The sequence below is a fragment of the Bacillus sp. FSL L8-0199 genome (assembly GCF_038005705.1).
GTDB classification, from domain to species: Bacteria; Bacillota; Bacilli; order Bacillales; family Bacillaceae_G; genus Bacillus_A; species Bacillus_A cereus.
On the sequence record NZ_JBBOTS010000001.1, the window covers coordinates 3,484,729 to 3,542,399 of the forward strand.

Below are 57,671 nucleotides of genomic sequence, written 5' to 3' on the forward strand. Positions count from 1 at the left end.
ATTAATATAACTATCTATTTTCTGATACCATACTGTATCTTTCGGTGCTTTCCTCGTATCGTACAAATACGATTGAATGTCGTAATCAACACCTTGCATAATATCGTAAATAGCATTTCCAGCTGAAAGATTATCTGCTAATGTAGAAAAATTATCATTATATTGTTTAAAAATCTTTGCAGCCGATGTTATCGTTTCCACATCGCTCGAAGCGTTTCCTATTAACTTTCCGTATGATGATACCACTCTATTTTGCTCTAATGTACCCAGCTTGAAATTTGAATTGTTAGCCATCGCTTTTAATGCAGGTAAGCATTTATCATGATAACTCCGTTCATTTAATTTACTAAGTTCCGAATTATAAAATCCTAAATAAAATCCTGAACGTAATACCTCTACTAATGTCTCAATCCCTTTTGAATCATCCTTCGTATAGGCTTGTCCTTGCTGCTTCAATTTATCAATAATCGCCTGCACCCTACTATCATTTTGATAGAATGCTAGACTGTCTGTATTAAACTGAAATAGCCCCGTAATTTGCTCCCAATCAATTGTTACAAGTAAATCTACTAACTGCTGATTGCTTAATTGATTTAATTCAGCAATTGTATAAGTTTTCGCTACAGCTAATTGCTTACTTTCTTTTTTCACCTCAGGTGGTCTTTGTGATAAATCGGCAAATTGTAACCTTTTCTCAAAAGACTTGCTTTCGAGCACTTTCGATGAATGAGCTAATTCTTGTACTGGTAGTTGTACACCGACTGGCTCCATTTTTAGCACATTTCGATAAGAAACTTGCTCTCCCTTAGTATCTTCTGCCAAACTTACCCCTTGAAAACTCCCTAACATTAAACTAGCAAAACTTACCCCTACTAACATTTTCTTTGAATAGCCTTTCATGCTCTCCCCTACCTTACATTTTTAGTGTCCCGCTCCATTATTTTACTATTTTTACTTTTTGTCCTGTATTGAGAAAAAAACAAGGTAACGTTCACACATGTATCCATTCCCTGTAAAATTAACGCTTGACTTTCCGTGCATTTTATATCAAAAAAAGATAGATAATAGCAAAATTTCTGCTACATCTATCCTCGTTTTCAACACTATGATTTTAACTTTATAAACGTAACTTCCGGTAATGTTTGCATATGCTGAATAAACTCATTCTTTTCTTCTGACGATATATTTTTCAGTTGCATCCCTACCTTATAAACAGTTTCTGTACTTTGCTGTGAAGCTTCCACCTCATATGAGAGTATTGGGATGCCTTTCACTTGTAGTGTTTCTAATATTTGTTGTACCGCTTCATGTTTATTTACAAACATTTGCACTGTTATATTTTGTGGAAATAAAAATTGCACCTTAAAAATACGACTTACAATTTCTAAACCAATTAAAACGAGAATCGTCGCTCCAATGCCTACTACATACATTCCCGCTCCAATTGCTAATCCTATACCGGCAGTAGCCCATAAACCAGCCGCGGTCGTTAATCCTTTCACCGCCTGCTTTTGAATAATAATTGTGCCTGCACCTAAAAAACCAACTCCACTAACGACTTGTGCTGCAATACGACTTGGGTCTAGAGACATATGCTCCTCAAACACAATATCTGAAAAGGCATATTTCGAAACAACCATTATTAACGCACTTCCTACCGCTACGAGGAAATGAGTCTTTAATCCAGCTTCTTTCGATCGAATTTCTCTTTCAATACCAATCATTGCTCCTAACAAGCCAGCAACACCGATTCGTATAATAAAATCAAAATCTACACTCACGGGCACTTCCCCCTTTCATTCATTATAGATAGATAAAACAAAAATTATCACAAATATCCATTTATCAACATGAAGGAATATTACTAAAATACACTTAATACTCCGACTGTTTTATGTTAATATTTAAAATATTAACATAAAATAAATAACTTCTAATTTTAAACCTCCACTAATTTTCTAAAAAAACAAAGATGGATTACATGAAATTAGGTTGAGAAACTTCAGAAAACGCTTTCATTTTGTATCATAATTTTTTATAAATACTACATAAACAAAGGAGCTTACTAACAATGAACGTCTCATTACTTACGCCTACTACTGATTTACAAGAAGAATACTTAGATTTCTATAACGAATGGAAAGATAGCGGTGAAACAATGATCCCGTGGGTTATCTCAAAAAATCCTGCCAACTTCCCAGCTATGGTTCAAGAACTTCTCGATGCGCATAACGGAATAAATATCCCTAAAAATTGGGTACCAGACTCTACATATTGGCTTGTTACAGATGAAAATAAAATTGTCGGAGCTGTTAATATACGTCATAGTTTAACTGAACATCTATTTAACGCTGGCGGTCATATCGGTTATGGCATTCGCCCTTCTGAAAGAAGAAAAGGTTATGCTACGAAATTACTAGCATTATCATTAGAAAAAACGAAGGAATTAGACATCACGAAAGTACTTGTCGTTTGCGACGCAGTGAATACCGCTTCTGAAAAAACGATTTTACATAACGGCGGACTTCGTGATGATGATTTCACTGAGGAAGATGGGAATGTAGTAAGAAGATATTGGATTGAGCTATGAATGATCACAAATAAGCGAGAAAGTGATTATACACTTTCTCGCTTATTTTACACTGCTTCTATTTCAAACTGCACTGTAATACCACTTGGATCTACCACCACAAATCCATTTGTAGTTTCATTTATTTCATATTGTTTTTCTATTAATCTTTCTTTCACTTTGTCTAACGCTTCTTTATGCGGTAGTACAATAGCATATACCTTTAGTCCAGTTGCATATACTGGTGGGTGTGGGTTGTTTACTCCGTTCCACGTATTTGCACCAATATGGTGATGATATCCCCCTGCTGAAATAAATAAGCAATCCTCTTCACGCTGTTGTACTTCAAAACCTACTGTTTCCACATAAAATTCATGTGATTTCTCTACATCAGCTATTCGTAAATGTACGTGCCCAACGACAGTATTAGCAGGCAAACCATCAAACTCATAATCAACGAGTGTTGCCAATTCTTTTAAATCAAGTGGTGTACTTCCTCCTGGCCCTTCTCCCCATTGATCGTGCGGACGGTCTGCATAAATTTCAATACCATTCCCCTCTAAATCTTGCAAATAAAAAGCTTCGCTATATGTATGATCACTTGCACTATTAAACCTTGAAATTGGTAAAATTTCATTTGAATATGTATAACGCCCTTCTTGCTCATCCGGGCTGTCAATTACATTTTTATTACGAAGAACCCCAAATAGCGCAGAAGCAAAAGCTTCACGAGTCGGAACTAAAAAGGCTACATGATATATACCAGTCGTACGCGGTTCTTGCAGTACCCCGTCCTCTAACTTTTCAAGAACAAGTAACGCGTTCTTTCCACCTTTTCCAGATAAATATGCTTTATTCCCCTCTTGCTTAATTACCTCTAATCCTACAACATTTTCATAAAAAGCAATTTGACGCTCTAAATCTTTCACTTTAAATTCAATATGACCAATACGTGTTTTCGGATGAATTTGTACCATGAATAACTCCATCTCCTTATCCCTATATTTTTCCATTACATATAACCGTTACTATGAAGGATACAACTAAAATCATCCTATGTAAATAAGAAAAGTCAGAATTTACATACATTTTTATTTTCATAATAAAAAAGCCACCTTTTCTAAATTTCAGAAAAGGTGGCTTTATAACTCTTATCTCATTTTATGTACTTCAGCAACTAGTTTTCCACCCTGAATGCCCATATAAAGCTTCACAGGTGCATCATTCGTATTTTCAAATACTAAATCTAAATATGGATATGCAATTGTAGCATCTCTTCCTTGTGGAACATAACCTACCGTTTTAGAATGTGTAGTTCTCTCCACCATTTTCAGGCCAGCTTGATCTGCTGCATTGTATAAAGTTGAAGATGTTTGACAAACACCACCACCATATCCATCTACTAATTTACCATCAACTATTTCTTTCCCTAATTGATATCCTTTATCTGGTGTTGTATCACCGATTAATGAATTAAAAGAGAAACGGTCTCCTTTTGCTAACACAACTCCATTTATGCTCGCTGCTGACAAACGAATATTCTCAATACGGCCACCTGTTGAACCACCTAAGTTCGTTTCATATCTACCAATTACCGTACCATTTCCTTGCGCATCACTTAATGTTGCGACTGGTTTTTTCTCCACGATCGGCAACTGATACGTAGCATCCCACATACCAACGTTTAACAATTTATCTACTAATTCTTTTTCCATTAATTCATAAGAAGGTTTTCCTTCTTGCCAACTTCCATCAGGTGCTATACGTGAAGGAACCATTTTTTTGTCGACGCTTTTTCCAACCTCACCAACAACCTTTGTTACAGACTTTTTAAATTTCGCTTCATCTTCAAAATAGCCTAAACCAGATAAATCTAATTTTTTCACTTCAGTACCAGTTCGACCATCAACTAAACTAATAGTATCCTGTACTTCTGCTTTAGCCTCTACAGTGTGCCCACCAATATCACTTACCAATGCAACATCACTTACTTTTGCACCACAGCCACTCATTATAGCTACACATAACACCCCAACTAATATACCCTTTACTTTACGGAACAATATACTCTCTCCCTTTCCCCAACATCACTATTATGTATTTATTTCATTTTTATGTATGTTTTGTTACAATCATTTTACAATATGTTTATAAAATGTTACAAGTTATTTTTCACTCTATATAAATTACTCTTTTCTTTTATAAATGTCTATACATATTTACATAAAAGTTTGAGTTTGATAGAATTGTAACTTTTATGTAAACTCTCCCTTTTATCCAGTATATACCATTAAGCAAAAGAAATACAAATCAAAAACCCTCAAGCTATTTTTTATAAAGTGAAACTGTAATCAGTTGGGGTTTTACGGGCATCCCGACCTTCTTTGTTTCTGCTGAATTTTGACATGGGGGTCTTATTGCCCAGCAAATAGCGGGATAAAGAGAAATCCCGTCAACATAAATAGGTATTTGCCGTGCCACCGCTCCGCTTTTGCACATACATTATGGTGTATTCAACCTATTTTAAAGAAATGGAGGATGTTATTATGTATCCCTACAATCCATATGATCCATATAATCAATATGCGTACCAACAACCACAGTATGACTTACAAACACAATATCAATCTTATATAGATCAAGCAGAGCACACGAATCCATACGACCAAAATAGACAATTCCAACTTCCAATCTCTTTTCCTGGCACTGGAAATCGTCAATTAGAAAGACGCGTAAATGAGCTTGAACAAAGAGTACGTCAACTAGAAAATACAGTTGAGCGCCATACACGTAGACTCAACCGCTTAAACCAACGTTTACGCACAGTAGAAAACAGACTAAATATTCCATTCGCAGCATTAGAAGACGGATTTTAATTGAAAAAATAAAAATTATATAAGGAAGGGGCTCCCCCTTCCTTATATAAATTGACGAAAGTTTTTTCCATCTCTATACTGATAAGAGTTAATGAAATGAAACAAGGTGATAAATATGGATTTTGAAATAAATTATCTTTCCTTTTATGTTGTACAAGTAGAAGGAAAAGGTGAAGCAGTTGATAAACGCTACAAACATTTTCAAACTTTAGACGCTGAAGAATATGAAGATAGCTCCTTAAAAGAATTTTTGAATGGTGAGTTATTAAAAATATCGAAGCGAAAAGTAGAACGTCATGCAAAAACAGAACAAGCCCCAACAAAAATTGGTCGCTTTATTGTAGAAGAAGGGCACGAACTTGATTCAAACCCTCATTACAACCTTTTTAATCGTATTCGCTTTGCAGAAACAAAAGAAAACTTTAAAGATATGAGCGAACCTCTCGTTTATACATATCTTGACACAAGCGCTGTACGTGGTGGTGTATTTTTAATTGCTCAGGCAAAACTACGCAAATACTTTGATGATCCATTCGTATTCGTAATGAAATGCGACTTTGAACCAAAGGTTGCTTCTATTTCTGATGAATCAACACTGATTCGTAACGTTGAAATGGCCATCACAACAAAGAATATGAAATCTATCCAATATCCGTACATGCCTGAAGAAGGGATGGTTGAAGTAGGCGAACTAAAAATTCATCAAGCATCACACGCCCGTTATTTTGAAGACTTCTTAAAATTCGTCGAGTATGAACGCTCTATGCCTGAAATTATGAAAACACAAGTAATGGACATGGTATATGACCAAATTGAAGATGTATTTGAAGAAGGTACGGAAGAACGCGAACAATTCGACCAAGCAATGGAAGTATGGGCTGCCAGTCCGAAACGCGAAATTATGGAACAATTTTCAACCGAAGAAGTAATGGAAGCTACCGCTCAAATCGTTGAGCATGCTCCTGAAGTGGAATTAAAACTAAAAGCCGATCATATCTCTGTGAAGGCGTTGCTTGCGGATTTCGGGGATCAAATACATATTGCGAAGGTAAATGATCGATATGTACTTATGATTGAAGCAGACACACTTACATTTGAAAAAGGCTTCTCTCCTATTGAGTTTCTGAAGCCGGATGAGCTGCAAGATGTGATTGAGCGGATTGAGAATAAGCAGCAGTATTCGTTTGATCCGAGCGGTATTGAATAAAGTGAAACTTTAATCAGTGGGGTTTTGTTCATCCCCCACTAATTATTAACCCTCACCAATCGGGCTTTTACGGGATAAATACTTCCATATAACTGTTGTTACTGGGCGCTTTTAATAAGCGCTCTTTTATTTATATTAAAAACCGACTCTACTAAGAATCGATTTTTCTGCTTTATAATAAAACATGTTTATTTTCAAATTTTTTTGATGCAAGATGACATTTGTTGCAGAATCAAATACATCCCTTCCTTGTTATACAAGCTTATTTCCATTAGAAATATCTACTTCAATATTTCTAGTTGACCAAGTCCTTCTATAAGTTGTTAAGATGCAAAATTCACTTTACTACTTCAAATTTATTGTACTCGTAAAAAGATAATTGAAAACGATATTCCGGATGTTCTCTCACCCAATCGTAGGCTTCTTCTAAAATTTCCATTTTGTTTTGCAAGTCATTAAGTTCACTACATTCGTCCCTTTTCTGTTTGCACAGAGGGCAGAATCCATTCACTATTTCCGCACTCGTCGCCCTAATAGTTTTACTTTCTAAATCAACTACTAGACGAAGAATAACAGAATGCTCTTCTTTTGTAGTCACCTTCATTTCAGCAATCCGATCCTCATTCCAAAAGACACCGTTTAATTCCATCTTTACTGTGACATCTTTAATATCCAAGTCTACCACTATCACACCTCCCTTGTACAAAACTCAATCTTACTCTTCTATTTTAAACTTTAATACACCACAACTTAAAGAGATATTAAGTTTTTTCCAATCCTTCTTTACTATGAAAGAAAGTGTAGTTAATGCTAATTGTGTGGTAAATATTATCCAAAAAACTAAAACAGTTAAAATGTTAAAGATTGTTTCCATTAAACTACACTCTTTTCTTTATATATATTTTTATTTTATTAATACGGTTTAAAACTCTTATTACGTCTTAACACTCCCAAAGCAATTATAATGCACCATCACAACAACAAGTTGATGCCTATTTAATATCAATACGCTGTTATTACATGTATGTAGTTAGAGATGGAGGAGAAATTCATTTAACCTCTGTATTCTCCTCCATCTCAGCCAAATACCTAATCTGCCGTTCCGCTTTTCTCACTGCTGTACGAAAATGTTTTTTCAGGAGTTCTACTGTATTTTCACTTATATAATATCTTTCCGTTATACTTTCCCACGTGTCACTACTTTCAAATGTACTCCATTCAAATGGGCGTTCTGTATTTTTCTTTAGTTCTTTAAACACCCATTTTCGCATCTTTTTTTTCGCTTTTTCTGTTAGTTTTCCGTTTTTTACAAGTTCAAGTTCACCATGTCTTTTGTATCGCTTATTAATATCTCTCTCGCTATACACTTTAAGAAGTATATTTGCTGTATTTTCAGCATCTGCTAAAGCACGGTGCTGTTTTCCTTCCCACGTTAAAGCGAGCTGTTCTACCGCAAATTGTAAACTTGGCGTATGTTCAAACAATTCCTCATATGCTTGGAAAACAAATTTTTGCAAATCAATTCTATTTTCTTTTTCTATACTTGGGCATTCAACACCATATAATGTACAATCATGAGATAGAAAGCGATAATCTTCTTTTCCCCATGAAACAAATATAGAACCTTCGCCGATGAACTGAATAAATTTCTCTATAATTCGAGGGAATTTTTCTACACCCATTAAATCTTTTTTCGTAATACCGGTTAATTTTGTTGTATGACGAGTTAATCGTGCACTTGGTTTTACTAACTCCGAAAATTCTTCAATTATCTTCATTGTACCTATTTCTATTTTTACAGCTCCGATATCAACTATTTCTGACGGATCTTCTGATTTATACGGTCTGAAATTCCTCTCAATATCAAACACAATAAAATGTGTAGCGTTTTTCAATTTATTTACCTCTTTCTAAATTCCTTTTCACACAAACACTTTATTTTCAGTATTTATTTATTCATGTACTTTATACAAAAATACTCCGAATAAATAAATGAAAATTCAGTCTCGTTATGATATGTAAGTAGGAGGACATCTATAAAAATGCAAAAAAAAAGAAGGGCGAGCCCTTCTTTTTTCAAAAATTACTTCTTGTTTACGTTAGTAGCTTGAGGTCCACGGTTACCTTGTTCTACTTCGAAAGTAACTTCTTGACCTTCTTCTAAAGTTTTGAAGCCTTCGCCTTGGATAGCTGAGAAATGAACGAATACGTCTTCTCCGCCTTCAACTTCGATGAAACCGAAACCTTTTTCTGAGTTAAACCATTTTACTTTACCGTTTTGCATGAAAAAAATCCTCCTACAATGTACCTATATGTACATATTCATTTTCAACCACCTTACAATAATAAGCCAGATATTAAAAAACTGCAACCCCTGAGGAGATTTAACATTGCTATCCTCCTCGGAAGTTACAGCTCATTTAAATCTCTATATTATTAAAAGTAAAATGGTTTAAATATACTATATCATATCAATATAATAAAAGTAAAGTTTTTTTCTTAAATTATTTTTTGTTCCCACTGCATTGCTTTTAATTCACCTGATCCGGCTACTACATAACCATCTTTTTGATTAACAATGCGCCATCCGTGCCCTTTAACTGAATCACATACTGTAACAATACCTTCTTCAAGAAGCACACGGCACACACTACTAATACCCGCCTTATTTTGCGTTGAAGTTGTATATAAAACATGTTGATCTACACTTAAGTCTAAATAACTACTTGCTTTCTGCTCACTTTGACATGTGTGCCAATATATTTTTTCACTTGCAATACTTTCATCTATTTTACAATAAGAAATATTCCCGCTAACTCCCTTGCACGATCCACTTGCCGCTACTAAATAAGAATTGTGTAAAGTCAACGCGGAGATCATTTGATTCATCGCAATTTTAATCCTCTTTAATTTACGTGTCTTCAAATCAAAGAGCCAAACACCACCATATTTAGCATGTATTTTCGTACCAATAAATAAGTAATGTTTATATAAAAATAACGATCGAATAGACGGTGCCGCACTGCCATACTCAAGAAACGGATGAATAGTTTCCCATGTCGAACCGAAATTATTAGAAAGATACAGCATTTTTTCTCCATGAGCAACAACAGTTCCTTGTACATTGCTACATACATTCCAACTCGTTGCTTTTGTTGGAAAACGCTGAATTGTCCAGTTCTCTCCACCATTCATACTACGAATAAAAATCCCTTCGTCACCTACACCATAAACTACATTATCTTCGCTATGTAAATCCCTAATTCGTTTTTGAAAACCATTTAAAATTCGTTTCCATTCTCCGTCTTGTTCAACAAATAAGCCATTATATGTAGTAGCTAACAACAGTTTTCCATCTCTTAACTTTGTAATAGCAGTTGCACTTAACATTGTCTCCACGTTGACACTCCCATTCTTAGAACTTCTCAGCAAATGCAATTGCAAAATTACTGCATTTTTCAACATCCTCTTCATCTTCTGGAGCTAATTCAATTTTCAGCCCTTCTTGTACAAGCTCTGCACCGCGTTCCACAAGACGTTCTTCAAATATCGTTACCGCTTCACAAAACAGTTCATACGCCGTATCACCCGATCCGAATACCGCTACCTTTTTCCCAGCTAAATCTATATTTTCTAAGTCATCATGAAAATCTTCCGCTTCAAATGGTAATTCACCATCGCCCCACGTATAAGATCCTAAAATGATTCCATCATAAGCTAATAATTCTTCAGCATCCATGCCTTCCATTTCTTGCAATACTACTTCATGATCAAAAGCATCTAAACTAACTTTAATTAAATCAGCAATACTCTCTGTATTTCCTGACATACTTGCATAAGCTATTAAAATTTTTGCCACTTTGGCATCCCCCCTCTAACAATAAATGATTCTCATTCTCATTATATTAATAATGATAATCAATTTCAATTGATTTTTTCTACTTTTATTTACATTTCACATTACTTATTTCAAATAAAGTGAAACTTTAATCAGTGTGGTATTCATCCCCCACCTAACTTCTTTGTTTCCGCTGAATTTTGAGGTGGGGGTCTTACTGTCCGGCAAATAGCGGGATAAAGTGAAAGTTTAATGAGACCTCACCAATCAAGCTTTTTCAGACAGCCCACAAAGAGCGGAATAAATAAAAAAGCACAGATGACTATACAATCATCTGTGCTTTTTTATTACTTTTTAAAAATACCAAACGGCTTTCCAACTGGTAAAACAACTTTTCCGAAGTGTGTGTTTAACACTGCTGCTGCTGAACCGTAGAAAGATAATAATGAAATAAGAAGTTCAGAATATGCTGCTAAATTATGCATTGCGTGCGGCATAACACCTAAAGTACTTAATGAAAGACCAATAAATAAGAAATCAATAAGGACGAAGATCATAAATAATACTTTATGTGTTTCCATTGCACCAATCGTCATAAAGATTGTGAAAATCAAATATCCGATAAAGGCTACACCAAGCTGTTTTGAATCTGCAGCTTGTGCTAATTTTTCGCCAAATACTCCAAGTTGAATTAACCAAGTCATTCCAACACCTAACCAAAATAGGCCGTACGCACCAAATGCTGTCGTACCGAATGTATTGTTATGCTTTGCATCGTGAATGCAAGCAAAGATTTGTGCGAATCCTCCTAAAAAGATTGCCCATGGTAATACAAGTGAAACGCCATCTGTTAAGCCTAACTTTTGAGATGATGCTACAAGTGTTACCATCGCTAATCCAAATAGACCAATTCCAGATGGATCCGCTGTTGTCATTTTCACATGATGTGTAGTAGTTTGATTGCTCATATAAACCTCCTGATTATAAACATACTCGAATACAATACTTAAATCAGAAGCCTATGTCAATGGTTTTTTTTGTATGTTGTCAGACGTTATATTTTATAATGACTAAATATATTTTCGACCACTTCATAAGGTTTTATATTCACTTTTTCCAACTCGTTTATCGGTAGCCATAACGGAATATAACTTCCTCTATCTTCCCACTGAAATTCCTCAGCTGTTCCGCTTCCGAACACTCCGCCTGTAATATAGGCAGCATAATAATATTCATTTCCTTTATATTTTACCTTTGCAATAAGGTGCTCCACTTTTATATGTACCCCTAATTCTTCGTATACCTCTCTTTTCATTGCTTCTTCAGGCGTTTCACCTTCCTCAATCCCTCCGCCTGGAAAAACATAATATGTTTCCTCTTCTCGAATACGTTTTATAAGAGCGATTTTTCCTTCCTGTACAATGATAGCCGCCCCGCGATTTCTTATCATTTTATTACCTCAATACAAATCGCAACTGTTCCCCACTCTTTTTCTTGTTCTTTCGTATATATTTTGTATGTACTTTCTAACATTTCCTCTAAATTATCATTTTCACAATCCAATAATTTTTTATCGATTTGTTCATACATAGCTTTAAAGCTCTCGTATCGCTTTATTTCCGTTACTTTTACCGTCATCATTTCTTTTGTCGTAAGATTCGTAAATACGATTTCATCACCTTTGTTTATTAGTTGACGTTTTTTATCGTATAGGCGTACTTCATATACTTTTTTTCCTGATTGAATTGACTGAAACGGTTTATTATATAAACCCATTTCGTATCGCATACATCCCACTCCCTTTTGTTCATTTCACCTATTAATACAGTTCACATTACTACATCTTGCATATAATATTCCATACGTATCACTTAATTGAGAAAGGAGGCTGAAGAAGCATGTTATATTTAAATCAAAAACCTGAATATAATAAATATGATATTGGTGATTATACTTATAGTAAAGTAGGGCCAACCATTTTTTCTTGGAACGATGAAACAAAATTAAAAATAGGTAAGTTTTGTTCATTAGCAGAAGAAGTCGTTTTCATACTTGGCGGTGAACATCGCGCAGACTGGATAACAACTTATCCATTTAATGCACTTTTTGATGAAGGAGCACATATTACTGGTCACCCTTCTTCAAAAGGTGATATCGTAGTCGGCAATGATGTATGGATTGGTTATCAATCCTGCATTTTATCTGGGGTTACAATTGGTAACGGGGCCATTATCGGCGCCAGGAGCATTGTTACAAAAGATGTACCCCCGTATGCAATTGTGGCTGGTAATCCTGCAAAATTTGTTCGATATCGTTTCCCGCAAGAAACGATTGACAAACTAGAGAATCTCGCATGGTGGGACTGGGACATTTCTGTTATAAAAGGAGCCATTCCATTACTACTCTCCGACAAAATCGACGAATTTTTCACCTCACCCGAAAAAGAATCTACATGATCAATACAGAAAGAGCATCCTTTTTTCCGGATGCTCTTTCTGTATTTATTTTTTATTTATTTGCAAATGATTACACGGAGAACATTGAAAAGGAATTTTCCTTAAGCAATTAAGATTCGTTTCACAAATTTGTTCTATCGTTGGAACAAATGGAATGACAACTATGTTACTTTCTACCATTTGTGTAACAGGTGGCAATACTGTGCCTACTTGATGTTCGAAACGAATACTCGCTTGATTTATATAATTTCCTGAACCATTTGGCGCGCTCTGCACTACTACTTGGAACGAAACTGTCCGTGCTTCACCTGGATTTAAATTTCCTATAATAAAACCTGATACTGGGTTTACATTTGGCACTAGCGTATTATCAATCGTTACAGTTCCAAGGACAAATTGAACACTACTATCTAACATATCTTGAAAACGAATATTTTGTATTGCTGTATCCCCCGTATTTGTAATAACTGTCGTAAACGTAATAACATCGCCAATTGTTGCTGCCTGTAAATTTGCCGTTTTTACGACTGTCGTTGAGACATTTTGAGGAATAAACGGGATAACAACTGTATTGCTATCACCTTCAACTACTACTGGCGGCTCATTCGGATTTACAGTTGCGAGCCCATTTGCTATAGCAGTATTTGTAACTAAATTATTTATTTGTCCTCCTGTTATTACAACTTGGAAATTAATAATTGCTGCGTCATTTGGCTGAAAATCACCTAACGGAATACCAGTATTCGGGTTAGCGAATGGAAAAGGTACATCATTTACCGTTACCGTGCCATTTATAAATAGCGTATTCGGATCAATGATATCTGTTAACACAATGTTGGTCACAGGGACTGTACTATCATTTATAACAGCGATTCCGTAAGTGACAACATCCCCTATCATTGCTACTTCAAAGTTTGCTCCTTTTGCAACAAATAAGATTGCAGTATTTACCGTCACTATAACTGTATTGCTCGTATCCATCACTGTAACTGGCGGCTCCCCTGGTACTAAAATATATTCTGCTAACGCCCCAGCAACGTTCACTACTGTACCACCATCTGGAAAGCTCGTAATCGTAGCTTCATATGTTACAATCGCCGTCTCACCGACTGGAATGTCTACAATCGTAAATCCAACCTGCGGATTTACTCCCGGACGAGCTACTCCATTTACAGTTACACTATTTGGTACAAAAACAGCTTCCGGAGATAGGACATCAATAAATTGAATATTCATCGCATCAGCAGTACCAGTATTTAATATTCGAACCGTATACTTTACTGTTTCTCCTACTCCAACAATTGAATGATCTACTTCTTTTTGCATATCTAAACTGCCTCTATTTACTGGTGTGACTGTCGTATTACTTGAATTCGTAATTGTAAACGGAGGTTCTCCTGGAATTAATTCAAAATCACCCGTTACTCTTGCTGTATTCATAATGCTACTAGAAGGCGGAACTGCGATTACATTTACTTCAAATGTAATTAATACGCTATCCCCTACTGCAAGATTAGGCAATACAAAGCCTACAAATGGATCTAAACCTACTTGCGGAATCCCATTTATTTGTACACTTCCAGGAACGAATTCTAAACTAGGTGATGGAACATCGATAAACTGAACATTCGTTGCTGTTACCGTTCCCGTATTTGTAACTTGCACACTATACGTTAACGTATCTCCTAATCGTGTCGCTTCTTTATTTACAGATTTTATAACGCTGAATCGTCCTCTATTCACTCTAGTTATCGTCGTATTACTCAGCTCTGTTACTACAACCGGTGGCTCTCCTGGCACTAAAGTAAAGCTTCCTGTTATATTTGCAACGTTCGTAATTGTTCCTGATGACGGGATATTTGTAACTGTCGCTTGAAACGTCACTATAACTGTTTCACCTACCGGTATATCTCCAACTCCAAATCCAGTAATCGGATTTAAGTTTGGTTGCGGGGCTCCATTTATCGTTACACTATTTGATACAAATGACGCACCTGTTGAAATCGTATCAATAAACTGAACATTGTTAGCTGTTACTGTTCCTGTATTCGTTATTTGGACCGTATACGTTAATATATCTCCAACGAGAGTAGCAACCCTATTTACTTGTTTAATAACATTAAATTGCCCTCTATTTACAGTTGTAAGTGTTGTATTGCTCGATTGGTTTACTATAACTGGTGGTTCTCCTGGTACTAATACAAAACTTCCCGTTACATTTGCCGTATTGGCAATTGTTCCGTTTGTCGGCACACTAACAACAGTTACTTGGAATGTGACTTCTACACTTTCACCTGGATTTATATCTGGAAGCGGGAATCCATTATTCGGATTGAATCCAGGTTGTAACACACCGTCTATCATTACACTGTTCGGCACGAATGCTATAGAGGAAGGTAATACATCACTATATTGAACATTTGTCGCTATCACTGTTCCTGTATTTTGAACTACTGTTGTATATGTGATTGTATCGCCTACTGCAACAACCGGCTGACTTACTGATTTTAAAACATTCAAACCAGATTCATTGATTTCTGTTAATGTCGTATTACTTGTCGTTGTTTCCGTAATAGGCGGTTCTGTTTCACTTACAGCAAATGTAGCTGTAACGTCTACAAAATTAACAATCGTTCCACCTTCTGGTATGCTTGTAACCACTTCCTGATATGTGACAAGTACAAAATCATCGACAGGTATATCTGGAACTGTAAAACCAATGAAAGGATCTAATCCTGGTGCTGGTACCCCGTTTATGCTCACACTTCCTGGTACAAATTCTACACCCGCGGAAGTAGTATCGATAAATTGAACATTCGTCGCTGGCACTGTTCCGAAATTAAAAATCAATACATCATACGTTAATATTTCTCCTACCGTCGCTACTTCTTTATCTACTAGTTTCAATGGAAAAATAAACGCTATATTAATTGTCGTAACGACTAAATTTGTTAATATCGTTTCCGTAATCGGTGGCTCCTGCGGATTTGGTTGTGAAGTAAATGTAACATCTGCATCATTTAATATGACTTCATTATCTGGAATTTCTGTAATCGTCACTTGGAATGTGACCTCAATACTTCCACCAGCGATTAATAATGGAGTAACTGTAAATCCTATTTCTGGATTTAATCCTGGTTGCTGCACTCCACCTATCGTTACACTATTGTCAACAAACGTCGTCCCTTCTGGAATGACATCTTGGAAGAGTACATCTGTAACAGGGATAATTCCTACATTCGTTATTAGCACTGTATACGTTAATACATCCCCGACAGCCCCAGTTGCAACATCAACTGTTTTTGTTGCTGTTACTTCACCAGGAGGAGGTAACGGTATTGTAACTACCGTTGTATTACTTGAATTCGTTGTTGTTACAGGTGGTTGTAAAGGATTCAATAAGAAAGTGGCTGTAGCAGATGCTGTATTTAATACTGCTCCACGTGTAGACGGTGCAACTACCGTAACTTGGAACGTTACTGTCAATGATGTTCCAGCTGCAATATTAGGAAGCGGGAAACCAATATTTGGATCAAATCCAGGTTGAGGCGTTCCATTTATTGTTACACTATTTGCTACAAATGTTGTTTCTAAAGCAATTGGATCAAGGAAAGAGACATTCGTTGCTGTTACTGTACCGTTATTTCGAATGACAACAGAATACGTGTAAGTTTCTCCAAGTGCTGCTTGTTGTACAGATGAAGATTTTTGTATATTTAACTGCGCTGTGTTTACTTGCGTCACTACAAAATTACTATTTGTAACAGTCGTTATTGGAGGGTTTGCTGGATTTATAAGAAAACTTGCAGTAACGTTCGATTGGTTTCTTATATTTCCACCGCTCGGAACACTCGTCACTGTAACTTGAAACGTAATCGTAGCCGTTTGTCCGACCGGAATATTTGGTACCGGGAAACCTGCCATAGGATCCGCGCCTTGCTGTACGACTCCATTTATCGTCACACTATTTGCTACAAAGGCAGTACCAGACGGAATTGGATCTTGAAAAACAATATTCGTTGCAGGAACAGTTCCTGTATTTTGAATAAGAATCGTATACGTTAACGTATCTCCTACACCAGCTTGTGGTGTATTTACACTCTTCATTACATTAAGTGATCCTACATTCACTCGCGTCACAACAATATTACTAATCGTTACAATTGTAATTGGTGGCTGGAGAGGACTTACTTGGAAATCAGCAGTGACATTCGCATTATTCGGAAGAACTCTATTTGGTGGTACACTCGTGATTGTCACTTGAAAAGTGACCGTCACCATACCTCCTACCGGAATATTAGCAAGTGGAAATCCAGTTGTCGGGTTTAAACCTGGTTGAGGTGTCCCGTTTATTGTTACACTATTCGCTACAAAAGTGGTTCCAACCGGAATCGGATCAAGGAATGATACATTTGTCGCTGCCACCGTTCCACTATTTTGTATACGAACTGTATACGTTAACGTATCTCCTACACCGGCTTCAGTAGCACTTACACTTTTCATTACATTTAACCCTGAAGAATTCACGATCGTCATAACAGTATTACTTGGTACTGTTACAGTAATCGGTGGCTCTGTTGGATTTACAAGGAAATCTCCAGTTACATTCGCATTATTTACAACATTATTTCCTTGGGGAATTTCATCAATTAATACTTCAAATGTAACAATAACACTGGCGCCAGTAGGCAAATTATTTAATGGGAATCCAAGTTCTGGATCTGCCCCTTCTTGTAAAACACCATTCACAACTACACTATTTTCAATAAATAATGTCCCTTGTGGAATTGAATCTTGGAAAAATACATTTGTAGCTGGTACACTACCTGCATTTATAACTTCGATTGTATATACTAAAACATCTCCTACCGTCGCAACATCTGTATTCACTGCTTTCACAACTTCAAAGTTTCCTGATTGTACTGTCGTATTCACAACATTACTCGGTACATTGATTGTTACTGGTGGTTCATTCGGATTCACTTGAAAGCTTGCTGTTACATTTGCTTGATTTAAAATATCTTCATTTTCTGGATTCTGTACAATTACTACGTCAAATGTGACTACAACCGTTTGAGCCGCAGGAATATTCGGAAGAGAGAATCCTGTATTCGGATTTAGTCCACTTTGCTGTACTCCATTAATTGTTACAGAATTTGCAACAAATGAAACAGCAGAAGAAATAGGGTCTTGGAAAAATACATTTGTTAACGGAACGTTCCCTGTATTTTGGACGGCAATTGTGTATGTTAAAGTATCCCCTACTGCTGCTTGCATTGTATTCACTTCTTTTATTACATTCAAACCACCTGTATTAACTTGTGTCACAACTGTATTCGTTAGTCTATTAATCGTTATCGGCGGCTGATTTGGAATAACGACAAAATTAGCCGACACATTTCCGCGATTCGGAATCGTACCTCCTGACGGCGTAGATGTTACTCGTACTTGAAATGTAACAGTCCTACTTCCGCCAGGAGATATATTAGCTACCGTAAACCCACTCGCTGGATTTGCCCCAGGTTGTGAAACCCCGTCCACAGTCACACTATTTGCGATAAAAGTCGTTCCAATTGGGATCGGATCTTGAAAAATAACGTTCGTCGCAAGTACATTTCCTGTATTTTCAATTGTAATAGTGTACGTAAGAACGTCATTCACTGTCGCAAAAGCTCTATCTACTGTTTTTCTCGTTCTTATATCAGCTATGTTAATGGTAGTAACTACAGTGTTACTTGTCGCTTGCCCTGAAACTGGTTGTTGACCAGGCACTGGAGTAAAGGTAAATGTAGCACTTGCACGATTCGGAATTGGATTGACAAGAGGATTAGATGTTACTCGAACTTGAAAGCGAACTACAGTCGTTTGCGATGCATTAATACTTCCAAGATTAATACTACTTGCTGGATTCGCTCCTGGACGCGCTACTCCATTTACTGTAACGCTATTTGCGACAAATGTTGTTCCAGCAGGGATACTATCAACAAAAATAACATTGTTCGCAGTGACGTTTCCATTATTTGTGACATTAACTGTGTACGTTAATACATCATTAAGCGTTGCCGTCTGTAAATCTACAGATTTCTGCATACTTATGGTTGCTTGATTCACTGTCGTTTGTACTGTGTTTGAAGAAGACGTACTTGTAATAGGAGGACTACCAACGAAAGGACGGAATTGATATGACACCATTGCACGATTTAAAATAGGATTGGGATTCGGGAATGATGTTATTCGAACTTGAAATGTAACAATTCTTTGCGTGTTATTTGGGATTGTACCTAAATTAATTCCATTAGCAGGGTTTGCATTCGGCTGTGTTACTCCCTCTACCGTAACACTACCTGCAACAAACGTCGTTCCGTTCGGAATACTATCACGTAATACAACGTTTTCTGCACTTCCTGTTCCTGTATTTGGGACCGTAATCGTATAAGTGAGAGTATCCCCTACCCCTGCGACTGTTCTATTAACTGATTTAACAGGATTAATAATTGGACCTGTTGCATCAATTTGAACACCAAAACCAGCTGCAGCGTATCCATCTCCATTTGTAACGAAGCGAACAGTTGCTGACGTTTGATTATTTACTAATGATGCAGAGGCATTTACATTCGTAATATCCCACCCTTGTCTTCGGATCGCTAAAGCTATCCCTAACGGCTGATTCAAATTTCCAAATGTCCCGGTTGTATCTAACTCTCCAATGTCATTACAAATTTGAGACTGGAAGAAATTATTCGCAGGGTTTCTCGGTCCGAATAATGCAACTGTAGCATTTGCATTCGGTCCAAAGCGAAGTTGATCTCCAACAATGTTAGAATCGCCTTCTTGAGCAGTTACGAGCACTCTTCCTGTAACAGCTCCTGTTGCCGGCGTAGCAAATCCTGAAATAGTAGCATCAACTGGTGGTGATGAAGCATCAATAATTTCTTGGCCTGCATATACTGACAAATTTCGAAGTGGTAAACTTGCATTTTGATACACAACCTCAAGCGTCCATCCAGCTGAACGACTGATTGTCGGGTCGGCTGAAGTTCTGGCAGCAGGCACAGCACCCGTTGTATATGTGCCTGCCCCACCTGCACTAACAAGATTCGTTACATTGGCAGAGCGAGCATAATAAAACTGATTTCCTACTGAACCTTGCTGCGCGGTAGCAGGATCTGGCGTAACAGAAAACGTCCCTGCTGGCGTTGTAAATGTAATGTTATCATTTAAAAATGGTAAAACATCTTCCGTATCAGTCCGGAAAGTACCAGCCCAAACTAATTCTGCATATAACACACTGCTTCCCGCTGGAAGATTTAAAATTGCACTTGAAGAATTCAATTGCCATTCATCTGTTGTCCCTGCTGGGAATCCTGGTACTTGCAATGCTGTATTTACTGTCGTAAACACAGCAAGTGTACCAAAAATATTACCTGGTGCAGGTGATGTAGGGCTAAGTCCCAGCGTATTCCCAGTAAACGTGACGGCACCAGGTACCGTTGTCGTAAAACGATTTATAAAAGGCACACAATCATCTCATTTCATTTATAGTAAAAAGTGCTCTATACTATAAAATGTAGACAACCTATGTGATGTACGTTGTCCAACAAAATTCCGCACATATGAGAGGAGTTTATAAAACTATGCGCTACGTTATCATAACAGGAACTTCACAAGGTTTAGGTGAGGCAATCGCTACGCAATTATTAGAAGAAAGTACAACTGTCATCTCTATTTCTAGAAGAGAAAATAAAGAGCTTACTAAACTTGCAGAGCAATATAATAGCAATTGTGTTTTCCACTCCTTAGATCTTCAAGATGTACATAATTTAGAAACGAACTTTAACAAAATCATTTCATCTATTCAAGAAGACAGTGTATCTTCTATTCATTTAATTAATAATGCGGGTACAGTTGCTCCTATGAAGCCAATTGAAAAAGCAGAAAGCGAACAATTCATTACGAACGTTCACATTAATTTACTTGCTCCTATGATTCTTACATCTACGTTTATGAAACATACGAAAGACTGGAAAGTAGATAAACGCGTTATTAACATTTCATCTGGTGCAGGAAAAAATCCTTACTTTGGCTGGGGCGCTTATTGTACAACGAAAGCTGGTGTAAATATGTTTACACAGTGCGTAGCAACTGAAGAAGTGGAAAAAGAATATCCAGTAAAAATCGTCGCTTTTGCACCTGGCGTTGTTGATACAAATATGCAATCACAAATTCGTGAAACAAATAAAGAAGATTTCATAAATTTGGACCGCTTCATTGCATTAAAAGAAGAAGGAAAACTATTATCACCTGAATATGTTGCGAAAGCTATTCGTAACTTACTAGAAACTGAGGACTTTCCTCAAGGCGAGGTTATTAGAATTGATGAATAACAAAAAGGCGTGCTATTTTAACACGCCTTTTTGTTCTACTTCTCTAAAAATATAAGCATAGACTCCGCAATTTGCTCATAACCAATTTCTTGATAAATTTTATTCGATGTCGGATTCGCTAAATCAGTATATAACGTAGTCGTCTTGTACCCTTCATCTAACATACGTTGACTAAGTGCCGCTACACACTTAGATGCGTATCCCTTTTTCCTTGCTTCTTTCAGCGTATATACGAAATTAACTGTTATATTATTTTTAGTTGGTCTCGTTTTTGCAGCTACAGAAACGAGTTTCCCATCCACTTCCAAACCAAACAGTCGATTTGTAGTTATTAATGTATGCGCAGTTTGTTTTGCTTCTTCTTTCGTAGTAGGAAGCTTTACGTCTTCACAAAATTGATATATCCACTGTTCTATTAATGGTAATTCATCATTATTTACCGCCCGGAAAAGTCCATCCGCATTACACTTCTTCTTTACTCTGTTGAGCTCATACCACCTTGTTCCATTGTAATATTCGTTTTCTTATTTTCTAATACCGCAATCTCTTCCGCTAATTTCTGTACAATTTTCTTATTACCAATCAATCCAGGAATATCCGGGTATACTTTCGTTAACTCTTTTGCAAGTTCCTCAATAGCTACTCCCGAAATTTCAGAAGTTGCAACAATGATTTGTTTCTTCTCTTCTGTTTGTAGAAATACAACCGCAATTTCTTCTCCTTGTTTCGCTATCCCCATAAATATCGGTTCTTGGACCATTTGTAATACACCTAATATGAGATTGTTTTCCTGCTCATTCTTTTCTAGAAATGGTGTAACATCTTCTTTAAAATGAAAAATCTCTTCATATACATGTAATTGAATCATCGACAATCTCTTCTCTCTATTTATATTTTAATTAAGTATTGGCGATTAATTCATTAAATCCTTCTTTTACAATTCTATAATATTAGAAACTAATATATTTAAATCATTTTCAGTTTGTAAAATCCTCTGTTTTTCCTTTTCAAATACATCTTCTTCTTTTCGAAATGACTCTTTTCGATTTTGAATCATACGATTCATTTCTTTTTTACTCGGTCCACCGTATACATTTCTTTTTTGAATAAAAGCTTCTGGCGATATGATTTCTTTCCACTCTTTTTCTAATAAATTTATTTTAAAATGTTCTTGCAAGTATATATTTACATCTTTGAAATGTAATTCATGTAGCTCCTTTTTCTGCCCCAATGACATATTTGCAATAACACTTGCTGCATGATGAGCATGCCGAAATGGAATTTCATAATTTTTTGTTAAAACATCGGCGAAATCCGTTATCGTTATTGCATGTTTATAGGAACGACTTTTTAACGTTTCTTCTTCTACTTTCATCGTTCGGATCACTGCATTCATCATACAAAAAACACGAATTGCCTTTTCAATCCCTTTATATAAATATGGCTGCAAGTCATCTTCCGTATCGACAATATCACCAAATGGTGTATTATGAATCATTTGAAATACTGTAAATGCTTCTCCTAAAGCACTACTCGTAATCGCACGAGCGTGTTCAATTGAAACCGGATTTCGTTTTTGCGGCATAATACTACTGATTTGTACATATGGCTTTGCAACAGTAATACCGTCATATTCTTTCGTTGCTAACAACAAAAAGTCATGAATCCATCTACTCGTATTCGTCATCATTACCATAAGTAGCGAACTAACTTCTAATAAATAATCCGCTCCGGCAACAGCATCATATGAGTTCTCAATTACATTTGTAAATCCAAGTAGATGAGCAACTCGTTCTCGTTTAATCGGGAAACTTGTTGTAGAGAGTGCAGCCGCCCCCATTGGAGACTGATTTAAAAGCTGGTACGTTTTTTTCATTCTTTCTAAATCTCTTTGCATCGTATCATAGATCGCTAACGTATAATGACCAAATGTTGTTGGCTGTGCCGGTTGTGTATGTGTATAAGCTGGCATGATTGTTTCCTTATAATCAGTAGCAAGTTGTAGTACACTTTCTTGCAATAACAAATGATGTTCCATTAATCGTAATACATATCGCCTTAAACTCATGCGATACATCGTTACACCCATATCATTTCTACTTCTACCAATATGCATATTACTTACAAAATCGCATTTCGCTTCTTGAGAAATTAAATGTTCGACTAAAAAAAAGAGATCTTCATGCTGCTCTGTATAGAGCAATTGCTCTTCTGGAATTCCCTCTACCTTTTTTAATGCGTGTAATATAACTTTAGCTTCTTCCTTTTTCATTAAATTTTCTTCCGTTAGCATCGCAATATGTGCTTTATGCACTTGAAACATATCTTTCAATAAATAATTTCGTTGAAAATCAAATACATGCTGTAATACACAATCCACATATGTTTTTCCAGGGAAATCAGCGCCTTCACTCTTTATAAACTCTTCTTTACTCTGTTTCATCACCTTTTCCCCTCTCACCTAAGTATTACTACCCATCATACCCAGAGATAGAAAAAAAGTGCTTGTACATAAAAATAAACTCGGTGCTCTCTGCACCGAGTTTATTTAATAAAAGTCGCATCATACTTATCACTTTGCAACACTTGGAAATGTAAGTTTGCTAAATGTTTCCGTATTTCTGCACTATCGTCTTCATTTAAATTATTCGCCAAAAACACAATCTCCGTACAGTTTCCACGTTTATCCATAGCGTAAACTGCTTTTGTAACCGTCCATGGTGTGTAACCATTCTTTTGCCCAGCATGTCTGAATGTTTTACGGTATTTCTTGGCACTCATGTCTGTTTCAACGATATTTGCCCACACTTTTTCTTCAGCCTCTGTCAAGCCACCTTTATGGTTTGCCTTTTGAAGTAATACCATATAATCATTTGCAGAAGCTGCTGGTAATCTATCTGACCAAATTTTGTCGTAACGTTCCTCTAAATAAAGCGGAATTTCCTTCTGTAATAATGGTCCCTTCTTCTTTAAGCGTTCATGAATAAACATCGCATATTCACGATATTGCTCTTGAGACATTTCTTTTAACTTTTTCTCTATTTTATATTTTGGAACATGTAATTCTTTATGCAAATATCCCGGGATATACAAAGATGAAACGATTGGAAATAGTGGTTGATGTGCAGGAAGTGATAAACTTTGTAAATTTCGATTGATGTTATCTAATCCTAACAATTCCATTAAGTATTCAGCATTTGCATTCGAACTAAACTTAACCATTCCTTTTGCCACTTCTTCTAAAGAAACCGCTCCTTCAGTTATCTTGCCCGTCTTCTCCAAATACCTTTGCCATCTATCTTGTGCACCATCATCTGTATTCGGTACATAATAGCGATTCACATCATTAATCGATACGAAACTAGACGAATCAATTTTCCCTTCAGTAACTTGTTTCGTATATTCAAGCGCCACAATTAATTTCATCGTACTAGCAACTGGCAATACAACATTTGGGTTTACAGAATAGACAACTTTATCATTTCTCTTTACTAGAAGCGCACTATTTTTTTCATCTTTGTGTTCTTCAATAAAAGATGCAATATACTGTGCATCATCATTATTTGAACTCCACACTTTTTTCACTAAAAAGTTACCCGATATTAGCAAAACGAAAATACCCACAACCACTGCGCATACTATAGTTTTTTTCAAGTAAAATTCCTCTCCTATTGTGTAACTCTTCTCTCTATCTTTAAAAAACAAAATAATGGAGATGGTTATTTAAATAACCATCTCCATTATTTTAACTTGTATACTCCTATTATGTCTACGTCATGATTTTCACAAAATCCTCAAGGAATTTTTTATAATGTAATGACCAACCAATTCGCATCCAATTTTTTAATGCTTTTGCATCAGGTTGAGGACGGAAATCTGCAATACTTTCTCCTTTTGCTATTCCCACTGTATCTACATCGACACGGCGATACACATAATCCAATATTGAAGGATTTGCGGCAACCATCATTGTAACGACGTCATGTACTGGACTTCCTTTTATTTTCGGATTTAATTTTCTATAAGCTTTATAATAATACGTAAAAATCGGTTCAATTAATTTATTAAAACTTGTTTTAGAATGTTTCGTAATATACTTTACCATTTCTGGCGTAATAATAGCTTCAGATGTAACATTGAGCGGCACCAGTGTCACATTCTTGGCATTTTGCATAACTAATTGCGACGCAATCGGATCACCATGAAAATTCGCCTCTGCGACTGGTGTAACATTGCCTGGCATTAAGAAAGCACCCCCCATTATATAATATTCTTTCACATACTTCATCATTGGCTTTTCTAAAATAAATGCTGTCGCTAATGTTGTTGATCTACCAGCATCGACTATTATTAATTCTCCTTTATATTTTTCAAGAATGTCAAAAAACTCACAAAAAGGCTTTATATTTGGAGAAAGATTTTTCGGTGGTCGAATTGGTCCTAAACCTTCCGCCCCATGAATTTCTGGATAATACGTTGTAATATCTCCAGATAAAGGGATTTTCGCACCATTAATAACAGGTATATCTTCCCTACCTGCTAACTGTAATAAATATGCCGCATTACTTGTCGCCTTTTCTTGCGTTACATTTCCATATCCTGTAACTACACCAACAATATCAATATCAGGATGCAACAATCCATACATAATTGCTAAAGAGTCATCAATTCCTGGGTCTCCTAAAAATAATACTTTTTTCATCGACCTCAACTCCATCCCCTCAGTTGTTATTAATTTATGAATAACCGTGGATATACAGAATAAAAAATGAACAAATTCACACAAAAAAACGCAGTCTTATAAGGACTACGTTCTTCAGCTAACCTATACTGTTTTTTTTACAGCACTCATACTTCCAATGATGTAAGCGATAAACGCAAAACAAATCGGGAAGACAACTGTATGTATACCGAACGGATTTGGATAGAAAAGATGAATACACATATATGAGCCTACCCCAACTAAAATAGACGCAAGCGCTCCTGTAGCATTTCCTTTCCTCCAATATAACCCTAATACGATTGGCCAAATGAATGCAGCTTCTAATCCACCGAAAGAAAATAAATTTAGCCATATTAAAAAATCTGGTGGTTTAATTGCCGCTGCATAAACGAGTAGTCCTACAATACCAGTAATCCACAAACTTCCTTTTTTTATCGTACTGTCTGCTGCATCTTTATTTATGTAATTTACGTATATATCTTTAATAATTGACGAGCTTACAAGTAATAATAAAGAATTTACTGTAGACATAATCGCTGCCATCGGTGCAGCTAAGAAAACTCCAGCTAACCAAGGTGGCAACACTTCCATCGCAAGTAGCGGCATTACTTTATCTGGTACCGTTATACCTGGAAGTACTACTCTTGCAAATACACCCGTTAAATGCATACCAATCATAATTGTACCCACAACAATCGTCCCAATTATTAACGCTTGATGCATCGCTTTTGAATTTTTATAAGACATGGCACGCACGCTAATTTGCGGTAAACCGACAACGCCAATTCCAATTAAAATCCAAAATGATGTAACATATGATTTCGTTAAACTGCCATCTGCTCCGAATGGTGTAATTAACTTTGGATTAATTTGAACAAGTTCCTGCATAATCTTTTCAATTCCACCACCAGCAATGACAGTAGCAATTAAAATGATTGTTGTTCCAACTAACATAATGATTCCTAATAATGTATCTGATAGAGCAACTGCACGAAATCCACCAATTAATACGTACACAAGTACAGAAAAAGTAAATAAAAATAGTGCTGTTGTATACGATAGCCCCGTTAGTGACTCGATTAATCGTCCACCACCGACCCACTGGGCTACTGTCGCTGAAAATAAAAAGATAATAATACATAACGCAGAAAGTATAACAACTGCTTTATTATTGTATCTCCCTTTTAAATAATCGATAAGAGTAATTGCTTCCATCTTCCTAGCGATAATTGCAAACTTTTTACCGATAACCGTTAAAACGATATACCCTGTTACAACTTGAATCGCAGATAACAGTACCCATCCAAGACCCATATTGTAAGCAATACCAGGGCCACCAATAAAGCTACTTGCACTACCGTACGTAGCAATCATTGTCATCGCTAATAATAAACCGCCTAGCTCACGCCCACCAAGAAAATATTCTTGCAAAAATTTATTATGAGCAGTTGCTTGCACGCGTCTTGAAGCATATACACCAATTAAAAATACAACGATAAACGAAATTATCATTGGAATGATTACATACCAATTCATCTATTATTCCTCACTTTTTTCTTCCTCATCGAGTGAAATATCTTGAAATACAAAACGAACAACTAAACTAAGTAAAATAACCATAACGATAAATCCAACGATACAGCTATAAAAAAACCATGCGGGAAAACCTAATACATATGTATATTCATTCGGATTTTTACTACCAAGCCCATAAGCAAATCCGTACCAAATTATAAAATTAATAATAGCAAGTCCAAGACCAATTAACGCTTCTCTATGGGCTATTCGAAAGCGTGGATCATCATGATAATCTTTCATTTTTACCCCTCCTCTCACGATGTATTATTGTACCATTGTTCTTCTAGTTTTTCCTACTAGAAAGCAAAAACAAGCAGGATTTTTTTATAATCATATAGAAGATTCTCTTACATTACATATTTTTTACAATTGTAACACAAATGAAATTTGAATTTTCAGTATTTCTTAATTATGATTTTAATTAGAGGCTTTCCATCTAGTTTCCACATCCTTGATTTCGGAATAAGCGCCGTCTCGTACTGCGTTTACATTATATTTTCAAGGGGGTTATACAATGAGTCAACTAGCTGTAAATCTTCATGAAAAGGTAGAGAAGTTTCTTCAAGGTACAAAAAAGTTATATGTGAATGGATCTTTCATTGAAAGCGCTTCCGGTAAAACATTTAAAACACCTAACCCAGCAACTGGTGAAACACTTGCCGTCGTTTCTGAAGCTGGTCTCGAAGATATTCATAAAGCTGTAGTCGCAGCTCGTATGGCTTTTGACGAAGGTCCTTGGTCTCGTATGAGCACTGCTGAGCGAAGCCGTCTCATGTACAAGTTAGCTGATTTAATGGAAGAACATAAAGAAGAGCTTGCACAGCTCGAAACATTAGATAACGGAAAGCCAATCCGTGAAACAATGGCAGCAGACATCCCACTTGCAATTGAGCATATGCGCTATTACGCTGGCTGGGCTACGAAAATCGTTGGTCAAACAATTCCTGTTTCCGGTGATTACTTTAACTATACACGCCATGAAGCTGTTGGTGTCGTTGGTCAAATTATTCCTTGGAACTTCCCGCTTCTTATGGCAATGTGGAAAATGGGAGCAGCGCTTGCTACAGGATGTACAATCGTTTTAAAACCTGCAGAACAAACTCCACTATCTGCTCTATACTTAGCTGAATTAATTGAAGAAGCTGGATTCCCGAAAGGTGTTATTAATATCGTACCTGGATTCGGTGAATCAGCTGGACAAGCTCTCGTTAATCATCCACTCGTTGATAAAATTGCATTTACCGGTTCTACTCCTGTCGGTAAACAAATTATGCGACAAGCATCCGAATCATTAAAACGCGTTACACTTGAGTTAGGCGGTAAATCACCAAATATCATCTTGCCGGATGCTGATTTATCTCGCGCGATTCCTGGTGCACTTTCTGGTGTTATGTTTAACCAAGGACAAGTATGCTCTGCTGGATCACGCTTATTTGTTCCGAAGAAAATGTATGATAATGTCATGGCTGATCTCGTCCTCTATTCTAAAAAACTAAATCAAGGTGTCGGTCTTAACCCTGAAACGACAATTGGTCCTCTCGTTTCTGAAGAACAACAAAAACGTGTAATGGGCTACATTGAAAAAGGGATTGAAGAAGGCGCTGAAGTACTTTGCGGAGGAAGTAATCCATTCGATCAAGGCTACTTCGTTTCTCCTACAGTATTCGCTGACGTAAATGATGAAATGACGATCGCAAAAGAAGAAATTTTCGGTCCAGTTATTTCTGCAATACCATTTAACGATATTGATGAAGTAATTGAACGTGCAAATAAATCACAATTCGGCTTAGCGGCTGGTGTGTGGACAGAAAATGTTAAAACAGCACACTATGTTGCAAGTAAAGTACGTGCAGGTACAGTGTGGGTAAACTGTTATAACGTGTTTGATGCAGCATCTCCATTTGGAGGATTTAAACAATCTGGTCTTGGCCGTGAAATGGGATCTTATGCATTAAATAACTATACAGAAGTAAAGAGCGTTTGGCTTAACTTAAATTAATGAGAAAGAACCTGACCTATCCGGTCAGGTTCTTTTCATTATGTATTCCTTTAAACTTGCAGTCCTCCGCTCACATTTAATACTTCACCTGTAATATAAGATGCGTATTCTGATGCTAAAAAGGCTGCTGCGTTCGCAATATCTTCTGGCGTTCCAATTCTACCAACTGGAATAGCGCCAACCATCTTTTCTTTCACTTTATCTGGTATCGTTTTGGTCATATCTGTATCCATAAACCCCGGACAAATCGCATTACAAGTAATACCGAAACTTCCAACTTCTTTCGCTGCTGTTTTTGTTAATCCTACAACTCCAGCTTTCGTTGCAGCATAATTTGCCTGTCCAATATTCCCCTCTCTACTTATAGAAGAAATATTAATAATTCTTCCATATCCTTGTTGTCTCATATAAAGAAGTGCTGGTTGCATACAATAAAAAACACCAGTTAAATTCACTTGTAATACTTGTTCCCAAGCAGATTTCTCCATTTTATGTAACATTGCGTCTCTTGTAATTCCAGCATTATTCACCAAAATATGTAATGTACCAAATTTTTGAACTGCATATTCAATTAACGACTTTGCTTCATTTTGATTACTCACATCACATCGATATGAGCACACTTCATATCCTTCATCTGATAACTCACGTGTCGTTTTTTGTAGCTTCTCTTCATTTACATCGCTAATTAATACTTTCGCCCCTAGCTTTGCATAAACCTTTGCAATCTCTTTTCCAATTCCCTGTGCAGCTCCTGTTACAACAGCTGTTTTCCCATTTAAAAACTCCATTCCTATCCCCCATTTCTATTACTTATACTGTATATTTCGGCTTTTTACTTTCCAACTCCTCTTTGTATAAAAAAGTCTATTTGTGTCAAACTAACTTTGCAACGTCGCATAAAGTGAAACTTTAATTAGTGGGAAGTTTGTTCATCCCCCACTGATTATCAGCCCTCACCAATCGGGCATTTACGGACAGTTAATCTCCCACCTAGCTTCTTTGTTCCATCTGAGTTTTAAGGTGGGGGTTTTACTACCCGTTATGCGGGATAAAGTGCAAGGAGATTGTGTCGAATGAATAAAAAGAATTTCAAACAAAGCAAAGCAACTGATGGCATTGATGTTGAGTTCTCTCGCGAACTCGCTGACCACAATGACTTAGAAGCAAACGCACGTGCAAATGCCGCTGATGCACGTCAAAAGCGCCAACCAACCGAAAAATAAGGTACATCACAACCTTATTCTTTTCAAAAGGGACCTACTACCCAACAAAATAAACCGAGAGACATCTCTCGGTTTATTTTCTATATTTTTTTGCATAATGAGCCAAAGTAAGCAACGGATATATATGAGCATAACTATGATAACGAATATAAAACCCACCTGGTAAACCTGTTCCAGTAGGATATTTTTCATTTATATAAGGGTTGGAGAGCAAATATGAAATACCTTTTCGAATAACTGACGTTTCTTTATCATAGTAAGAAATGAGGGCATCTAAAGCCCATGCTGTTTGGGATGGTGTACTAAATGGTAAAGTAACGAACCTTTTCTCCACACTACTGTGGCAAGATTCTCCCCAGCCACCATCTTCATGCTGTATATGTTCAAGCCATAAAGCTGCTCGTTTCAATGATGGATCGCTAGATGGTATTCCTAGTGACCGTAAACCAGTCAACACTGCCCACGTACCATATATATAACAAATTCCCCATTTCCCATACCACGATCCATTTTCCTCTTGTGCATTCATTAACCAATTTATCGCACTTTGTTTTTGTTTCTCAGGCAATTCGTTTTGTGCATACGTCCCGAAAAACTCTAGCACTCTCCCTGTAATATCTGGTGTAGAAGGATCTGTAATCATATCACTTGCATTTTCGATTGGTAAATTTGCTAATATACGGCTCGTTACCCCTTTTTCAAAAGCCCCCCAACCACCATCATTATTTTGCAATCCTTTAACCCAATTAACCGCTCGCTTCCAAGCATTATCTACATTTTCGTTCCCTCTACTTCGCGCCAACGCTCTTAACACAGCAGTTGTATCATCAATATCTGGAATCGTCGTATTCACATCCGAAAAGCCCCAACCACCCGGAAAGAGATCCGGTGCATGTACACTCCAATCTACTTTCTTCGTTTGCTGTTTTCTTAGTAAATATGCTGATGCATTGTGAATCACTTTACTTGCTTTCGGAACTTGAGCTTCTTGCAAAGCATAACTGAGTAAAGCTGTATCCCATATAGTTGATGGAGAGTTTTGCAAATGGCTCCCTCTCTCCATCTTCCATATATAAGATGTAATTCCCATTATAGCCTTCTCAATAATTGGTGATTGAATAGAATGTCCTAATGCAAGTAAAGCATAAATCATATAAAACGAGGCAGTTGCGTAGCTATATAATGTTCCATTTTCATCAATACGCTCTTTCATAAAACGTTCTACTTCCTCATATCCTTTATGATGCAAAGAAAGTGGATACGTTATAATTTTCTTCACGTCACTTACTAACGTTTGAAAAACTGGAGACCGATCCTCTCGAAACCATTCTCCGCCCCCGCCTGCAATGTGATTTAAATTTGGCAATAACTTTTTCCCTACTCGAAATCTTTTATTTAAACACAACATCATCGGAATTAAATGAATACGTGCTGAGCTACTCAATTCAAATATACTGAGAGGGGAATCATTCTGCAGAAACATAATTGGTGTTGGCAAATGAAAAAGAGAAGGATATTCATATTCTCCATGAATCGCTAATAAAAACTTCGTCATAAAATGAGCACGTGCTACCCCACCTCGCTCATTTATAAACATTTCCGCTCGCTTCATATTCGCATCTTCTTTTGTATATTTTTCCGATGCAAGTAAGGCAGCATAAGATTGAATTGTAGCAGATAAATTACCACCCACTTCATCTTCATACAATTTCCATGTTCCTTCATTTGTTTGGAGTGATGCTAATCTTTTTACAAACGGTTCTATCTCTTTATCTCTACCTAATAATTTTAATAAAAAAATCATATGACAATCTGTTAGTGGCGCTCCTTCAAAACAAAACCGCCACGTACCATCTTGCCGTTGCATTGTTTGAAGTGCAGTTGTTCTTCTCGCTATTTCTTTATGCACTTTTTCATATAATAACAAGTTACTCACCCACCCTTTCGAAATCCGTATAACGATATTCAAAAAGGTAGCTGAATATGTATAAAAACAAAGAAAAGCAGAACATATAAAATGTTCTGCTCATAAACAATATCCTACTGCGACAATAATCCCTAATAAAGCACCGACTACTACTTCATACGGTGTATGCCCAACAAGTTCATTTAACTTCTTATATTCTGTTTCTCTACCGTGAAAAAAGTCATTCAATATTTTTGCTTGTTTACTTACTGCAAGCCTTACTCCTGAAGCATCATACATAACAATAATGGCAAAAATAGTAGCAACCGCAAACATCGAGCTTTCCACACCTTCCACTACTCCAACTCCTGTAGCAAGCGCTGTAACTGTTGAAGCATGAGAACTTGGCATTCCACCTGAAGCAAAAAACTTTGCAAAATCAAATTCACCTGTTTTAACTAATTTAAAGACTACTTTCGTTAATTGTGCTAAAAACCATGAAATTACAGCTGCCATAAGCGGATCATTATGTAAAATTGTTTCCATGTTCTCAGCTCCTTACTGACTATAATGGAAATTCTATATAATATAAGTATAAAGAAAAATGCGTAGAAAATACTACGCATTATGATACTTTTGCTGATTTATTTTTTATAAATTTCGGTTGTTTCTGCACTAAAAACTTAGTCTTCGCTACCGAGAATACAAATAATGCAACCCATATACAGAAAAATGCAATCATATGAGTAGATGTGAAATGTTCACCAAATACGAATACACCTAAAATTAAGCTAATTGTTGGTGCAATATATTGTAAAAAACCTACCATATAAAGCGGAATAAGTTGGGCTCCTTTTGCAAAATAAAAAAGTGGTAGAGCTGTAACAATACCCGCTCCTATTAATAGTAATGTCGATAACATTGAGATAGAGCCAAATGAGCCGAAACCATGTACTCCTGTCATTACTAGATAAATAATCGCAAACGGTGTCACTAACATCGTTTCCATCGTAAGTCCAATTGTAGCATCATAGTTTAACAGTTTTTTCGTTAATCCGTATAATCCAAATGAAAAGGCAAGTGAAAGAGAAACCCACGGAATAGATCCGAAACGTACTGTTAAAATGATAACCCCCACTCCAGCTAAACCAACTGCAACATATTGCCAGAAGTTTAACTTTTCCTTTAAAACGACTGTACCAAGTAAAATACTAATAAGCGGATTAATATAATAGCCAAGACTCGCTTCAATAACATGATTATGATTAACGGCCCATATGTAAACAAACCAGTTTCCGCTAATCAAGACTGAAGCTATTGTTAATGACATTAATAATTTAGGTCGTTTAAAAAGATTCACAAATTCCCCAATAAACTGGCGAAACCTCTTCGTAACACCTAATACGAGTAACATAAAAACAAACGCCCAAACGATGCGGTGTGCTAATATTTCATCTGCTGGAACTTCCTCAACCCATTTCCAATAGATTGGTAGTATTCCCCACATCGTATAAGCACCAGCCGCATATAGTATCCCTTTTTTTTGCTCTGCTGATTGACTCCCCATCTTCCTTTTTCTCCTCTTCTCATTTTTTCTCCATTATACGGTCTCACATGCTCACTTTACCAATAATCAATCTGCATTTCTTTCGACATTTCTCATACAACGAATAATAAACATACCGTTATCACAACAAGTAACGGTATGCCGAAAACAAATTTCTTTTTATGAGTTTTATGATGAAACATATACATTCCGATCCAAGCTCCAACTGCTCCCCCAGCTGTCGCCGATAAAAACAACGTACTTTCTGGCGTTCTCCACTGTTTCTTCTTTGCTTTTCGTTTATCAAGCCCCATAAGGCTAAAAGCTATAACGTTAATAATAAGAAAATAAATCCATTTCATCGCTTTCTCTCCTTATGAAAAATTCGATTAATAGTAACACGAAAAAACGACGGAAACAACTGAAGAACTCTTTTTATCCAACTAGTTTCATTCCTTTTTCTTAATTAGTTACCTTCATATTTACATAACCAACTAAAATCGCAGTTAAAGCATTTAATATTGAAAAATGTTATGTGCAGAATCTTATATTTCATTACATTCATCCACTACCATATCATCGAAAAAACTTCCCTCAATCTCCTTCTCATCAAAATGAAGAACCATAATTAACCCTACATATAAAGAAACGAAATTTAAAAACCATTCCCCATTCTCATCTTTCTTAGCTAAGCATTTAAATATCTCTTGAAATTGCATACGCTCATCTGTCGCAACAACCGGTCGCACGCCAAAATATTTCAATACAAGATGTAGGTTGAGCTGCACGGATAATGATAAAATATACTTTAATAACTCGGTATAATGAGCAACATTTTTTTGACTATATAACTTCACAAGCTCTTGATGTAAAGTAGAAATTGATAATTCTTCTTTAGTCACTTTTGTTGCTTCTATCATTTCAATCATCTTTTTCATATCCATTCCATTTACCCCTTCAGTTACAAAACAAAAGCCAAAGTATACTTATTTTATAATCAACAATAATTGAGTATCTCTCGTCTCTCTTTCTTCTTCACTTACTAAGTCATACTTTTTTAAAAGATGAAATACATCATTTAATATTTCTTGTGAGTGATTACCTTGTAAAAAATTTTTTACCCCTTTAAAAATCTCTTCAGGTAAAAAACTCTTTTGACTTTCAAGCTTATTCATCACATCTTCAATAGAATGATCAATGTTACATGCCATACTAAACTTCCCCCTCTATCCTCTATAAATAATATCCTCAGCTAACGATGTAAACACTTCTCCAACAAGAGAATCTTCATCATATACAGATGAACCATTATTTTCTTCACGTTTCGCAAAAGGTATTTGGGCAATTACTTCTGTTTGCAATTGTTCTGCAAGCATTTTGCCGCCGCCTTTTCCGAAGAGATAATTTTTCGATCCATCTTGTTCTTCATAATAAGCCATATTTTCCACAATACCTAAAATCTCATGCTTCGTATGTTTTGCCATTACACCAACTCTTGAAGCAACGAATGAAGCTACATTGTGCGGAGTTGTAACAATTATTTCTTTCGCTTGCGGAATCATCGCTGCAACATCAATCGCAACATCTCCTGTACCTGGTGGTAAATCAAGTAATAAATAATCTAATTCTCCCCAGTGCGTATTCGCAAGGAAATTTTGAATCCATTTATTTAGCATCGGTCCGCGCCACATAACTGGATTATTTCCTTCTGTAAAGAATCCCATCGACATGATTTTAACACCGTAACTAATGACTGGAATTGCCGTTTGATCAATCATCGTTGGTTTCTTATTCGTTTCCATCATAGCTGGAATACTAAAACCATATATATCTGCATCTAATATCCCCACTTTTTTGCCCATACGCGCTAGTGCAGTTGCAAGATTAATTGTCACCGTTGATTTTCCAACTCCGCCTTTTCCGCTCGTTACAGTAATAAAACGTACTCCTGAATCCGGGCGAAGCATGCTCGGCATACCAGTTTCTGTTCTAGTATTTTTCTTTAATTTCTCTGTTAAAGCTGCACGTTCTTCTTGTGTCATAGAACCAAATGTTACCTCCACTTTAGAGGCACCAATTGCGTGAAGTGATTCTTCAATATCTTGTTGAATTTTTGCTTTTAACGGACAACCTTGGATTGTTAGTACTACTTCAAGTTTAACCTCTGTTCCGTTCATTTGTATATTTCTAACCATATTTAATTCTACAACACTTTTGTGTAACTCTGGATCCTCTACATGTTTTAATGCATTCATTATTTGTTCTTGAGTAAGCATAGAACTCATCCCTTCTCTTATTCTAATTTATATACAACATTTTCTTGGCGCTTCATCTTGTGAAAAAGCTTATCATCCACCGCTAACAGGCGGGATTAATGCGACTATATCTCCAGCTTTTATCATCTCTTCATTCATTACAAACTCTTCGTTAACAGCGACCATCACTTTATCCAACGATTGTAAACAATAGCTGGCTTTGAGCCATTCTTTTAATTGTTGCACTGTCATTTCTTGCTTTTCTGAAATCACTAATCGATCCGATCCAACTTCCTCACGCAAATTTGCAAACAATAAAATTATAATCATTTTCTCATTCTTCCTTCTTTGGTTTTCCTTCTGGATATGGTGTATTTTCAAGTTGATCTCCAATCCACATCGTTCCATCTTCCCAAAATTCTTTTTTCCAAATTGGAACAATTCGTTTTATACGTTCAATCGCGTACTCATTCGCTTCATAAGCTGCTTTACGATGCGGTGATGAAACTGCAATGACTACCGCAATATCCATTATTTCTAGCCGCCCTACACGGTGCGTAATTGCTACTTTTGTATCCGGCCATCTTTCACAAATTTCTTCTCCAATTCTCATAAGTTGTTTTACTGCCATCGGTTTATATGCTTCATACTCTAAATGTAGCGTTCGTTTTCCTTTTGTTAATTCTCTCACCGTACCAATAAATGTTGTAATCGCACCTGCTTCTCTTCTTGCGACTTTATTCGTTACTTCTTCAACTAAAATCGGATTATCTACAATCTCAAATAGCACTTGTTCCATTAAAACCACCTCTCACTTTATGAAATGTCCAAGGCCATTCACTACCTTCGTTATCTTCTAATAAAAGAACATCGACAAACATATCTTTTTTATATCCTCTTGTCCCGCCCGGCAATACGATAAACGCGTTGGATTCTGCCAATGAAGAAACTGAGCTAGATTTATCAAACCCTGATGGATAAGCGATTAATTTCCCCTCATCATATTGCAATTTTGCTCGTACAAATCTTATAAATGGATTCGGTTTTAGAAAATCTTCTCCTAATAACGCTTTTTCTCTTTTTAAATGTACTTTTTCACTAAACATATACGTCCGAATACACGGTCTTACGAATAATTCAAACCCTACGTAACAAGCTGATGGATTTCCTGATAAACCAAATAATAACTTGCCATTTAATTGTGCTACAGTCGTAACACTTCCTGGTCGCATTGCAACTTTATTAAAAAGAACAGATGCACCTAACTTTTCGTAAATAGCTGGTAAATAATCATAATCTCCTACTGATACACCGCCCGTTGTAATTAACATATCTACTTGGCCAAGCGCTTCTTTCACAGCTGTAAAACACGTATTAAAATCATCACTAAACTTCCCAAAATATTTTACTCTGCCGCCCGCTCTTCGAATTTGAGACAATATCATGTACGTATTACTGTTTCGGATTTTCCCTGGCTGTAATGAATCATTGACATCCAGTAATTCACTCCCAGTCGCTAACAGTCCAATTACAGGCTTTCTCGCAACTGGCACTTCACTATAACCAAATGTAGCAAGAAGAGCTGAAATACCTGGATTAATGTACGATCCTTTCTTTGCAAGAACCGTTCCTTTACGAGCATCTTCACCTTGAAAAGAAATATTGTCGCCCTTTTTGAATGATCGCTTCACTTCCATATAATTGTTGCCATTCTTCTCATATTGACGAGTCAGCTCTAACATAACAACCGCATCACACCCATTCGGAATTGGTGCTCCCGTCATAATTCGAACTGCTTGAAACGGAGCTACTTTCTCATGGAATAGCGATCCTGCACCAATTTCACCCACTACTTCAAATACAATTGGCGTTTCATAACTTGCTAAATTAGTATCTTCTGCTCGAATAGCAAATCCGTCATATGGCGAACGATTAAATGACGGTACATCATGGTCAGCTACTAAATCCTCTGCTAATATACGTCCATAAGCTAATTCAATTGGTAATAGCTCCTTTAATCCTTTATCAGCAAATCCCATCACTTTACGAACAGCTTCTTCAACCGTAATTGGCACTCTTCTTTCCATTGTTGACACCCTCTCTATTAACCGAATACGCGATAATATAGTTGTTTCGCTTTCGAAATATCATTTGTACCATGAATAAAAACACGACCATCTCGAAAAACAACCACGCGGTAATCATCGAATTGGCAAGATAGTAAATACGGATTCCGATCTACTTTTCCTAGTTTTTGTAATACTTTTTCTATATCATCAAAATTGTATTTCCTATTGTCTACTGTTCTAATTTGAACTGTATTTCTTCCGCATAAAACAGCTGCTTTCGTTTGATTTTCGTATGATAAATAAGGATAAGTTCGATTCAAACCGCATGAGAGACAAGCGTCTGTTTTTATTTTCCCTAATTTTATAAAATGATTTTGATTACTCCATATATCAAACATGAAAAATGTTTTTCTAATTGCTGAGAAATCTTCCACTAAAATTTTGAGTGCTTCTGCCACTTGATATGCTGCGACGATTTGAACAGTAGGGCTAATAATTCCAGCGGTATCACATGTCACACCTGTAACAGGAATATTTTTAAGCATACAATGTAAACACGGTGTCTCTTGTGGAATAATTGTATAACTCATACCATACGATCCAACGCAAGAACCATATACCCACGGAATATTATGTTTTTGTGATAAATCATTTATTACAAATCGAATATCAAAATTATCTGTTGCATCAATGATTACATCTACATTTTTTAATAGACCTTCCATATTTTCTGAAGTTGCATCCATTACAAAAGCATGTATTTGTACTTCCGAATTAATTTGTTCTAGCCGATTTTTTGCAGCAATTGCTTTCGGCATTTTCTCTCTCGCATTTTGTTCAGAGTACAATTGTTGCCTTTGTAAATTACTCCATTCAACGTAGTCACGATCAATAATCGTCAACTTGCCAACACCTGCACGTACGAAACTTTCGGCACTTGCACTTCCTAATGCGCCTGCCCCTACAATTAACACATGTTTATTTCGAATTTTTTCTTGTCCTTTACTCCCAATTGGTTTGAACAACTGTTGTCGTGAATACCGATCAGCCATTACATACCCTTCCTCTCAAGAACTCTATTTCATATTAGAATGTTGTTTCTGATAACAAGCAAAGTAAGCAAAACCAACAAACCCAGCTCCTCCAATTACATTTCCGATAAAAACAGGAACAAAATTTTTAGCCAGATCCATCCATGTTAGATGACCAGCAAAAATAACAGCGGAAATGACAAACATATTTGCTACTACTTGCTGAAATCCAATCACTACAAATGCCATAATTGGAATCCAAATTCCGATGATTTTTCCGACAAAATCACTCGTCCCGTAAGCGAGCCAAAGAGCAAGACAAACGAGCCAATTACAACCAATTGCTAAAATCAAAGTTCTCCCAAATGATTCATGTAACTTCCCTTCCGCTATCGCTACCGTTTTATTTAAATACTCTCCCTCTGTTAATCCGCCAAGATGTCCAAAGCAATACGCAACGAAAATTGCCCCAATAAAATTCATAAGAGTAATCCAAACCCAGTTATTCAGTACACTTATCAATGTAATTTTCTTTGCATAAAGCGCCATAGACAGTGACATCATATTTCCCGTAATTAATTCTCCTCCTGCTAATACTACGAGCATGAGTCCAACAGGAAATACTGCTCCTCCTAAAACATTCACTAGACTTCCCCAGCGCTCAGGTAAATTCCCTAAAACTCGAATGTTAAGTAAAAAACCTATCGCAATAAACGCTCCTCCTAAAAAACCGAGAATAAGCATCGCTGGCAATGTCTGTCTTACTTTTTGAACACCGGCCTCAATGACAAGCTCAGCAATTTGTTCCGGCTTATGAAATGCCATTACCCATTCCTCCATTTTCTCCAAATAAAAAAGCAGCTTCAAAAAACCTCCTCAAAATAAAGGTTTTTGAATGCTGCTTAATTTCTCTGCACATCTTTTACAGAGATATCAATCATCACTTTTACTATAAAATAGAAAATCCACAACTCTTGTAAATTTTCCATTTTTCACTATGAAGCTAGCTTTATATATTAACCACCGATATGTGACATTTCAATTTTAGGTATTGTTTTCTTATTTGTATGATTTAAGCGTTCATCTGAATAACGATCTTCCCTATTATTCCATATATCGCGTACTACATCTGTAATGTCCTCATCTGTATGTTCAGAACGAAGCAATTCTCTTAAATCATTTCCTTTAGAAGCAAATAAGCAAGTATATAATTTTCCTTCTGCAGAAATACGAGCTCTCGTACATGATGAGCAAAAAGAATCTGTTACTGATGAAATAATACCTATTTCCTCATCGCTTCCTATATAACGATACCTAGTAGCCACTTCACCAGAATAATTTGCTTCTATCCGTTCTAACGGCATAACTTGATGAATCGTATCTACTATTTCTTGTTTAGAGACGACCTCTTTTAAATCCCAACCATTATAATTTCCAACATCCATATACTCAATAAAACGAAGAATATGCTTATTTTCCTTAAAATATTGCGCCATCTGCAAAATGTCCTGTTCGTTTTTTCCCTTTTGAACGACCATGTTTATTTTAATTTTCATTCCAACTTCAGCTGCAGCCTGTATTCCTTCCAGAACCCTTTGCACTTTGCTCCTATTACCATTTAAATAGAAAAACCGCTCTTCTTCTAAGGAATCTAAGCTAACTGTTACACGTGATAGTCCCGCCTTATATAAATCAGGAGCAAACTTTTTGAGTAACGATCCATTGGTTGTTAAACCGATATCTTCTACACCATCAATTTTATTAAGGCGCTCAATAAGCTTTGGAAGCCCTCTTCGAAGTAACGGTTCTCCGCCCGTAATCCGTAATTTTCTCACACCTAAAGAAACGAAAATACGTGTTATCCTTTCAATTTCATCAAAAGATAAAATTTTATCATTAGACAAAAACGAGTAATCAGGACCAAATATTTCTTCTGGCATACAATATCGACAGCGAAAATTACAGCGATCAGTAACTGAAATACGTAAATCCTTTAACGGACGTTGCAACTTGTCTAATGTAACTGATTTCATCTTCATTGCCTCACTTTTATTTTATATTTAAAACACGTTCTGGATGGGTATATACATTTAAGGAGTGATTACGAATAAATCCTATTGTCGTAATACCTAAATCTTCCGCTAGTTGCAAAGCTAACTCAGTTGGAGCTGATTTTGATAGTATAATTTCACAACCGATTTTTGCAACTTTCAATAATATTTCCGAAGAAATACGACCACTAAAAACAATGATTTTATCTTTTATAGAAATATCGTTTCTTAAACAATAACCGTAAATTTTGTCTAATGCATTATGCCTACCAATATCCATTCGACTTAAAATAATACCATTCACATCACATAAAGCTGCATTATGAACCCCACCAGTATGATGAAACGTATCCGCAGATTGCTGCATTTCTTTCATTAACCGAAAACAATCCTCTGCCGCAACCTGTACATGGACACCCTTCATTTTTTTTGCACTTAGTGCATCATTTGCAAAAACAAACCCTTGCCTACTCATACCACAACAAGACGTAATATAGCGTTTATTTTGCATTTGTTCATAATACGGATTTACTTTTGTCGTTATTACATGCACAAATCCTTCTTTCTCCTGCACCCATACACTATCAATATCTTCATACTTCCGAATGATTCCTTCAGACGCTAAGAAGCCTATTACCATATCTTCTATATATTCTGGAGTACTAACCATTGTAACAAACTCCTGTCCGTTCATTTTAATGGTGACAGGAAACTCTGTTACAATGCTGTCCTCTATATGCTTAAATGCTCCTTGTTCATAACGAAAGATTTCTCTTTCTACCTGTATCGGTTTCACGATCAGTATCCTTCTCTCACGTTATATTTTTATCAAAAACAAATACAGAAACTGCAATATCTTCTTCTACTTTCATATCCGAAAACAAATTCACTAATTTCGCTCCAACAAGTTCCTCCAAATGTTCACGGGAATTCGCAGCATACACTTCTTGAATCATTTTCGTTCTAGCCATATGAACCATTTCCGCACCGTCCATCGTACTTGAAATAAATTTTTCAGTAGGTGTTAAGTTTCCATAAAGAGTCGCTATAGCCATATTTTCCGCAAAAACAGTATGAATTCGTTCTGGTCCTTTTCCAAAAAGTTCCTTTCGAAGTTTTCGTATCATATCATTAAATTCATGTACTTTTTTTGACATACAATTATACCTCCCAAAAGCCTCATTTTACTTTATTATATATTTTACCAAAATGAGCCTTCCGCCCAAACTATTTCGTACAAATATTTGGGCGGAAAGGTTCACTTCATGAAGTTTATTCGTCTTTTAACCCTTTACCCATACCTTTTAAGAAATGAAGCCCAAACCCGATAGCACGGTTAATATCTGGGTCTTTCAATACTTTCATAAGATCGAATACCCCTACTTTTTTATTACTTTCTAGATGTTCATTACCTTCTTCTAGTCCGACTAATAAACTACCTATAAGCTTTTTCGTAAGTTCTGGGTCAAGTTCAGTTAACGCACCTGCAGCACCCATCATATTATTAATTAAATTTGTAACAGGCTCACGAGTTACTTGACCTAGAACAATTTTCGCAATTGGTTCTTTCGCTTTTAGCATTGAATTTGCAGCTTCTAGCATTCCAATGTCATTTAATTCCCCTACTATATTAAACATCTGATTTAGAGCTTCTTCATTATTAGTTAGAAGCTCTTTTAAATCATCTAACTTTTGCTGTTTTATTTCTTCCTCAGTTAATTCTTGTTTTTGAATCATTTTTATAGGTGCAGCCATAGTTTTCTCCTCCTACTTATCCGTTAAATGCACATACCCTGGACGTGCCCACTTACGATGTACCTCAATTCCAGCTTGAGGGTGACGTTTTTTATTACGTGGGTTCGCTTTTGGCATCGGATTTTCGCCCTCAACTTCTAATACTTCCATACGTACTTTCGTTTGTTTATACGCAGGTGTATTCGTACGTACATCCACAGCAGGACCTGTTAAGAAATTAATTGCCGTTTCGTTATCTGTAGAGTTCATCGGTAAATATAACTCATTCGCTTTTACACGATCTGTAACGAGTGCACGTAATTTTAATGCTCCAAAAGGAGAGACAAGACGAACTAACGAACCTGTTTTTACGCCACGTTCTTTTGCAAGGTCTGGAGAGATTTCAACGAAAACACCAGGTACTTTCGTTTGAATACCTGTTGATTTATTTGTCATATTCCCTTCATGGAAATGCTCAAGCATACGACCGTTGTTTATGTGAAGGTCAAACTCAGCTGGAAATTCAGCTGGACGTACCCAGTCAGCAATCGCAAAACGAGCTTTTTTATCTGGGAAGTTAAATCCGTCTTGGAACAGAAGTGGTGTATTCGTTCCATCAAAACTTCCCCAATGGAAACTGTTCCATCCTTCAAGCACTTCATAGTTCGCTTGCGAGAACAATGGTGATAAACTTGCCATCTCAGCAAAGATTTCACTTGGGTGGCTATAATTCCAGTTTGCACCTAGTTTATTCGCAACTTCCTGGACGATCCACCAGTCTGGTTTCGCATCTCCTAGCGTAGGAAGAACTTGATATAATCTTTGGACACGGCGCTCTGTATTTGTGAAAGTACCTTCTTTCTCAAGAGATGGCGCTGCTGGTAATACAACATCTGCATATTGAGCAGTTTTAGAAAGGAAAACATCTTGCACAACGAAGAAATCAAGGCTCGATAACACTTCATGTACATGATTTGCATTAGAATCTACAAGAGCCATATCTTCTCCGACAAGATACATTGCTTTCATTTTTCCTTCGTCAATTGCGTGAAGCATTTCAATATTATTAAGACCTGGTTCACTATCAATTTTCACTCCGTAAGCAGTTTCAAATTTCGCACGTTCCATTTCGTTAGTAACGTGCTGATATCCTGGAAGCCATCCTGGTAAAGTCCCCATATCACAAGCACCTTGTACGTTATTGTGACCTCGAAGTGGGTATGCACCTGCTCCTGGACGACGATAGTTCCCTGTTGCAAGAAGTAAGTTTGAAATTGCAGCGGAAGTATCAGAACCACCTGTATTTTGCGTTACCCCCATACCCCAAAGGATACATGTACCATCTGCATCACGAATCATTTCAGCCATTTGAATAAGTGTTTCTTTTGAAATACCTGTTACTTCTTCTGCATATTCAAGTGTATATTCTTCTAGGCTTTCTTTGAAATCTTCAAAGAAGTTTACATTCTCATTAATAAATTCCTGATCATGCCAACCTTGATCGATCATATATTTCGTAACAGCCATTAACCAAACTTGATCTGTTCCTTGTTTTGGACTAATAAAGACATCTGATCGCTCTGCCATTTCGGTTTTACGAAGATCAGCTACAATTAACTTTTGTCCGTGTAATTTATGTGCACGTTTAATACGTGTAGCTAGAACAGGATGCCCTTCTGTCGGATTACATCCTACAATAATAACAAGACCAGATTGCGCAATATCTTTAATCGTTCCGGCATCACCGCCCATACCAATTGTACGGAACAAACCATCCGTTGCTGGTGATTGGCAATAACGTGAGCAGTTATCAATATTATTCGTTCCAAATACTTGTCGAGCTAATTTTTGAATTACATAATTGTCTTCATTTGTAATTTTAGAGGAAGAAATAAATCCGATAGAACCTTTACCGTACTCTTCTTTAATAGCACCTAATTTATTTGCAACTACATTCAGTGCTTCTTCCCATGTAGATTCAACAAACGTTCCATTTTTACGAATTAAAGGTTTTGTTATTCGTTCTTTAGAATTTACGAAATCCCAACCAAATTTCCCTTTTACACAAGTGGAAATTGCGTTAACTGGTGCATCTGAAGATGGCTGTACTTTAAGGATTTTACGCCCCTTCGTCCACACTTCAAACGAACAACCTACACCACAAAATGTACATACTGTTTTCGTTTTCTTCGTACGAGTATCACGCATGGCCGCTTCCACTTCTGATACCGCAAAAATACCGCTATATCCAGGCTCAACTTCTTTAATTAAATCTACCATCGGTTCAAGAATATCTGGTTTCAATCCCGTCATAAATCCAGCTTCACCGAGCATCGTTTTCTCCATTAAAGCGTTACAAGGACAAATCGTTACACATTGACCACAGCTAACGCATGAAGAATCATTAATATTTACTCCTTCATCCCAAATAACTCGTGGGCGTTCCGCTTCCCAGTCTATCGATAACGTTTCATTTACTTGTAAGTTTTGACACACCTCAACGCATTGACCGCATGCAATACATTGATTAGGATCATAGCGATAAAACGGATGCGTCATATCAACTTCACTTACATCTACTTTCGGTTCATACGGATATTTTTGATGTTCAATTTCCATTAATTCTGCTGTATTATGCAGTTTACAGTTCCCATTGTTGTTGTCACATACTGTACAGTATAATAAATGATTTTCTAGTAACCGATCTATCGCCTCTGTTTGTGCTTCTTTTGCGCGAACAGAAGCACGTTCAATGCTCATACCTTCCGTTGCTATCGTCGAACAAGAACGCATTAACTTTCCGTCAACTTCTACAATACAAGTGTCACATGTTTGAATAGGATCTACCTCTGGCACATAACAAATTTGCGGATGTTCAATCCCGTTCTCATTAATAACACCTAATATCGTTGAACCGGGCTCCGCTGTATACTTTTTTCCGTCAATTGTAATATGAACCATGTTGTTATTCATGGTCTTTCCCCCTTTTTGAGAATAAAAAAACTCCACCACGAAAATATACGCACCACATTTCGGCACGTTATTATCATGGTGGAGTAGTTTATTAGCACATCTTGCTAAAATACCAATCCATTTATTCATAAATAAAACGATAGAGTCATAACAGGTCATATCACGATTCCATCTTTAACACTATAATTATAGCGTTAAAGTTAAAAATATACAATATAAAATTTAAACTACGCATATGTCAGCTTGTAACTATCCATAATAACCCATATAAAACATAACAAGGAGTAAGCGAACAAATGGGGTCTTTTAATAAATGGATTCGTGGTGAAAAATCTTTTTCTACCCAAGAGCAAGCTGATTACGCATTAAATAAATCTATCTCTTCTTCCCTTTCCCTTAATTTAAAGCACTTGTTCAAACTGTTTAGCGGTATTCCAGAATTAATAACACGCACTTTTCCATTAAAAAACGGACAGGAAGCTGCACTTATATATATGGAAGGACTTGTAGACAAAACTGTTATTAACGTAAACATTCTTCGTCCTCTCTTATTTAAAGAGTGGAATGAAGACGATTTTTGGGAAGCTTCTGTTTCTATCGGAAATATAAAAAAAGTTCAACAGTGGACAGACATTGAACAATCTCTTTTACACGGCAAAAGTATTTTATTTATAAACGGGCAACTATCCGCTTTAGAGCTTGATACGCAAGCGGCACCAAAAAGGAGTATTGAAGAACCTACAACAGAGAGCTCCATAAAAAGCTCACACGAAGGATTTAATGAAGTAGCGAGCGACAGCCTTGCACTTATTCGTCGATATATTCCAAATCGCGAATTGAAAGTGAAGGAATTCACTGTTGGTGAACGAGCTACTTCAAAGGTTTTTTTGCTTTATCTAGCAGATGTTGCGAACGAAAATGTCGTAAAAGAAATGGCATCCCGTATCGAGTCAGTAAAAGTTGATGCGATTCTTACTACTGGTGAATTAGAGGGGTTTGTTGAAGATAATTCCTTTACTCTCTTTCCGCAATTATCAATAACTGAACGTCCTGACACAACAGCACATCATATTCTAGATGGGCGAATTGCCGTTATTGTAGATCGCTCACCAGGCGTATTAATAGGACCTATGACCTTTTCATCCTTTTTCCAGACGATAGATGATTACAGCTTCAGACCTATGATTCCATCTTTTATACGACTCCTTCGTTTCACTGGGCTATTTATTGCAATATTTGCTCCTGCTCTTTATATTGCTATGATTTCCTTCCATTATGAAGTGATTCCGCTCAAATTGTTGTTAACGATTGGAGAATCTCGAGCCAAAATTCCTTTCCCCCCCATATTAGAAGCTTTATTAATGGAATTAGTTCTCGAAATGCTCCGAGAAGCAGCGATTCGGCTCCCTGGACCTGTTGGACAAACAATCGGCGTCGTAGGAGGAATTGTAATTGGACAAGCTGCGGTTCAAGCTGGGATTGTTAGTAACGTTATGGTTATCGTCGTATCAATTACTGCGGTTGCCTCTTTCATTATTCCCAACTTAGAAATGTCAGCAGGAATTCGGCTTCTTCGATTCCCAATGATGATAGCCGCCTCTTTATTTGGCGTCATTGGAATTATGGTTGGAATGGCAATTATTATCATCCATATTCTTTCTATGGAATCACTTGGTGTGCCATATGGTAGTCCTTTTTCTCCGTCATATGCTTCGGATTTAAAAGATACCCTTGTACGTTTCCCATGGAAAATTATGAAGAAACGGCCACTATCTCTACAATTAAAACAAGATAACCGGCAAAGAGATGTTGAGGAAAAGGAGGAGAATAAGTGACAAAACGTGCAAAGAGGGAGATCACTTTATTTCAATACATTTTAACTATTAGTGGTGTTCAAGTTGGGTTCGGCGTACTTACACTTCCGCGTGAAGTTGCACAAGGAGCGAATACAGATGGCTGGATGTCTATTATTATCGGATGTGTCATTACCACTTTAGTCAGTCTATGTATTGTAAAAATCATGGAAAAACATCCAGGATATACTTTACTTGATGTGCTGATACGTTATCTTGGAAAATGGCTAGGAAGAGTAGTAATGATTTTTTGGATTTTATATGCTGTACTCGCAGCTGTTTCCTTAATTTTTTCCCTCTTATACGTTATTCATATTTGGATTTTACCTAGATCTCCTATGTCTTTAATTATGATTTTGTTATCCATTCCAATGCTTATGCTTGCATGTAAAGGGGCACTTATTATTAGTCGCTTTGCTGTTTTTACTGTCATCTTTACACTTTGGATGCCATTATTATTATTTATTCCTCTTAAAGATGGGCATTTTATATATCTTCTTCCTCTCATCAAGGAAGGATGGCTACCAATTCTAAACACCGTGAAATCAACTATCATTGCGTTTCTCGGATTCGAGTTTGCATTTGTCCTTTATCCTTATTTAACTAACAAAGCATCTGCAAAAAAAGGAATTATTATTGCGAATTTGATTACGTTATTTATTTATCTTCAAATCACGTTCGTTTCTTTTATTTATTTTAGTCCAGATGGTATAACAAAGTTTTTATGGCCGACTCTTTCTCTTGTTACACCGTTTCACTTCTCATTTCTTGAGCGATTTGAAATTATCTTTTTATCATTTTATCTCTTTATTATTTTTGATTCCTGTATTCCTTATATTTTCACTGCTTCAGATGGAATTAATCAATTACTTAACAAAAAAGGGAGTTCATTACCTATTTATTTTTTATTATTCGGGTGTATTTTCATCTTATTCTTTTATATCCCTTCTTCTTATCAGATAAGTGCGTTGCGGGAATTTTGGGGAACTGCTAGTTATTTTATCGTTTTTCTATTCCCGGTTGTATTTCTCTTATACATGACACTTTATCAGCATTGGAAAAGGAGAAAAGTTTAAATGAGACGCTTTATTCGTTTTATTATATTTTGTTTTCTCATAATTTTTTTAGCAGGTTGTGAAGATCGGCTTGATTTAGAAAAACAATCCATCTCATTAATTTACGGTTTTGACGCAAAAGCAAAAGGAAAATTAATTGTGTATCACGTAAATCCTATTTTTAATGAAGATGTAGAGAAAAAGTACGAAATTCATGAAGCGAAAGTACATACACCCCGAGAAGCAAAAGATACGTTTAACAGTTCAAGCAGCGGTTTAGTGTCCACAGAAAAGTTACAGCTCATATTGTTTAGCACGAATTTTTTAAAACAAGAAGGAGCTATGCCTTATCTGGATGTTTGGTATCGCGATCCTAAAAATACAGGAAATATGCGCATGGTTGCAGTAGATGGCCCCGTTTCTTCTGTTATATATAATAATTTCAAAGATAAGCCTGCTCTTCCTGAATATTTAACAGATTTAATTAATACGAACAAACTATACAATCGGACCGTGTTTACGACATTCCATGAATTTCATAGACAAACTTTTAATAAAGGGGTAACTCCTGCTATTTCAGAAATAAAAAAAGGGAAGAAAGATGTTATTGTTACTGGTTCGGCACTATTAACCTCTCGTGGAGCTTATAAGATGTCTTTAACTCGCTATGAAAGTGCCCTTCTTCTTATGGTGCAAAAGAAAGCTAATATACCCGTTTCACTTACAATGAAAATCCCCTCTAATTTAGTTGAAAGTAATAGCCATCTAAAAGATACAAAGGGCAACGATTTTATAACAATAAACGTTCTTAGTATGAATCATGATATCGGTACAGACTATAGCGATAACCGATTCAAATTTAATATTAAAATGGATTTAAAAATTGCCGTATCTGAACTTACATTCAACATGGATATAGATAGTGATAGAAAAAAATTAACTTCTCTTATTACAAAACAACTAAACAAAGATTTAAACGAATTAATCCACAAAATTCAGAAACAGCAACTCGATCCATTCGGATTTGGTGATTATGCGAGAGCATTTCGCTATAAAGAATGGAAAGAAGTTGAAGATGATTGGCCAAGTGCCTTTTCAAAAGCTAATGTGAAAGTGGCACCAACTATTAAAATTTTAGAAAATGGGATTATTAAATAGAAAAAACACGCTACTTGCTCTCATACGTCTAAAGAGCAAGTAGCGTATTATCATTTTTATTTTGAAGCTTCCTATACAGTTATACTTCTGTTTCTGGTTCTTCGTTTTCCGCTTGTTCCAATCCTTGCTGCTCTGCAAGTTCAGCTGAAATCATTCCATAATAAATTTCTGGATACAATCCAAATATTTGATATACACTTCCTAAAAACGGCATCAGAATCCCTCTTTTCTAAAGTTGTATTGCCACTTTTAAGGATTCCCTTTTCATTCATTATACATTCGTTTTTGGCGTTTCTTCTTCATCTTGAACACTTAATAAATTTTGCCATTTTTTATACGGAGCGCTATTTGGATCTACATATCCTTTTGCATGCGAGCGATCCCACAATTGTTTAATAAACATTTCTTTCTCTTTCTTTGCCACCATATCGGCACCTGTACCGTAATAGTTCTGGAAATACAACTCGATTTCATCGAGGAATAGTCTTAATAATTCATCTGATGTTTCTTCTAATGTCGGATCATACTTCGCTTCACGGTCATACATTAAAATCATATCTAAAAGATTGTGGACATGTTCTTTTCTAAGCCATCTTACATCTTGGGCTCCTAATACGAACGGATGTGTATATAAATGTCCACCTTGTATCATCGCCTTTTCTTGCTCTTCTTCAAATCGTGACAAGATGTTTTCATAAATAAACGGATTATGAAGCAATGCTCTGTGTAATTTATAACTTTCGCTTGAAATATTTTTCCCCATCGACTGAATTAAAAAGCTACGTCCTACACCGTTATATTGATACACAAATTGTCCATCAACAGCAACTAAACTAATCCAGCGATACATATATGCGTATAGTAATGCACGATTACATTTATCATAATCTAATTTTGTTTGAGTCGCGTTTAAATCTGGCATAAAGGCTGGTAAGTGCCAATACTTATCTAAATGCGGCGTTAAACTAGATTTTTTACTATTTAATTTATTTACACGGCGATAATACGATTGGAAATAGTCACCTTTATCATTCATAAATCCGTTTGAAATATGTCCTGATGATAATTTAGGAAAATCTTGCAGCGATAAGCCGTAATGCGCTCGATAACAGATTACTTCAAATGGCGAAAAGGCTTCATGTACTGTATCTTTTTCTTTAAACATTTCTTGAATTAATTCCTCTTGCAGCTCTTTCTTTAAAGAAGGATGTATACCCCAATATTGTAATTCCCTATGATGAGCAACTTTCGGAACGAATGGACTCGCTAAATGGAACAGGTCTTCAATTTTTTCACGAACGTATTCATCGCGATCACGTTTCTTATAATCTGCTTCTTTTCGCAACGCTTCAATGATATTCAGTTCTAATTTATCACGATAGCGTACTTGCAGTTCGTCATAACAATAGCTCAGTATATGTTCTCGGTAGAAATCCTCTACCTTTTTCGACTGAATCTCTTCTGTTTTCGCATCACGACAATATTCACCGTACAAACTCATATAAATTTCCGCTGATATATCTTTCGGTAGTACACCTAAATTTAAACGTTGCTGCATATCTTGCCATATCTTTTCTTGCAGCTGTTCCTCAGCTAATACATATACATTCGTCGGGTTTGTTTTCCCTTCAAATTCCTTACTGCGCTTTTGGATTTCAAACAGTAAATTTTCACGTGTTTCATGTAAATTATCAAAAAATCTTTCCCAATATTGAATCATTTTATTAACTGCTTGATATAGCGATTGATATACAAGTTCTAATAGCATTTCTTTTCGATATTCATTTAATTTGTGTACATATTGCGTTATGATGTCTTCAAATTCTCTTTTGAATAAACGTTGCTGATTATTAATCATTTTTCCAAACCAGCCTTGTTGTTGAGCAATTTCTACTCGGCGTACAGCTGTTACCGTTCCATCGATATTACCCACATTAAATTTTTTATCGTAGTTTTGAATTACATTACGCTTTTGTTCATTATTTTCATGTAGTCGATTCATTTTTTCCACTAACTGCTTTCGAATTTCATATAACATAAAACGTGCTGCTACTGGGTGAACTGGATCTGTTTTCTTTAAAAACCATGTATTTAATTGATAGGACTGCCCTTCAGAACCACTTGGTGAAAAGCGGTCTGATTCAATCATGTCATATAAAAGTGTCGTTACATGTTCATGTACACGGCTCGGAATTGCATACGCATATAAACGAACCGCATGATCCACTCTTGCCACTTCACCTTTCATTTGTTCCATCATTTTCAGTTTCGCAGCTGAAATTTTACACTCATGTTGCAGACGATTTAATTCCTCATCTTTTTGCACCGTTCGTTGTACATAACTTTCTACAGCTTCTAAAAACAGTTTTGATTTCGCAACTCCGATCTTACCACCCTCTGCTCCTTCACGTGTTTCATTGTACATTTGTCTATAGAAAATATGAGCTTGCTCTGGACGGGTAGCAAGATGCTCCAAGTCCTCTAAATAACTTTTACCTCTCTCCGGCTTTTCACGTTGCATCCCACGTTTTACATCTTGATCGTATCTTTGCTTCTTCTCTTGAAACAGTTGATCTAAATGAAGCCACGATTCATCTAAACCTTGCACCGCCCATTTTAAAGCACAATATTTTAACACATGTTCATATGGATAAATGAGTTTTGCCGTTCCTGCCCCGCAATATCGCCCTTTTCCGCTTGATTCTGCTAATTGCTGAATTTGATTGTCTTCCTGTGCAAAATGACTTGTGGACATCGGGCTAAATAACTGTAAATAAATTGTATTTGCCATCTGTTCCATATAATCTGATAAATTGTGTAAATGGTGTCCATGTAGGTTTTCATAATCGTATAAGAAACAATAATTGTACGGTAAATGATGTTGTTTAATTGTATGATTCGTTCTTCCGTCTTCATCTACTTGATCAGGGCGATACTCTAATTCAATTGTTACACCGCCGCGTTTTGATAATTCTCCAGTAGAACCGAGCGTAATAGCATGTAATTCTTTTAACGATGCATAGCCGTTCGCTTGCACCGTTTCAAACTCTTTCGCACTAACTGTTCTCGTCTTTACTAAAACATCCGGCATTAAAAACGCACCGCGTATTAAAATGTTATGATGCTGCAATTTTTTCCGAAGCATTTCACGTAAATATAATGCAATTTGCAGAAACATCCCCGAACCTGTTCCGCCTGCTAGTGATGTTACTATAATGACACGCACACCATATTCTGTTTGATCACTTGTAACCGGAAAAATTTTCTCAATTTCTTGCCAAAAGGACGTTAATTTATCTTCTTTCATCGCAGCACGTAACGCTAAACGTGAAATGACGCGTAACTGTCCTGCTCCTTCTGTTAATGGTTTATCAAGTATAGTCGGATCCATCGGAAACCACTCTGGGATTGTTGGATCTCCTGCAATATACTCCCTGGGCGTTTTACTAGAACTCGTTTGTGTCTTAAACTTTCGAATATGATCAAATTTACTCAATGTATTCACATCTGTATCAAATACGTGCATTGCTACCTTTTTCCGGCGCTCTTCAGGTAATTTTTCATATATTTGATGCGTCACAGTACTACCGATTCCACCTAAACCAATTAATATTGTTGGAACTTGTAATGTCATGTGAACCACCTTCCTATTCTTGCTTGTTTGAAAAAAGGGAAAGAGAATCCATACTCCATCCCCTTCTTATCCCTACCTACTATTCACATTCGTACTTGTAAATCTCTTTACCATATCCTCTATCAATTAGTAAAAGTTCATTTGGATATAGTGTCTTATGTTCCATTCCTACTTCATCCTCTGTTATAAACATTCCATCAATAATCATTCCAACTACTTGTGATTCTTTCGCTACAAAGACAGATTTCGAACCTTTCTTCGCTATAAACGTAACGGATTGCACTGTTTTTCTTTCTGCTCTAAATGGGATACCAAAATAATGGTTCCACCATTTATTTCGAAGTAATTCTGGTTCAGATTGATATAGCCAATCTTTCGCTACCTCTTGATCCCATTCATAATACAGTAGTGCTTTCCGGTGAAATCTTGGCCGAACAATCCATCCTAAAACAATGATTCCTACTACTAGTAGTAATAAAGTGATAGGAATGACAAACTTAAAAATAAGCGCATATTTTTCATAAAACGGAGCATCTTGAATATGGAATGTTATGTTTTTCTTTACTTCTTGTAATTTTGAATCCTGCATTACGATGGTAGCTTCTACGGTGCCGGTATCTGTAAAATTAAATGTGTCGGAGTAATAGGGACGAGGATAAACATAGATTTGATTTCCATGTTGCTTTATTTCATAATTGATTGATTGTTTAGATGTGACACCAGTAGATTTTAATAGTTTTTTTACAGCTTCTTCTGTCATTGACTTGCCATCTAACTGTGGTTGTAAAACAAATGGTTTACTATTCTCTAAATTTGTCACTTTTTCTTCATAATCTTTTGTAACAGTTTGAAGTGATAATTTCGGTTTCTCAGCTGTTTCAATTTTAAATTCTTTCGTCTGTCTATAAAACCCCTTTATATTCATATGAACTTTCCCGCGTACTAACCCTTTACCAAGCTTCGTTTCGTAATAAAACACATGCCTCTTATCATCCCACTTCATTGCATATTGTTTTCCGTCTATTTCTACTTCTGCCTGAAAGTAAGAAGACTGAACTGGCAACTCCGTAGGCTTTGCTTCAATAACAGCAGTAACACCTTCGTACATTTTCTCTACATTTTTTTGACTACTATCATCTTTGTCATAAGTAGAAACCGTATAATTAAGCGCTGGTTCAACTAGTACTTGTAGTCCTTCTTTCTCAATGTCCTGGTCCACTTCTATCGTATAAGTTCCTGGTTTAATAACTTCCTCATTTTCCGTACTTATATGAACTATATTTCCGAACAATTTTGCTTCTCCTGGTGCATGTATGGAAAAAGAAGATTGCAATTGTAATGGTTTAGAAATTTGTGTGACCTGATAATCGGGCAGAGAAGGCGATTGTCGTACAAGCGTCATACGCTTTAATGGAAACGGTGTTGTAATCTCTACTCTTTTCCCCACTACTTTCGTTTTTACAATCGATTCAACAGAGGAGAATGGATCACGATTTGCAACTAATGCTGCCACTTGATTTACACTTTTTACAATGCCATCTTCTCCGCTTGACGGCATCGTAACACCATTTATCTCTTTCTTCCATATTTCCTTGAACGTATTTAGTTGTTCTTTTTCTTGTTGTCCTAAATCTTCTTCCATCGTAATTAAGACTGGATGTAACGATATCTTTTTTGCATCCATTTCTTTCTTAAACTGGGCTAATTTCTGCAAAATTTGTTCTTTTCCGCCAACCTTATCTTTCTCTAAATCATTAAATGCCCCGTCAGTTAATACAATAAGCCAAAATTCACGTTTTCCATCTATATCTGCTTCCTTTTTTATAGATTGCATCGCCGTTTCTACCGCGCTAAATGGAGTATTTAAATACGTTTTCCATGCTCCAATTCCCTCAATTTCTGTTTGCCTTTTATCCTTCGTTAACGAAATGTTTAATGGATCATTCGGCTTACTCATTGGAACGTAAGAAAATTTATCTTTTTCATCCAATAGCGCAACTAAACTTTGCAAAGCATAATTGGCATATTTCCAGCGATCGTTATTTCTCATGCTGCCCGAATCGTCATATACAAGTGAAACGACCCTTTCCTTTGCCTCCTCTCCTTTTGCAAAAGCTGATAAAGGTAAACATATAAATAGAAACAACATGAACGTGGCACAAATTCGGATTTTCATGATGAGGCTTCGCCACCTTTGTAGACAAATTCCTATGTTTAAATTTATGAGAGGAAACAAGATATATGACTTGTATTTTAGGACAACGAACCCAGCATAATTTTATTATGTAAACAGTTATAAGAACTGAATATTATTCCTTCTAGCGTTTTCTATCCGATACTATAAGTAAAAAAGCCTGTTTAAGCTCCACACTTAAAACAGACTTTTCCTACTTTTTATTTTAAAAACACATAACAAAAAGTTTGATTTTTGACTTAACACATCACTTCTATTGTAAATCCACCAGGTGCTTCAACGTAAAACGTATACGCATGGACATGCTTAGGAGGCTCGACCAAAAATCCATCTTCCTTCAATCTTTGATTTATCTTATCTACTTGTTCTTCACTTTCTTGTGGAAATCCTACGTGAAATGTTCTTGGATACTGAACTTCTTTTCCTTTCATTAAAGTTAGTATAAATCCATCATTATCACGCATAACTGCAAAGCCATTTCCCCTTGTTCCACTACAAATTAGACCAAAATACTTCTCTAAAAACTCTCTAGCTGCTGTTACATCTGTAACTGTTAAATTAAGATGTTTAATTCCCAATCCTTCACCTTCTTTCTCAATTTTCTAACATTTTATCATACAAATAAAAAACACGCCTTCCACAGCGTGTTTCATTGCTTTACATACACTTCAACAATCGGATTCTCTTTATTATCCGCATGCAAGCGTATATTCTCTTCACTTGTATTATAAATACTAGCTAATAACATTATCGTTAACACATTAGGTGTCTTCGCATCACTTCCGTATTTTCTCTCAAGCGCTTCCTTATATTCAAAATCTAAATCCCCCTGCACATATGTATACACTTCAAAACCATCTTCTAAATTGCAAACTACTGTATCAATAATATCTGTCCCTACTTGCTTCTTCATTTCCTCTCGTAACGCTTCAATAAAATCTTCCCATGGTACTTCGTATGTCTGAAACTGATCTGTAGATTTCATGCCTTTTCCTCCTTATATATCCTCTTCTTATATTTCCCCTTTCCTATAACAATTATGATAGATAGGGCATTCGTACAAGCCGCACTTGTCCCCCTTACATATCGTATTACTGTAATGCGGAAGGAGGAAAGAATATGCATAGACAAAAATGTTATGATACATGCCAACGTTATTTCGGAAAAGTTGTTCGGATTGAAGACCGTGATGGCCGTATACATTTAGGTAAAATAATCGATGTGACACAAAACTCTGTATGGATCGAACCGGTGCAACAGCGCTCATCTTTTGATTCAGGGTTCGGATACTACGACGCTTACGCAAACGGTGGTTGTGACCTTTGTGGAGGCCTTAGCAGGTGTGATAGTTGTGGA

At 36.3% G+C, this 57,671-nt stretch carries 52 protein-coding genes and 1 pseudogene (2 of these 53 only partly in view); 11 read left to right on the top strand and 42 right to left on the bottom strand.

Annotation, left to right across the window (positions count from 1 at the left end; all coding sequences use genetic code 11):
- Together colA and NST86_RS17855 are read right to left on the bottom strand one after the other, a co-directional pair.
- On the bottom strand, positions 1 to 900 hold the start of the coding sequence (gene colA, locus NST86_RS17850; protein ID WP_340934151.1) for a collagenase ColA. Its footprint begins 2,016 nt before the window's first position; 900 of the gene's 2,916 nt are visible here — the first part of the coding sequence; the start codon lies at positions 898 to 900; its stop codon lies off the left edge, out of view.
- A 203-nt stretch (positions 901 to 1,103) separates the two neighbouring features.
- Positions 1,104 to 1,781: an MgtC/SapB family protein gene (locus NST86_RS17855; RefSeq protein ID WP_000109721.1), complete on the bottom strand. Its 678-nt coding sequence runs from the start codon at positions 1,779 to 1,781 to the stop codon at positions 1,104 to 1,106.
- A gap of 290 nt (positions 1,782 to 2,071) precedes the next feature.
- Here NST86_RS17855 and NST86_RS17860 point away from each other — a divergent pair, with 290 nt between their 5' ends.
- Positions 2,072 to 2,590, top strand: coding sequence for a GNAT family N-acetyltransferase (locus NST86_RS17860; RefSeq protein ID WP_098300470.1), 519 nt, complete (start codon positions 2,072 to 2,074; stop codon positions 2,588 to 2,590).
- Between the two features lie 47 nt (positions 2,591 to 2,637).
- Here NST86_RS17860 and NST86_RS17865 read toward each other — a convergent pair whose 3' ends face one another.
- Both NST86_RS17865 and NST86_RS17870 read right to left on the bottom strand, forming a co-directional pair.
- Positions 2,638 to 3,546: a VOC family protein gene (locus NST86_RS17865; RefSeq protein ID WP_086391355.1), complete on the bottom strand. Its 909-nt coding sequence runs from the start codon at positions 3,544 to 3,546 to the stop codon at positions 2,638 to 2,640.
- Between the two features lie 174 nt (positions 3,547 to 3,720).
- Positions 3,721 to 4,632 carry a VanW family protein gene (locus NST86_RS17870; RefSeq protein ID WP_000488971.1) on the bottom strand — a complete coding sequence of 304 codons (912 nt, stop codon included), beginning with the start codon at positions 4,630 to 4,632 and terminating at the stop codon, positions 3,721 to 3,723.
- A gap of 483 nt (positions 4,633 to 5,115) precedes the next feature.
- Here NST86_RS17870 and NST86_RS17875 point away from each other — a divergent pair, with 483 nt between their 5' ends.
- Complete coding sequence (locus NST86_RS17875) at positions 5,116 to 5,445, top strand: hypothetical protein (protein WP_000283715.1); 330 nt, start codon at positions 5,116 to 5,118, stop codon at positions 5,443 to 5,445.
- Positions 5,446 to 5,560: 115 nt separating this feature from the next.
- Positions 5,561 to 6,652 (top strand): DUF3900 domain-containing protein, encoded by a 1,092-nt coding sequence (locus NST86_RS17880; RefSeq protein WP_000345046.1) that lies wholly within the window; start codon positions 5,561 to 5,563, stop codon positions 6,650 to 6,652.
- A gap of 337 nt (positions 6,653 to 6,989) precedes the next feature.
- On the opposite strand, the gene NST86_RS17885 is transcribed toward NST86_RS17880, so the two are convergent.
- The 8 genes from NST86_RS17885 to NST86_RS17920 all read right to left on the bottom strand — a co-directional run bounded on the left by NST86_RS17885 (position 6,990) and on the right by NST86_RS17920 (position 12,278).
- Positions 6,990 to 7,337, bottom strand: a complete 348-nt coding sequence (locus NST86_RS17885) for a hypothetical protein (RefSeq protein WP_000227983.1) — start codon at positions 7,335 to 7,337, stop codon at positions 6,990 to 6,992.
- 364 nt (positions 7,338 to 7,701) lie between these two features.
- On the bottom strand, positions 7,702 to 8,547 hold the full coding sequence (locus NST86_RS17890) for an exonuclease (protein ID WP_000786421.1): 846 nt from the start codon (positions 8,545 to 8,547) through the stop codon (positions 7,702 to 7,704).
- Between the two features lie 188 nt (positions 8,548 to 8,735).
- Positions 8,736 to 8,936, bottom strand: coding sequence for a cold shock-like protein CspB (cspB, locus tag NST86_RS17895; protein ID WP_001179150.1), 201 nt, complete (start codon positions 8,934 to 8,936; stop codon positions 8,736 to 8,738).
- A 215-nt stretch (positions 8,937 to 9,151) separates the two neighbouring features.
- Positions 9,152 to 10,051 (bottom strand): WD40/YVTN/BNR-like repeat-containing protein, encoded by a 900-nt coding sequence (locus NST86_RS17900; protein ID WP_000449494.1) that lies wholly within the window; start codon positions 10,049 to 10,051, stop codon positions 9,152 to 9,154.
- Positions 10,052 to 10,067: 16 nt separating this feature from the next.
- Positions 10,068 to 10,511 carry a flavodoxin gene (locus tag NST86_RS17905; protein ID WP_001062752.1) on the bottom strand — a complete coding sequence of 148 codons (444 nt, stop codon included), beginning with the start codon at positions 10,509 to 10,511 and terminating at the stop codon, positions 10,068 to 10,070.
- Between the two features lie 326 nt (positions 10,512 to 10,837).
- Positions 10,838 to 11,458 carry an acetate uptake transporter gene (locus NST86_RS17910; RefSeq protein WP_000070938.1) on the bottom strand — a complete coding sequence of 207 codons (621 nt, stop codon included), beginning with the start codon at positions 11,456 to 11,458 and terminating at the stop codon, positions 10,838 to 10,840.
- 86 nt (positions 11,459 to 11,544) lie between these two features.
- On the bottom strand, positions 11,545 to 11,940 hold the full coding sequence (locus tag NST86_RS17915; protein WP_000620826.1) for an NUDIX hydrolase: 396 nt from the start codon (positions 11,938 to 11,940) through the stop codon (positions 11,545 to 11,547).
- A complete protein-coding gene (locus tag NST86_RS17920) occupies positions 11,937 to 12,278 on the bottom strand; it encodes an ASCH domain-containing protein (RefSeq protein ID WP_061663839.1) in 342 nt (113 codons plus the stop codon). The genes NST86_RS17915 and NST86_RS17920 overlap by 4 nt, the downstream gene beginning before the upstream one ends.
- Positions 12,279 to 12,388: 110 nt before the next feature.
- Between NST86_RS17920 and NST86_RS17925 the strand changes: the two genes are divergently transcribed.
- Positions 12,389 to 12,946, top strand: coding sequence for a CatB-related O-acetyltransferase (locus NST86_RS17925; protein ID WP_000966305.1), 558 nt, complete (start codon positions 12,389 to 12,391; stop codon positions 12,944 to 12,946).
- 45 nt (positions 12,947 to 12,991) lie between these two features.
- Here NST86_RS17925 and NST86_RS17930 read toward each other — a convergent pair whose 3' ends face one another.
- Entirely contained in the window at positions 12,992 to 20,464 is a 7,473-nt protein-coding gene (locus tag NST86_RS17930; protein ID WP_227593194.1) for a DUF7507 domain-containing protein, read from the bottom strand.
- Between the two features lie 116 nt (positions 20,465 to 20,580).
- Here NST86_RS17930 and NST86_RS17935 point away from each other — a divergent pair, with 116 nt between their 5' ends.
- The gene (locus tag NST86_RS17935; protein WP_016118438.1) at positions 20,581 to 21,330 is read left to right on the top strand and encodes a (S)-benzoin forming benzil reductase; all 750 of its coding nucleotides are present in this window, start codon (positions 20,581 to 20,583) and stop codon (positions 21,328 to 21,330) included.
- Between the two features lie 35 nt (positions 21,331 to 21,365).
- On the opposite strand, the pseudogene NST86_RS17940 reads toward NST86_RS17935, so the two are convergent.
- The 6 genes and pseudogenes from NST86_RS17940 to NST86_RS17965 all read right to left on the bottom strand — a co-directional run bounded on the left by NST86_RS17940 (position 21,366) and on the right by NST86_RS17965 (position 27,871).
- A pseudogene (locus NST86_RS17940) lies at positions 21,366 to 22,198 on the bottom strand (GNAT family N-acetyltransferase).
- A gap of 66 nt (positions 22,199 to 22,264) precedes the next feature.
- A complete protein-coding gene (gene argH, locus NST86_RS17945) occupies positions 22,265 to 23,773 on the bottom strand; it encodes an argininosuccinate lyase (protein WP_227593193.1) in 1,509 nt (502 codons plus the stop codon).
- Positions 23,774 to 23,874: 101 nt separating this feature from the next.
- Positions 23,875 to 24,984 carry a serine hydrolase gene (locus NST86_RS17950; RefSeq protein ID WP_340934157.1) on the bottom strand — a complete coding sequence of 370 codons (1,110 nt, stop codon included), beginning with the start codon at positions 24,982 to 24,984 and terminating at the stop codon, positions 23,875 to 23,877.
- 115 nt (positions 24,985 to 25,099) lie between these two features.
- Complete coding sequence (locus NST86_RS17955) at positions 25,100 to 26,047, bottom strand: nucleoside hydrolase (RefSeq protein WP_103572790.1); 948 nt, start codon at positions 26,045 to 26,047, stop codon at positions 25,100 to 25,102.
- 108 nt (positions 26,048 to 26,155) lie between these two features.
- Entirely contained in the window at positions 26,156 to 27,589 is a 1,434-nt protein-coding gene (gene panF / locus NST86_RS17960; RefSeq protein ID WP_001104815.1) for a sodium/pantothenate symporter, read from the bottom strand.
- Positions 27,590 to 27,592: 3 nt separating this feature from the next.
- Entirely contained in the window at positions 27,593 to 27,871 is a 279-nt protein-coding gene (locus NST86_RS17965) for a YhdT family protein (protein WP_000656239.1), read from the bottom strand.
- 274 nt (positions 27,872 to 28,145) lie between these two features.
- On the opposite strand from NST86_RS17965, the gene dhaS reads away from it, so the two are divergent.
- A complete protein-coding gene (dhaS, locus tag NST86_RS17970; protein WP_227593192.1) occupies positions 28,146 to 29,630 on the top strand; it encodes an aldehyde dehydrogenase DhaS in 1,485 nt (494 codons plus the stop codon).
- Positions 29,631 to 29,680: 50 nt separating this feature from the next.
- On the opposite strand, the gene fabG is transcribed toward dhaS, so the two are convergent.
- Positions 29,681 to 30,421, bottom strand: a complete 741-nt coding sequence (gene fabG / locus NST86_RS17975; RefSeq protein WP_000395018.1) for a 3-oxoacyl-ACP reductase FabG — start codon at positions 30,419 to 30,421, stop codon at positions 29,681 to 29,683.
- Between the two features lie 285 nt (positions 30,422 to 30,706).
- Here fabG and NST86_RS17980 point away from each other — a divergent pair, with 285 nt between their 5' ends.
- Positions 30,707 to 30,856: a YfhD family protein gene (locus tag NST86_RS17980; protein ID WP_001035813.1), complete on the top strand. Its 150-nt coding sequence runs from the start codon at positions 30,707 to 30,709 to the stop codon at positions 30,854 to 30,856.
- A 73-nt stretch (positions 30,857 to 30,929) separates the two neighbouring features.
- On the opposite strand, the gene NST86_RS17985 is transcribed toward NST86_RS17980, so the two are convergent.
- The 17 genes from NST86_RS17985 to fdhF form a co-directional block, all read right to left on the bottom strand.
- Positions 30,930 to 32,783 (bottom strand): terpene cyclase/mutase family protein, encoded by a 1,854-nt coding sequence (locus tag NST86_RS17985; protein ID WP_000928165.1) that lies wholly within the window; start codon positions 32,781 to 32,783, stop codon positions 30,930 to 30,932.
- Positions 32,784 to 32,882: 99 nt separating this feature from the next.
- Positions 32,883 to 33,308 (bottom strand): divergent PAP2 family protein, encoded by a 426-nt coding sequence (locus tag NST86_RS17990; protein WP_109140474.1) that lies wholly within the window; start codon positions 33,306 to 33,308, stop codon positions 32,883 to 32,885.
- 79 nt (positions 33,309 to 33,387) lie between these two features.
- Positions 33,388 to 34,329 (bottom strand): EamA family transporter RarD, encoded by a 942-nt coding sequence (gene rarD, locus NST86_RS17995; RefSeq protein ID WP_000535538.1) that lies wholly within the window; start codon positions 34,327 to 34,329, stop codon positions 33,388 to 33,390.
- A 92-nt stretch (positions 34,330 to 34,421) separates the two neighbouring features.
- A complete protein-coding gene (locus tag NST86_RS18000) occupies positions 34,422 to 34,670 on the bottom strand; it encodes a DUF1294 domain-containing protein (RefSeq protein WP_000871352.1) in 249 nt (82 codons plus the stop codon).
- A gap of 183 nt (positions 34,671 to 34,853) precedes the next feature.
- A complete protein-coding gene (locus tag NST86_RS18005; RefSeq protein WP_000367288.1) occupies positions 34,854 to 35,252 on the bottom strand; it encodes a hypothetical protein in 399 nt (132 codons plus the stop codon).
- A 42-nt stretch (positions 35,253 to 35,294) separates the two neighbouring features.
- Positions 35,295 to 35,519, bottom strand: a complete 225-nt coding sequence (locus NST86_RS18010) for a hypothetical protein (RefSeq protein WP_000752379.1) — start codon at positions 35,517 to 35,519, stop codon at positions 35,295 to 35,297.
- A gap of 15 nt (positions 35,520 to 35,534) precedes the next feature.
- Positions 35,535 to 36,584, bottom strand: coding sequence for a P-loop NTPase (locus tag NST86_RS18015; protein WP_016118443.1), 1,050 nt, complete (start codon positions 36,582 to 36,584; stop codon positions 35,535 to 35,537).
- A gap of 72 nt (positions 36,585 to 36,656) precedes the next feature.
- Entirely contained in the window at positions 36,657 to 36,893 is a 237-nt protein-coding gene (gene moaD / locus NST86_RS18020) for a molybdopterin converting factor subunit 1 (RefSeq protein WP_000583943.1), read from the bottom strand.
- A gap of 4 nt (positions 36,894 to 36,897) precedes the next feature.
- The gene (gene moaE, locus NST86_RS18025) at positions 36,898 to 37,362 is read right to left on the bottom strand and encodes a molybdopterin synthase catalytic subunit MoaE (RefSeq protein ID WP_016118444.1); all 465 of its coding nucleotides are present in this window, start codon (positions 37,360 to 37,362) and stop codon (positions 36,898 to 36,900) included.
- Positions 37,343 to 38,650: a molybdopterin molybdotransferase MoeA gene (locus NST86_RS18030; protein ID WP_227593191.1), complete on the bottom strand. Its 1,308-nt coding sequence runs from the start codon at positions 38,648 to 38,650 to the stop codon at positions 37,343 to 37,345. The genes moaE and NST86_RS18030 overlap by 20 nt, the downstream gene beginning before the upstream one ends.
- A gap of 17 nt (positions 38,651 to 38,667) precedes the next feature.
- Positions 38,668 to 39,684, bottom strand: a complete 1,017-nt coding sequence (locus tag NST86_RS18035; RefSeq protein ID WP_016118446.1) for a molybdopterin-synthase adenylyltransferase MoeB — start codon at positions 39,682 to 39,684, stop codon at positions 38,668 to 38,670.
- Positions 39,685 to 39,708: 24 nt separating this feature from the next.
- Entirely contained in the window at positions 39,709 to 40,488 is a 780-nt protein-coding gene (locus NST86_RS18040; RefSeq protein ID WP_000863998.1) for a formate/nitrite transporter family protein, read from the bottom strand.
- A gap of 191 nt (positions 40,489 to 40,679) precedes the next feature.
- Positions 40,680 to 41,696, bottom strand: coding sequence for a GTP 3',8-cyclase MoaA (moaA, locus tag NST86_RS18045; RefSeq protein WP_000844124.1), 1,017 nt, complete (start codon positions 41,694 to 41,696; stop codon positions 40,680 to 40,682).
- A 16-nt stretch (positions 41,697 to 41,712) separates the two neighbouring features.
- A complete protein-coding gene (gene fdhD, locus NST86_RS18050) occupies positions 41,713 to 42,510 on the bottom strand; it encodes a formate dehydrogenase accessory sulfurtransferase FdhD (protein WP_000802684.1) in 798 nt (265 codons plus the stop codon).
- Between the two features lie 16 nt (positions 42,511 to 42,526).
- Positions 42,527 to 42,871, bottom strand: a complete 345-nt coding sequence (locus NST86_RS18055; protein ID WP_000039582.1) for a DUF2294 domain-containing protein — start codon at positions 42,869 to 42,871, stop codon at positions 42,527 to 42,529.
- Positions 42,872 to 42,986: 115 nt separating this feature from the next.
- A complete protein-coding gene (locus tag NST86_RS18060) occupies positions 42,987 to 43,469 on the bottom strand; it encodes a DUF1641 domain-containing protein (protein WP_000729897.1) in 483 nt (160 codons plus the stop codon).
- A gap of 12 nt (positions 43,470 to 43,481) precedes the next feature.
- Positions 43,482 to 46,421: a formate dehydrogenase subunit alpha gene (gene fdhF / locus NST86_RS18065; protein WP_227593190.1), complete on the bottom strand. Its 2,940-nt coding sequence runs from the start codon at positions 46,419 to 46,421 to the stop codon at positions 43,482 to 43,484.
- Between the two features lie 296 nt (positions 46,422 to 46,717).
- On the opposite strand from fdhF, the gene NST86_RS18070 reads away from it, so the two are divergent.
- Genes NST86_RS18070 through NST86_RS18080 form a run of 3 tightly spaced genes read left to right on the top strand, consistent with a single transcriptional unit; the run spans position 46,718 to position 50,487 of the window.
- Positions 46,718 to 48,256, top strand: coding sequence for a spore germination protein (locus NST86_RS18070; protein WP_098782618.1), 1,539 nt, complete (start codon positions 46,718 to 46,720; stop codon positions 48,254 to 48,256).
- On the top strand, positions 48,253 to 49,350 hold the full coding sequence (locus NST86_RS18075) for an endospore germination permease (RefSeq protein ID WP_016118450.1): 1,098 nt from the start codon (positions 48,253 to 48,255) through the stop codon (positions 49,348 to 49,350). The genes NST86_RS18070 and NST86_RS18075 overlap by 4 nt, the downstream gene beginning before the upstream one ends.
- Positions 49,351 to 50,487: a Ger(x)C family spore germination protein gene (locus NST86_RS18080; RefSeq protein ID WP_016118451.1), complete on the top strand. Its 1,137-nt coding sequence runs from the start codon at positions 49,351 to 49,353 to the stop codon at positions 50,485 to 50,487.
- Positions 50,488 to 50,566: 79 nt separating this feature from the next.
- On the opposite strand, the gene NST86_RS18085 is transcribed toward NST86_RS18080, so the two are convergent.
- From NST86_RS18085 to NST86_RS18105, 5 genes are all read right to left on the bottom strand, one after another.
- Positions 50,567 to 50,701, bottom strand: coding sequence for a hypothetical protein (locus NST86_RS18085; protein WP_001116174.1), 135 nt, complete (start codon positions 50,699 to 50,701; stop codon positions 50,567 to 50,569).
- Between the two features lie 57 nt (positions 50,702 to 50,758).
- Entirely contained in the window at positions 50,759 to 54,121 is a 3,363-nt protein-coding gene (locus NST86_RS18090) for a tubulin-like doman-containing protein (RefSeq protein ID WP_227593189.1), read from the bottom strand.
- Positions 54,122 to 54,200: 79 nt separating this feature from the next.
- The gene (locus NST86_RS18095) at positions 54,201 to 56,297 is read right to left on the bottom strand and encodes a vWA domain-containing protein (protein WP_000702059.1); all 2,097 of its coding nucleotides are present in this window, start codon (positions 56,295 to 56,297) and stop codon (positions 54,201 to 54,203) included.
- A gap of 257 nt (positions 56,298 to 56,554) precedes the next feature.
- On the bottom strand, positions 56,555 to 56,893 hold the full coding sequence (locus NST86_RS18100; RefSeq protein ID WP_000511521.1) for a VOC family protein: 339 nt from the start codon (positions 56,891 to 56,893) through the stop codon (positions 56,555 to 56,557).
- 71 nt (positions 56,894 to 56,964) lie between these two features.
- A complete protein-coding gene (locus tag NST86_RS18105) occupies positions 56,965 to 57,300 on the bottom strand; it encodes a hypothetical protein (RefSeq protein WP_000842888.1) in 336 nt (111 codons plus the stop codon).
- Positions 57,301 to 57,434: 134 nt separating this feature from the next.
- On the opposite strand from NST86_RS18105, the gene NST86_RS18110 reads away from it, so the two are divergent.
- Positions 57,435 to 57,671, top strand: partial view of a hypothetical protein gene (locus tag NST86_RS18110; RefSeq protein ID WP_000554977.1) — the 5' portion only. The gene runs 159 nt beyond the window's last position; only the first 237 of its 396 coding nucleotides appear in the window; the start codon lies at positions 57,435 to 57,437; its stop codon lies off the right edge, out of view.

Bases quoted from the DNA above. Each gene is read 5' to 3' on its own strand.
- NST86_RS18080 (WP_016118451.1), top strand. From the start codon at position 49,351: ATGAGACGCTTTATTCGTTTTATTATATTTTGTTTTCTCATAATTTTT.
- NST86_RS18015 (WP_016118443.1), bottom strand. From the start codon at position 36,584: ATGCTTACTCAAGAACAAATAATGAATGCATTAAAACATGTAGAGGAT.
- NST86_RS18055 (WP_000039582.1), bottom strand. From the start codon at position 42,871: ATGTCAAAAAAAGTACATGAATTTAATGATATGATACGAAAACTTCGA.
- NST86_RS18010 (WP_000752379.1), bottom strand. From the start codon at position 35,519: ATGGCATGTAACATTGATCATTCTATTGAAGATGTGATGAATAAGCTT.
- cspB (WP_001179150.1), bottom strand. From the start codon at position 8,936: ATGCAAAACGGTAAAGTAAAATGGTTTAACTCAGAAAAAGGTTTCGGT.
- NST86_RS17915 (WP_000620826.1), bottom strand. From the start codon at position 11,940: ATGATAAGAAATCGCGGGGCGGCTATCATTGTACAGGAAGGAAAAATC.
- NST86_RS17910 (WP_000070938.1), bottom strand. From the start codon at position 11,458: ATGAGCAATCAAACTACTACACATCATGTGAAAATGACAACAGCGGAT.
- NST86_RS17925 (WP_000966305.1), top strand. From the start codon at position 12,389: ATGTTATATTTAAATCAAAAACCTGAATATAATAAATATGATATTGGT.
- NST86_RS18035 (WP_016118446.1), bottom strand. From the start codon at position 39,684: ATGGCTGATCGGTATTCACGACAACAGTTGTTCAAACCAATTGGGAGT.
- NST86_RS17875 (WP_000283715.1), top strand. From the start codon at position 5,116: ATGTATCCCTACAATCCATATGATCCATATAATCAATATGCGTACCAA.
- NST86_RS18060 (WP_000729897.1), bottom strand. From the start codon at position 43,469: ATGGCTGCACCTATAAAAATGATTCAAAAACAAGAATTAACTGAGGAA.
- moaE (WP_016118444.1), bottom strand. From the start codon at position 37,362: ATGGAACAAGTGCTATTTGAGATTGTAGATAATCCGATTTTAGTTGAA.
- NST86_RS18040 (WP_000863998.1), bottom strand. From the start codon at position 40,488: ATGGCATTTCATAAGCCGGAACAAATTGCTGAGCTTGTCATTGAGGCC.
- dhaS (WP_227593192.1), top strand. From the start codon at position 28,146: ATGAGTCAACTAGCTGTAAATCTTCATGAAAAGGTAGAGAAGTTTCTT.
- fdhF (WP_227593190.1), bottom strand. From the start codon at position 46,421: ATGAATAACAACATGGTTCATATTACAATTGACGGAAAAAAGTATACA.
- NST86_RS18005 (WP_000367288.1), bottom strand. From the start codon at position 35,252: ATGGATATGAAAAAGATGATTGAAATGATAGAAGCAACAAAAGTGACT.
- moaD (WP_000583943.1), bottom strand. From the start codon at position 36,893: ATGATTATAATTTTATTGTTTGCAAATTTGCGTGAGGAAGTTGGATCG.
- NST86_RS17935 (WP_016118438.1), top strand. From the start codon at position 20,581: ATGCGCTACGTTATCATAACAGGAACTTCACAAGGTTTAGGTGAGGCA.
- rarD (WP_000535538.1), bottom strand. From the start codon at position 34,329: ATGGGGAGTCAATCAGCAGAGCAAAAAAAAGGGATACTATATGCGGCT.
- panF (WP_001104815.1), bottom strand. From the start codon at position 27,589: ATGAATTGGTATGTAATCATTCCAATGATAATTTCGTTTATCGTTGTA.
- NST86_RS17880 (WP_000345046.1), top strand. From the start codon at position 5,561: ATGGATTTTGAAATAAATTATCTTTCCTTTTATGTTGTACAAGTAGAA.
- argH (WP_227593193.1), bottom strand. From the start codon at position 23,773: ATGAAACAGAGTAAAGAAGAGTTTATAAAGAGTGAAGGCGCTGATTTC.
- NST86_RS18070 (WP_098782618.1), top strand. From the start codon at position 46,718: ATGGGGTCTTTTAATAAATGGATTCGTGGTGAAAAATCTTTTTCTACC.
- NST86_RS18090 (WP_227593189.1), bottom strand. From the start codon at position 54,121: ATGACATTACAAGTTCCAACAATATTAATTGGTTTAGGTGGAATCGGT.
- NST86_RS17860 (WP_098300470.1), top strand. From the start codon at position 2,072: ATGAACGTCTCATTACTTACGCCTACTACTGATTTACAAGAAGAATAC.
- NST86_RS17965 (WP_000656239.1), bottom strand. From the start codon at position 27,871: ATGAAAGATTATCATGATGATCCACGCTTTCGAATAGCCCATAGAGAA.
- NST86_RS18085 (WP_001116174.1), bottom strand. From the start codon at position 50,701: ATGCCGTTTTTAGGAAGTGTATATCAAATATTTGGATTGTATCCAGAA.
- fabG (WP_000395018.1), bottom strand. From the start codon at position 30,421: ATGGAGTTTTTAAATGGGAAAACAGCTGTTGTAACAGGAGCTGCACAG.
- NST86_RS17990 (WP_109140474.1), bottom strand. From the start codon at position 33,308: ATGGAAACAATTTTACATAATGATCCGCTTATGGCAGCTGTAATTTCA.
- NST86_RS17980 (WP_001035813.1), top strand. From the start codon at position 30,707: ATGAATAAAAAGAATTTCAAACAAAGCAAAGCAACTGATGGCATTGAT.
- NST86_RS18105 (WP_000842888.1), bottom strand. From the start codon at position 57,300: ATGAAATCTACAGATCAGTTTCAGACATACGAAGTACCATGGGAAGAT.
- NST86_RS18030 (WP_227593191.1), bottom strand. From the start codon at position 38,650: ATGGAAAGAAGAGTGCCAATTACGGTTGAAGAAGCTGTTCGTAAAGTG.
- NST86_RS18000 (WP_000871352.1), bottom strand. From the start codon at position 34,670: ATGAAATGGATTTATTTTCTTATTATTAACGTTATAGCTTTTAGCCTT.
- NST86_RS18095 (WP_000702059.1), bottom strand. From the start codon at position 56,297: ATGAAAATCCGAATTTGTGCCACGTTCATGTTGTTTCTATTTATATGT.
- NST86_RS17955 (WP_103572790.1), bottom strand. From the start codon at position 26,047: ATGGAGTTGAGGTCGATGAAAAAAGTATTATTTTTAGGAGACCCAGGA.
- NST86_RS17920 (WP_061663839.1), bottom strand. From the start codon at position 12,278: ATGCGATACGAAATGGGTTTATATAATAAACCGTTTCAGTCAATTCAA.
- moaA (WP_000844124.1), bottom strand. From the start codon at position 41,696: ATGAAATCAGTTACATTAGACAAGTTGCAACGTCCGTTAAAGGATTTA.
- NST86_RS17865 (WP_086391355.1), bottom strand. From the start codon at position 3,546: ATGGTACAAATTCATCCGAAAACACGTATTGGTCATATTGAATTTAAA.